Genomic DNA, 57039 nt, shown 5'->3' on the forward strand with positions numbered 1-57039 from the left:
TGACAATTTCGACTGTAATGGACGTTCTTAAACGACTACATAGCATGAGAGTGGATAATCTCCCGGTTTGGGCCTGTGTTCGAGCTCAAAGTGGGAGATTATCCACTCTCATTTGTTGTGTGTGCGAAAATCCACGCTCGTTTCTATTCCGCCTACATTTGTAGGAACAGTTCGTGGAGGCGGGTGTCTTTATCGAGTTCGGGGTGGAAGGTTACGCCGAGCTGGTTGCCCTCGCGGGCGGCGACGATGCGGCCATCGACCTCTGCCAAGGCCTTGGCGTCGCCGTGGACCTCGACGATGCGGGGCGCGCGGATAAACGTCAGCGGCACTTCACCGTCGATGCCGTCTACCTGGCCCTTGGTGCGAAAACTGCCGAGCTGTCTGCCATAAGCGTTGCGCTCAACGAGTACGTTCATGGTTGCTAGGCGCGGCGTTCCCTTATCGTCGTGTGCGGCAAGATCGCGCGCCAATAGAATCAAGCCGGCGCAGGTGCCAAGGACGGGCATGCCTTCAACAATGTGGGTGCGAAGCTCCTCGAGCATGCCAAGCTCATCAAGCAGCTTCCCTTGAACGGTAGACTCGCCGCCGGGAAGTACCAGACGGTCAAAGTCCTGCTTCAAATCAGCCGCCTGCCTTAGCTCAATACAGCGTGCGCCCAGCTCGGATAGCCTTGCCTCGTGCTCGGCAAAAGCGCCTTGGACCGCCAGCACGGCGACCGTCTGGTCTGCGTAATCGCTCATGTGCGATCCCTTCTGCTGGACTAGCGCCCGCGTTCCTCCATGATGATCTCGATTTCGTCGGCGTTGATGCCCACCATGGCCTCGCCCAGGTCTTCCGAAAGCTCGGCGATGAGTTTGGCATCGGTGAAGTTTGCCACGGCCTTGACGATGGCGGCTGCGCGCTTGGCGGGGTCGCCGCTTTTAAAGATGCCCGAGCCGACAAAGACGCCTTCGGCGCCCAGCTGCATCATCAGCGCGGCGTCGGCGGGGGTCGCTACGCCGCCGGCGGCAAAGTTTACGACGGGGAGCTTGCCCGTGGCATGGACCTCGCGCACCAGCTCGACCGGAACCTGCAGCTGCTTGGCTGCCTCAAAGAGCTCGTCGTCGCGCAGGGCAACAACGTCACGGATCTGCTTTTGGATCTTGCGCATGTGACGCACGGCCTGAACGACGTCGCCCGTACCCGGCTCACCCTTGGTGCGAATCATCGTGGCGCCTTCGGCAACACGGCGCAGCGCCTCGCCCAGATCACGGGCGCCGCAGACAAACGGCACGTCAAACTGGGTCTTGTCGATATGATAGACGTCGTCGGCAGGGGAGAGAACCTCGGACTCATCGATGTAGTCGATCTCGACGGCCTGCAGGATCTGCGCCTCGACGATGTGACCGATGCGGCACTTGGCCATGACGGGGATGGAGACGGCCTCCTGGATGCCCTTGATCATCTTGGGGTCGCTCATGCGCGACACGCCGCCTGCGGCGCGGATGTCGGCCGGGATGCGCTCGAGCGCCATGACGGCGCAGGCGCCCGCCTCCTCGGCGATGCGTGCCTGCTCGGGCGTGGTGACGTCCATGATGACGCCGCCCTTGAGCATCTGCGCGAGCTCGCGATTGAGTTTGACGCGATCGGCCTTGTTGGTCTGTTCTGCCATGGTTGCTCCCTTGGTTGGCATGTGCATTGCTTGACGGAACATCCTATCGGGGAGCTGGGTATGGCGAAATACTCAGTTTTCGAGATAATTACAAAGTCAGACTAATACCAGAATGAATGACTTAATAAGGTCAGGTGACAAACTCATGCTTGACTACAATTTGGAAAAACGCGGCGAGGCATCGCTTTATGAGTATGTTTACCAGCAAATTCGCGATGATATTGTTGCTGGCCGTATTGCGGCGGGGGAGCATCTTCCGTCTAAGCGCGCCTTTGCCAGTCATCTGGGAATCAGTGTCATTACTATCGAGAATGCATATAGCCAGTTGCTTGCCGAGGGCTATATTTGCTCAATGCCGCGTCGTGGCTACTACGCTTGCGAACTTCCGGATGCACCGGTTTTGGCTTCGGCTGCGGAGGACATCGACCGAGATGCTGTCCCTGTTGGTCCCAGCGCGCATGATGCCATGGGGCAGGCAGAGCGATTCGACGCACTTTCTCCTTCCGCTTTGGAGGCGGCGCGGCTTTGGCAAAGTGCGCTACGGGCGACGCTGACGTCCGAAGACGAACGTGAAATCTTTTCGCCCGCACCGGCGCAGGGCACCGCTCGACTGCGACGTGCGATTGCGCACCATCTGCGCGGGACAAGGGGCATGAATGTCAATCCCGACAATATCGTTATCGGTGCGGGCGCCCAGCTGCTCGATACCATGTTGGTTCAGTTGCTTGGCGCGGACAAGGTGTATGCCGTCGAGGATCCAGGCTATTTGCGCTTGACGCGCATCTATCAGGCCATGGGTTGCGAAGTGCGGCATGTCCCGTTGGATGCTGAGGGCGTGGACTTGAGCGCGCTGCAGAAAACCGGGACCGATGTCCTTCACCTGATGCCGTCTCATCAGTATCCGACCGGTCTTGTGACGAGCATTGCACGTCGCTATGCGTTGCTGAGCTGGGCCGCCGAGCGGCCAGGTCGGTATCTCATCGAAGACGACTTTGATTGTGAGTTTCGCCTTGCCGGCAAGCCGATTCCCGCGCTCGCGTCGATCGATGCCGCCCAGTCGGTTATCTACACCAACACGTTTTCGAAGAGCCTTTCATCGGCGTTACGTTTGGCGTACATGGTGCTGCCCGATGAACTAATGGAGAGGTTTAAACGCAACCTTGGTTTCTACGCCTCGTCGGTAAGTTCTGTTGATCAGGTTGCCTTGGCGCGTTTGCTGGAATCGGGTGATTACGAGCGACATGTGAACCGCGTGCGCGTTCGTGCTCGTGGGGCGCGTGATGGCCTGGCGGCGCTTGTACGGAAAACGTTTCCGGCAGGGGAGGTTTCGATCGATCATGCAGACGCGGGCCTTTACTGTATCGTGGTTGCGGAGCGTGGAACGGGCGGAAGCACTTTTGCACGGGCCCTCACGCGCTCGAGCATCCCTTTTATCGATATCGGTGACTGTTTTTGGTGTGCCGATGGCGCATCTGTCCCTGAAAACTCAACTCAAATTCTTGTTCAGTATGACGATCTGAGTCCAAAAGTACTAACTACCTTGGAATTGCAGCTAATGGGGGGCACTCTGCAACCTAAGTGAGTAGACTTTTAGCACTTTGGCGACCAGGCAGTTTTGTAACAAGCTATCTACCTGCGGTTTTGAAAAGCAGGATGACCGGCCTGCTCGGGATGTTCAAAAAAGTCTACTCACTTGCCGCGCAAAGCTCCTGCATGAGAAAAAAATGGGGTTTTCAACAGGGCTTCGTCCAGCTCTCGGCAAGCTTTTGGCCAGTTGGGGAGGGCTGTTGAAAACTTGGCAGTCCGTTCGGCGCCATTTTTGGTGCGTTCGCGCCAATGCGTGACTGACTGGGTTGAAATTCGTGTTTTCCTGTGCCTATGAAGGATCTACTTTGTGACATATCAGCTTTTAGGTACTGGCGTTTGCCTCCTCAAGTCCGCGCTTTGTGTCCGCCGCTTCCACGACCGGAAGAAGACCGGCAGCGATATGATCTCGCCCGCAACCCGACGGCTGCGGTCGCGCTCGGTTATCCGTTGTATACATTGGTTCGGACGAGAAACAAACGGACTTGTCCTGCCAGCATTAGGCAGCGGCTGTTTCTTGGTGAGCTTCCCAGGGAATCCGTGCTGGAAACGGAGCATGGGTTTTTGATTACGTCTCCTCTACTGACGGCATTCATCATGTTGCGGCATCTGACGGATCTTCAGCTTCTTTTGGTATTGGCGGAGATGTGCGGCTTGTTTGCGGTGTGTGCCCTGCCGGCGGCACTTGAGGCGGAGCTTTCGCGTGCAATTGATTCGGGCGCGATTTCGACAACTTCGGGCTGGACACGCTGTCCGTCCGAGGATGGCGTCGCTTCAGATTTATGGCGTCGCGACGCTTTGGTTTTGAGCGGAGACCTCGACCGTTTTTGTTCAGATGTTTACGGGATGCGGTACGGCAAGCGATTTATGGCGGTGTCGCGTTTCGTTCCGCTGGGCGCCGCATCGCCCTTTGAGGTCGAGGCGTATTTGTTGTTTGCACTGCCGCGAACACTAGGGGGCGAAGGTTTTTGCGGCATAGAGCTCAATGTCGAAGTGAGGCTAGGTGCAAGTGCTCGAGCGATTGTGGGAAAGTCCCGCGTCTTTATCGACCTGCTTCTGTCTTCGCCGGACGGAGCGCGACAGGTGGCCATTGAATGTCAGGGAAAGGCCTCGCACGGGCGCGCAGGGGACGGCTTGCGTGACGCTGACCGCATGACGGCCCTTCAGGCCATGGGCTACGATGTACTTCTCCTGACACACAGACAGATATTCGATGAGGATAAATTCCGCGCGATCGTTAAGGCCGTATGCAGGATGCTCGATGCTGAATATCGTGATAAAAGTTCAGATGAGCAAAGGGCTGAGACATTACTCCGGTCCGAACTATTCGTTGACTGGACAAAATTGGGAGTAATCGACGGAAAGATGCCCGTTAGACACAAAACAGCTCGATCGTGGACGGCTGCGGTTCTAAGTGAGTAGACTTTTGGCACTTTGGTGACCAGGCCGTTTTGTAACAAGGCATTTACCTGCGGCTTTATAAAGTGATATGGATGGCCTGCTCGGCAAGTTCAAAAAAGTCTACTCACTTAGTTTTTGACGAGAAGCCGATGCCGAAGGCGGTCCTGTTTCAGGGCGTTAACAAGTTCGTGAGTCACGAAAAAGGCCCGAACCATGCGGTCCGGGCCTCATCGAGCTAGAGATTATCTCTCAGGCGGCTGGCTTAGCCAAAGTAGCGCTTGAGCAGACCGGCGAAAGCCTTGCCGTGGCGAGCCTCGTCGCGAGCCATCTCGTGCACGGTGTCGTGGATGGCATCGAGGCCAGCGGCCTTGGCGCGCTTGGCAAGATCGGTCTTGCCGGCGGTGGCGCCATTCTCGGCCTCAACGCGCATCTCGAGGTTCTTCTTGGTGGAGTCGGTCACAACCTCGCCCAGGAGCTCGGCGAACTTGGCGGCATGCTCGGCCTCCTCGTGCGCAGCCTTCTCCCAGTACAGGCCGATCTCGGGATAGCCCTCGCGATGAGCGACGCGAGCCATGGCCAGGTACATACCGACCTCGGAGCACTCGCCCTCAAAGTTGGCGCGCAGGTCAGCAACGATGTCCTCGGAGACGCCCTCCATCTTGGCGACGCCCACGACGTGCTCGGCAGCCCACTCGAGCTGACCCTCCTCCTGCTTTAGGAAGCGAGAGCCGGGAACGCCGCACTGGGGGCACTTGAAATCCTCGGGCAGCTGGTCGCCGTCGAACTCTTCCACATAACCGCAAACGGGGCAAACAAACTTCATGATTCGATCCTTTCGATCGATGGCGATGGAGCGCTCGTCCGGTCCCGTAAGGGCCCTCTCCGGACGTGCGTCTTGACGAGTTCTATTATCCATAAATGCAACCAAATGTGAAGCCTATTAGGAATGATTTTTAATAAAAAATTTTAGGCATGTGAAGATGTTGATTGATTAACGATTGCCAGGCCGCTCGAGACCTCCGATGAGTACAATCGGTCGAGCAAATGTTGACCTATCAACAAATGAAGGAGTTTCCTTTATGCATCTAGCCCGTCGTGCCTGGTGCCGAACATATCAGACGGTTTTTCGCATCGCATTGCCGATCCTGCCCTATACCGAGCCGCGCATTTTGGAGCATGCCGAGGACGTGCCCGCGGTGCTTCAAAAGCGCTCGATACAGCGGGTTCTTATCGTGACGGATCCCGGTATTGCCCGTCTGGGGCTCACGGCGCCGCTCGAGACGGCGCTCGCGTCCAAGGGAATTGGCGTTACGGTCTATGCCGAAACGCGTGCGAACCCCACGGTCTCAAACGTGGAGGAAGCGGCGTCCCTGTATCGCGAGAGCGCCTGTCAGGCCATTATCGGCTTTGGCGGCGGCTCGGCCATGGACTGTGCCAAGGGCGTGGGCGCACGCATCGCACAGCCAAACAAGCCCATCAACAAGATGCGCGGCCTGCTGCGCGTTCATCGTCGCCTGCCGCTGCTCATCGCCGTTCCCACCACGGCAGGTACGGGTAGCGAGGTCACGCTCGCAGCGGTCATTACCGATGACGAGTCGCACTACAAGTACCCCATTAACGACTTTGTGCTTATCCCGCGCTTTGCGGTGCTCGACCCCGAGTTTACGCGCGGCCTGCCCGCCTCCATTACGGGGCAGACGGGCATGGATGCCCTGACGCATGCCGTCGAGGCCTTTATCGGCCGTAGCACCACGCCCTACACGCGCAAGATGGCGCGCCAGGCGGTGCAGCTCATCCACGACAATTTGCTCGAGGCCTATGAGTATGGCGACGACATACGTGCGCGTCGCAATATGCTTTCGGCGGCGTATAAGGCGGGCGTTGCGTTTACCCGCTCCTATGTGGGATACGTTCACGCCATCGCGCACAGTCTGGGCGGCCGATACGGGATTCCGCACGGCTTGGCCAACGCGATCATCCTGCCGCACATGCTCCGCGCTTATGGTGACGCCGCCGCCCCCAAGCTCGCCGATCTTGCTCGCATGGCGGGCATTGCGCCGGCTACCGCGCAGGACGGTCTTGCGGCCGAGGCCTTTATCGATTGGGTCGACCGCATGAACGTTGCCCTGGGTATCCCCAAATATGTGACAGGCATTCGCCGCTCCGACATTCCCGAAATGGCAACGCACGCCGATGCCGAGGCCAATCCCCTGTACCCCGTTCCGCTTTTAATGGACCGTTTGGAACTCGAGCATATGTACGAAGTTATCGCAGGTGGTATGTTTGAGGACGAGAACTAGGAGGGTCCATGAACACCGAGGAAATCGCGCGCATCGTTGCCGATCAGCGCGCCTATTTTAAGACGCACGCCACGTTTGATGTCGATGCTCGACGCCGCGCCCTCGTGCGCCTGCGCGAGGCGGTGCGGGCACACGAGATCGATATCGCCCATGCGCTCAAGACCGATTTGGGAAAGTCGCATGACGAGGCCTATATGTGCGAGATCGGCACCTCGCTTTCCGAGATTCGTCATCAGATCGCTCACGTGGCTCGATGGAGTCGTCCGCGCCTGCGTCTGTGTGACCTTGCCAATGCCGTGAGCGTGTGCAAAACGCAAGCCGTGCCCTATGGCGTCACACTCATTATGGCGCCCTGGAACTACCCGTTTTTGCTGACGCTCGAGCCACTCGCCGGCGCCCTTGCCGCGGGTAATACTGTGGTCATCAAGCCGAGCGCCTATGCTCCGGCATCGAGTGCGGTGCTCAAGCAAATCTGTGAAGAGGCATTTGATCCGCGCCTGGTGATGGTTGTCGAGGGCGGGCGGGCCGAAAACGAGGCGCTGCTCGATGAGCGCTGGGACAAGATCTTCTTTACCGGTAGCGTTCCGGTCGGCAAGCTCGTCATGGAGCGCGCAAGTAAAAACCTTACGCCCGTGACGCTTGAGCTGGGCGGAAAGAGTCCCTGCATTGTGGATGCGACGGCAAACTTGAAGGTTGCGGCACGGCGTATCGCCTTTGGTAAATGGCTCAACGTGGGACAGACCTGCGTGGCGCCCGACTACCTGCTGGTCGATACGAGCGTGCACGACGAGCTGCTGGGCCTCATCAAGGAGGAGGTCCGCCGTATGTTTGGCGAGCATCCGCTCGATAACGAGGACTACGGGCATATCGTCAACGCCAAGCATTTCGTGCGCGTACGCGGGCTGATCGACTCCGATAAGGTTGTGCTGGGAGGTACCGCGCGCGAGACTTCGCTCAAGATCGAGCCGACGATTTTGGACGGCGTGTCCCCCGATGACGCCGTGATGCAGGAGGAAGTCTTCGGTCCCATTTTGCCGGTGCTGACGTTTGAGAGCCTAGACGAGGCCGAGACGTTTATTACGGATCGTCCGACGCCGCTGGCCCTGTATATCTTTAGCCAGGACCGTGCGGCTCAGCAGCGCTTTGTGCGCTACGTGCCCTTTGGCGGCGGCTGCGTCAACGACACCATCATGCATTTGGCTACGAGCCATATGGGCTTTGGCGGCATGGGTGCGAGCGGTATGGGGCAGTACCATGGACGCGAGAGCTTCGATACGTTTAGCCACAAGAAGAGCATCGTGAACAAGGCAACGTGGTTGGACGTGCCATTCCGCTATGCCCCTTATGCAAGCTGGAAGCACAAGTTCGTGCGCATGTTTGTGCATTAGAATCAGATAAGGATGAATTTATGTCCGCACGGGCCCGTAGACTTCTCGATAAGGTTGAGTGCCGGGTATCCCGGCCGTTAGAGGAGCTGCTATGTACGAGCCTTCACGTGTTCTTCTGTCGTTTCACATTGCGGGATTTCAGTATGCCGACGGCGCCTTGGTCTTGGGCGATCTTAAAGCGGGCGATAAACTGACGCTGCGTGCCGAACGTGATAATCCTCACGACCCTGAGGCGGTTGCGATCTATTATGGCAAGACCAAGCTTGGCTATGTTCCGGGAGACGAGGTTGGCCCGCTGTCCTTGATGATGTATTACGGGCATGAGGACGTATTTGAAGCCCGTGTGCAGCAGGTTGCTCCCGAGCGCAGCCCGTGGCATCAGGTGCGCGTTGGCCTCTATGTGGTGGATGCCCGCTAGTCGGCAATGGAGGCGGTCATGGTTGATGACGACGACCTGTTCGATCTGACAGACGATCCGTTTGAGTGGGATATGCTGCTCGATGACGATGAGTTGGAGCAGGACCGGAAGAAGCGGCAGGACAAGAACGCCCAGGGTGACGCGTCGAAAAAGAAAGACAAACGCCGCCGAGGTCCGTTCGGTGGGCTCTTTGGCTAACCGACGCGCCAAAGCGTCTGTATACTAGGCACGTGTTAGACACGTTGCGAAATGAGGATACAGACGATGATGTGGTTTACCGCCGACCTGCACCTGGGCGATACGAATATCTTGCACGATATGGATCGGCCGTTTGATTCGGTCGAGGAGATGAACCGCAAGGTCATCGATGCCATCAATAAGTGCGTGGCGACGGACGACCGTCTCTACATTTTGGGTGACTTTACCTATCGTTTGCCCCTGGCGGAGGCAGTGCGCCTGCGCGAGCGTATCAAATGCCAGAACGTGGCGCTCATTCGTGGCAACCATGACGGCGATTGGGAAGATCCGGACGCGCCGCACATTTGGGATGAGGTGCGCGATTACCTGGAGGTTGCCCCGGGCTATGCCAAGGGCCATCGTCTGGTGATGAGCCACTACCCCATGCTCAGCTGGAATGGCAAGGCGCGCGGTGCCATCATGCTGCACGGACATATCCACAGCAGGGGAGACCGCGTCAACGCGCGCAACCGCGATCGCGAGCGCCCTATTTACCGCTACGATGTGGGCCTCGACGCCAACAACTACAAGCCCGTAAGCCGAGACCAGATCCTGAATTTCTTTGGCCTGTAGCTCGCAAACCGCCACGAAGGGGACAGGCACCTTTGTGGTGGTTCTGGCGCCGTTGCCATTATGGCAGCGGCGCCTTTTTTGTCCGCGCGGCGCGGTAGAGTGTAGACGGTTTAAATTTGCGTCCATCGAGGAGCTGCCATGAACGAGATCAAGTGCCCGCATTGCGGCGAAGTGTTTAAGGTCGATGCGTCCGGCTATGCAGATATCGTCAAGCAAGTGCGCGATGCCGAGTTCTCGCGTGACCTGGATGAGCGCGTAGCGGCGGCTCGACGCGAGGGCGAGCAGGCGCTGGAGCTTGAGCGTTCGCGTTCGGCGTCTGCCCTGCAGGAGGCGGAGTCTCAACGCGATGCTCAGCTTGTCGAGCAGAAGAACGCCGCGGCCCAGGAGCTGGCACAAGAGGTTGCCAAGCGCGATGCCGAGCTTGCCGAGCTGCGCGCCAAGCTCGAGGGCGCTGCCGCAGAGCGCGAGAGTGCAAGCCAGCGTGCGGCGGTTGAGGCCCGCGCCGATGCTCAAAAGGAGAATGCCGAACTGCAGCGCGAAATCGACAACCTGCGTGCGCAGTTGGGGCGCAAAGATGATGAAGCCAGGCTTGCCGAGGCAGCGGCACGCAATGCTGCTCAAAACGACCTGTCCGCACGTGATGCCCAGATTGCCGAGCTGCAAGCCAGGCTCGCCGCGGCGGACAAGGCCCAGGAGATGGCGCTTGCTGCTGCTGCGGCCGAGTCGCAGCGTGAGCTCGAGGCCGCTCGCAGCGAGGCCGAACGTACGCTTGCTGACTATCGCGCGAAGGTTCAGGAGAAGTTTTCCGTCGCAAAGGCTCAGTCCGAGCAGGAGGCCGAGGGTCTGCGTGCTCAGCTGCGCGAACAGGAACTGACGGCCAAGATGAACCTATCGGAGGCGGTCGCCGCGGCGGAGCGTGAGCGTGACGAGGCCCGCGCCAAGCTCACGAGTGAGCTGGCGGTGCGCGATTCACGCGAGGAGCAGGCCAAGGCGGCACACGAGCTCGAACTTGCGCAGACCAAGCGCGCGAACGAGGAACTGATTCGCTACAAGGATGAAGAGATTGAGCGCCTTAAGGACATGAAGGTCCGCCTGTCCACCAAGATGGTGGGCGAGTCGCTCGAGCAGCACTGTGAGACCGAGTTTAACCGCCTGCGCATGACGGCGTTTCCCAACGCGTATTTCGAGAAGGATAACGATGCATCCGAGGGTACCAAGGGCGACTTTATCTTCCGCGAGTGTGACGAGAGCGGCAACGAGATCATTTCGATCATGTTCGAGATGAAAAACGAGAACGACGAGACCGCGACCAAACACAAGAACGAGGATTTCTTTAAGAAACTCGATCATGATCGCCGCCAGAAAGGCTGCGAGTATGCGGTGCTCTGCACGTTGCTCGAGCCCGAGAGCGAGCTTTATAACGCAGGAATCGTGGACGTGAGCTATCGCTACGAGAAGATGTACGTGATCCGCCCACAGTTTTTCATTCCCATGATTACGCTGCTGCGCAACGCCGCCATGGGTTCGCTTCGCTATAAGCAGGAACTGGCGGAGTACAAACAGCAGAATATCGATGTCACGAACTTCGAAGCCAAGATGGAGAAGTTCAAGGATGGCTTCTCGCGCAACTACAACCTGGCGAGCAAGCAATTCGAGTCGGCAATCAAGGAGATCGATGCCGCCATTAAGCAGCTCGAGAAGACCAAGGACGACTTGCGCCGCAGCACCGAGAACCTACGCTTGGCCCACAACAAGGCCGATGAGCTTACCATTCGCAAGCTCACATGGGGCAACAAGACCATGAAGGCAGCGTTTGACGAGGCGCGCGAGGCTGCGCCAGAGACAAACGAGGAGCCAGCCGAGGCGGATTCGTATGAGGTCGAGGATGCCGAGTAAGGCATAGCGGATAGTGAAAAAGCGGGGCTGCTGGCGATGTTGCCAACAGCCCCGCTTCGTTTCGTCCCAATATGCTTGGCTAATCCTCGAGCAAATCCTCGATAAAACCGACGCGGTAGTTCTTGAAGATGACCTCGCCACCGTCTTGCGTGGCGTCCAGATCGACATCGCCCATGATACCAAAGTCGTGGTCGCCGTCCTCGTCGGCAAAAATCTGGTGCACGTGCCACACGTGGAGCGCCTTCTCGTCGGACTCGTCGATCGAGAACATAGCAGAGGAGCGCGCGTCGCCGTCGGTGAGAATCTCCTCGTGCTGCTCGTGGTAAGCGTCGAGTGCTTTTTGCCAGCGGATCTCGCTCATGCCCCAGTCGTCGTCGAGCTCGCCTAGGTCGCGCACGTGCCCGCGGGCGGCAAGGGTCACGCGGCGGAAGAGCGCGTTGCGCACCAGCAGCGTGCAGCCGCGGCGGTCAGCCACGACTTCGTCGATGCCCTGCGGCGGTGCGGCGTCGAGGGCCGCCGGGTTGCCGGCGTTCTCCCACTCGTCCACCAGGCTCGAGTCGACCGAGCGCACCACAAAGCCGAGCCACGAAATGATGTCGCAAAGGCGCTCGTCGCGCTTTTCGATGGGCACGGTACGGTCGAGAGAACGGTAGGCCTCTGCCAGGTAGCGCAGCAGAATGCCTTCGGAGCGGGCGATGCCGAGCTTTTGAATGTAACCCTTAAAGTCGCTCGCGCTCTCCAGCATGTCGCGCAGGACGCTCTTGGGCGAGAGCTGGTAGTCGTTGGCCCAGGGTACTTCCTGGCAGTACTTGTCAAAGGCGGCGTCGAGCAAATCCTCGAGCGGTTTTTCGTACGTGACGTCCTGAATACGCTCCAGACGCTCCTCATACTCGATGCCGTCGGCCTTCATCTCGGCCATGGTGCGGTCGCGCGCGGCGCGCTCCTGTGCGCGCAATACCTGCTTGGGATCCTCGAGCGTTGCCTCGACCATTGAGATTAGATCCATGGTATAGGTCTCGCTCTCGGGATCGAGCAACTCCAGCGCGGCAAGCAAAAACGGCGAGAGCGGCTGGTCGAGTGCGAAGTCCTCGGGCAGATCGACCGTCAGCGCATAGTCGATGTCTGGTGCGGCGTCGGCCGGGGCATCCAGCGCGGGCGGCACTTCGGTGCGCACGACGACGCCGGAATCGATAAGCGTGGCGAAGATTTCGTCGGCGCGAACCTCAAGCTTGGCCTTTTCCTCGGGGGTCTGCAGGCTTGTCTCGATAAGGTCGTGCACGCGGGCGCGGGCGTTACCGCCCTGCTCGACCACGCTAATTACCATAGAGTGCGTGATGCGCAGGCGCGGCTTGAGCGTCTCGGGCTGCGTCTCGATCAGGCGTTCAAAGGTTTGCTTGTTCCAGGAGACAAAGCCCTCGGGGGCCTTTTTCTTTTTAATCTTACGGAGCTTTTTGGGGTCGTCGCCCGCCTTGGCCATGAGCTTGGCATTCTCGATCTCGTGCTCGGGTGCTTCGGCAATCACCATGCCCTCGGTATCGAAGCCCGAGCGGCCGGCGCGGCCGGCAATCTGGTGGAACTCGCGGGCGCGTAGGCGACGCATCTTGTAGCCGTCGAACTTGGTGAGCGCGGTGAGCACCACGGTGTGGATAGGCACGTTGATGCCGACGCCGAGCGTATCGGTGCCGCAGATGACAGGCAGCAGGCCCTGCTGCGCTAAGCGCTCGACCAGCAGACGATAGCGCGGCAGCATGCCGGCATGGTGCACGCCGACGCCGCATCCGAGCAGGCGCTTGAGAATCTTGCCAAAGGCTGTGGAGAAGCTGGTGCCTTTGGCGGCTTCTTTAATAGCCTCGCGCTGCTCTTTGCTGGCGATGCCAAAATTGGCGAGTGACTGCGCCGTCGCAAGTGCGGCATCCTGGCTAAAGTGCACGATATAGAGCGGGGCCTCGCCACGGCGCATGGCGAGCTCGACCGTGCCCTCGAGGGAGGTCGTCACATAGTCGTAGCTCAGCGGAACAGGACGCGGGGCGTCGACAACCAAGTCGCAAGCAGCGCCGGTGTGTTCCTCGAGCGAGGCGGCGATGGCGGTGACATCGCCGAGCGTGGCGCTCATGAGCATGAATTGCGTGTGAGGCAGGGTGAGCAGCGGCACCTGCCAGGCCCAACCACGATCGGGGTCGGCAAAGTAGTGGAACTCATCCATGGCCACGCAGCCTGCGTCGGCATCTTCGCCCTCGCGCAGTGCGTCGTTGGCAAGGATCTCTGCCGTGCAGCAGATGACGGGCGCCTTGGTGTTGATATGCGTGTCGCCGGTGATCATACCGACGTTATCGCGGCCGAGCACCTGCACCAGATCGAAGAACTTTTCGCTGACCAGGGCCTTGATAGGGGCCGTGTAGTAGCAGCGCTTGCCCTGTGCCATGCCCATAAAGAGCATGCCCAGCGCGACAAGCGATTTACCCGATCCGGTCGGCGTACCCAAAATAACGTGATCGCCGGCGGCCAGGTCCATGAGGGCTTCTTCTTGGTGACCCCACAGCTCAATGCCGCGGTCGCTCGTCCATTCAAAGAAGCGTTCGAAGGCCTGATCGGGCGTGAGCCACGGTTCGGGCTCACTGCCGTCCTCGGGCTCCCACCAGGTGGGGGAGAGCGCGCCGAGCGATCCGAACTCGGCCTCGGTTCCCGTGCCGCCCGAGAATGAGCTAGCGGCGCCCGAGCCTGAGACGGTGCTGGCGGCGGTATCTGTCGTGCTTTGCGTCATGCGGGTAACTTTCTCTCGCGTTTGTCCGCCATCCATTATGGCGTAGCGGCGGCGCGGGATGCCAGCGCGCGAGAAAATGCAGGAAATGGGCGTTCCGCTCAGCCGTTTGGCGCAGGCGCTAGCTAAGTGAGTAGACTTTTTGCAATAGTGCGAGCATATGGCTTTTTCGCAAGGGCTCTACCTGCGGTTTTATTTTCTCCTATGCGGGTTGTGCTTGGCTATTGCTAAAAAGTCTACTCACTTAGGTTTGAGGGTCGTTCGCCGGCGCCTACTTGCGCTTGTTTACCGACGCCGCGACCATCAGAGGCCCCTGGGATTCTTGCGGCAGGCGCTTTTTGCCCTTGCGGGCGCGGTTTTTAAAGTTCTCAACGGCCTCTTCCATGCCCAGAGGTACATAGGTGAGCTCATCGAGGTCGTCGGGTAGGTAACAGGCAAGGCTTTGCTCCTGTGCTCGGCCTGTTGCGAGCTGTTCTTCGGTGGGCTCCGCGCCGGGTGCGGCGCAAATGCCGTAGACGACAGCGCCCATATCGCGGGTGCGCTGCTCGTATTCGGTCTCGGGGTGCTCGGGATGGTCGCGACGGACGTCGTCACTTGCCCACAGCGTGTCGTAGCCGGCTGCGGCAAACTGCCCCAGGGCGTAGTCGCGTAGTGGCTTGCTGTCGGTGCGCAGCGTGACGGTGGCGCCGGCTGCAAAGAGCGGGCGGTAGAGCATCAAATGGTCGACATGGACGAGTCGTTTTTTGGCGTATTTGGCCTTGGGCTGCGGCGTGGGAAAGTTGATGGTGATGGCATCGAGCTCGCCTGCGGCAAACAGCTGCGGCAGCGATGCAGCGCCTCGGGGCAGGACGAGTGCGTTGGTCAGTTCCTGCTCGCAGATTTTCTGCGCGGCATAGGCGATGCAGATGGGCTCCTGGTCCATACCGATAAAGAGCGTGTTTGGCTCGTTGACCGCGCGCTCTACAAGGTAGGTTCCCTTGCCGCAGCCAAGATCCAGGTGCAGGTGTTCGAAAGGCTTGCTGCCAACTGGCGCGCAAGCCGCGCGCCAATCTCCGACATAGGCCTCGGGGTTCGTCTCAATCGCATCGGCGTAGCGCTCCAGGCGCTCCTCGAGTACAAAGTTCTTAGGCGTGCGAACGTGGACGGCTCCCATGAGGCTCCTTGGTCATAAATGCGAAACGCATGGCTGCGCGTTTCGGCAATGCGTTGGAAGAAGGTGGGCATGGTTTGCCCGAAAGATGCGGTGCGGCTCGGCGGCGAGTCGCCGATACCTACAGGCGCTTGAGGATCACATAGCGGTTGAGATCGCCGCTGCGACCGTCGGCATGGAAGCGCTCAAGCTCGCGCACGGGGACCTCGCCGCTCTTGTAGAACGTACGGACGCCGCGCACCAGGTCGGTGATCTGCTGATCGTCAAAGTGATGGCAATAGCGGTAGGCGTGGCGGTCGTTTTGCCAGCCAATGAGGTGGTCACCGGCTTCAAACTGCGCGGAATCGTAACCCTCAAACGGCGGGGTGAGCTCGGCGCGGGCCTCGGCACGAACGGCCTTGCGCGCCATGCGCCCGTCGTTCATAAACTCCCAAAAGCTGATGGCGATGATGCCGCCCGGGCGTGTCTGGCGCACCAGGGTGTCGAGCACGCGTACGCGGTACTCGCACGACGGCACGTGGTGCATAAAGCCAAAGCAGACCGAGATATCGGCGAGCGGGGCGTCGAAAAGCACGTCGGGTGTCTCGGCGGGGTTGAGCTTCATGAGGGCGTCGAGCACGTCGAGTTCCTGGAAGTGCAGGTTGGGAATGCGCAGGGCGTGGCCATGTGCATCGATGGCCAGGTCTTGGCACGAGTCGACGCCATAGAACTCGAAGGGGCAGCTGGCATCTGCCGAGGGGTTTGCGCCGTCGACGCCCTTGGCGGCAAGTGCGCCGCCGGCGGCAAAGTTCTCGAATCGCATGTTACCGCAGGCAAGATCGAAGACGCGGACGGGATGCTCGATCGTGGCGACGTCGAGCTGCTCGAGCGCTATGTCCATGGTGCGCACCCAGCCGGGCCACGGTGCCTGGCGCGTATCGGAGAAGGAGGCGGAGTGCTCGCGATAGAACGTATTGTTGAGCTGAATGAGCGATGAGGCGAAATCGCGGTTCACGGCGCGGAACTCCCTCCGTTGGCGGTGCGGAATAAACAGTACGACCATACTACCGTTAACGCCGCAACGGGGACAACCGAGCTGCGGGTCATTGCTTTGTTTGGACACATTTCCGCAGCTCATATATGCCCGCAACCGCCGGTTGTCAAAAATCTCACTAGAATAGGTGGCATGCTTTTGGCGGTGGCGGATAGATTTTTAACTGTGCAAGGCGCCTTAAGAACAAAAACGGTCCGGCGGCACGGCTGGCATCGCATAGGAGGAACCATGAATGTAGAAACTGCGCAGCGGCTCGCCGACCTTCGTCGCAGCAAGGGTTTTAGCCAAGAAGGGCTGGCGCGAAAGCTGGGGCTGTCGCGCCAGGCGGTCAGTAAATGGGAGCGTGCGGAGAGCTCGCCCGATACCGAGAACCTGATCTCGCTCGCAAAACTCTATGGCGTGAGTTTGGACGAGCTCCTCAATCCGAGCGATGAGATCGAGGACGATATCGAGTTTGAGAACGAGGACCGCGCCCGTCAGCGCGAGGCCGAGGCAGCGGAGCGCGCCCGTACCCATGAGGCGGCGGCACGTGCTACCGAGGCGGCAACGCAGGCGAGTGATGCCGCCGCCAAGGCGGCGCAAGCGGCAAGCTGGAGCGCGCAGGCAGCTAATGCGGCGACGGCTCAGGTGACGGGTGCCGGTGCGACCAGCGTGACTCCGGTGAAGGGTCCGTTTCAGTCGTTCCCGTATTGGGCCGTGTGCTGGCTACTGTTCTTTTTGCTGATGTTCCCGTTTGGCGCCGGCCCCTTTGCTGCGCTCATCTTCTTTACGATCCCCATCTATCACTGGGTGGCGCGTGCGCTCGATGGCGATTGGGCGCGCGGGGATATTCAGGTTGGTCCGGCGCCGGAGGCGGCTAAGGCTCAGGATGTTTCCGCTGCGGTTGATACTGACGTGGCTACCGCGATCACCGCTGAGCCGAGCGTCAAAGAGGGTGATGAATGATGAGGCTTTCGCATGAATCGAAGGTACGCTTGGGCGTTGGCATCGGAGCGTTTGTACTGATTATCGGGCTTGTGTTTGGCGTTTCGCGAACTTTGATTCATTTTGATGGCCCGTGGGATCTCGACGATGTTGTACCCGGCTTGTCTGGTATGGATGATATGCTTGACGAGGACGATCTTTTGGATGGCGGTAACTATTCCGCTCGGCCTCAGCAGCTTTCGAGCACGACTTTTGACGAAGACGCGTTCCAATCGCTCGACTTGGATGTGACGTCGGGAACGGTCGAGGTTAAACGTGTCTCTGGCGGACCGGTGCGTGTCATCGAAAGCGGGTACGTTGCAAAGGGGGTGTCTGCTTCCGATGCCGCCACTCAGAATCTGGTCAAGATCGAGGGCTCTACACTCAAGATTAGCCAGTTCGACAGCGATGACGAGCGCGCCCATGACCGTAAGGTCACCATTGAACTGCCGCGTGAGCTTGCCGATAACATGATGGGCATTACGGCAAACGTGGGGTTGGGAGACCTGACGGTCACGGACATTGCGTGTCATGACCTCAACTTGACTTTGGACTCGGGAGACATCGAGTTTGCGGGTACTGTAGCCGACACCCTGAATGCCAAGGTAGGTTCGGGCGATGTGACGTTCGAGCTCTACCAGGCCCCCGCGAAGTCTATGGACGTAAGCGTGGACTCGGGCGATGTGGAGATAACGGTTCCGAACTCTACGGGCTTTACGGCGAGCCTCACCGTGGGCAGCGGCGACTTCGAGAGCGGTTTCCTTCCGCTTGGCTACGATGGCGAGACCATATTGAATCTTGAATTCGACAACGGTGATAAGTCTGCCACGTATCGTTTTGAGGTTGGTTCGGGTGACATGTCGTTTGATCCGGAGTGACATGCGGTTTTCGGAGATTGGTGCATATAGGCATGCTCTTTGATGGAGGCGCCGGGGCCGTGGTCGGCTTCGGCGCCTTTGCCTTTACAATGGGGGCATGGAACAGATTATCTTGAACATACTCGAGGCTCTGCGTCGCGGCGAGACTGTGGACGACAAAGCGCTCGTCAAATTGATACATGCCGAGGCGCGCCGCGAGGGTGCCGACAAACGCGATTTGGCTAAGCGCCGTCTGCTGCCGTTCTACCAGCGGGTTAAACGTGAGGAGCCGGCTCGGTGGGCTGCGTGGAATGTCGATTCCGATCTGGAACGTCAACTGCTGCAGGTGCTGCGTATGAAGCCGCGCCGAACGGCCTCGGGCGTGGCGACCATTACCGTCATCACCAAGCCCTGGCCATGCTCGGGCGATTGCCTGTTTTGCCCCAACGATCTGCGCATGCCCAAAAGCTATCTGCATGCCGAGCCGGCGTGCGCCCGTGCGGAGCAAAATTGCTTTGACCCGTATCTGCAGGTGAGTGCCCGTTTGACGGCGCTTTCGCAAATGGGGCATGCGACCGATAAGATTGAGCTCATTGTGCTCGGCGGTACCTGGAGCGACTATCCGCAAGGGTATCAGACGTGGTTTATGTCGGAGCTCTTCCGCGCGCTCAATGACGATGCCGTGGCTGGTGTGGCGGCTAACCCCATGTTGGCGCGTCCGGGCATCAGTCGTGCCGAGGCGGGGCGTCTGCTCGATGACGCTCCCGCCGATGCCCTGCCGCCTGTGGTAGCAGAGCGCCGCGAGCGCTATCGGGCCGCCGGCATTGCGACAGACGAGGTCGAGCTTGCTGCCGGCGTTGCCGACGAGCAGGGGCGTGTGGATGCTGCCGTGGGCGGCTATAACCGTGCGGTGCGTCGTCTGTACGGTCCCGGTACGCCGTGGGGCGAGGTCACTGAGTGGCAGACGGCAACGATGGAGGAGCTCGAGCGTCAGCAGCGTATCAATGAGACGGCGAAGCATCGCGTGGTGGGACTCGTTATCGAGACGCGCCCCGATGCTGTAACGCCGCAGGCGCTTACGCTCATCCGCCGCCTGGGCTGCACCAAGATCCAGATGGGTATCCAGAGCCTCGACCAGCACCTGCTCGATATCAACGAGCGTCGCATTTCGGTGGCGCAGATCGAGCGGGCGTTTTCGCTTGCGCGCCTGTTTGGCTTTAAGATCCACGCGCATTTTATGCTTAACTTGCTGGGCGCCACGCCCGAGGGGGACAAGCGCGACTACGAACGCTTTATGACCGAAGGGGCCTTTATGCCCGACGAGGTCAAGGTCTACCCGTGCGCGCTCATCGAGGGCTCGCGTCTGGTGGGCTGCTATGAGCGTGGCGAGTGGCGCCCCTATACCGAGGAAGAGCTGCTTGATGTGTTGGCCGATGACATCGTGGTGACGCCGGCGTTCTGCCGCATCAGTCGCATGATCCGCGACTTTAGCTCCGACGACATCATGGTGGGCAACAAGAAGCCCAACCTGCGTCAGCTCGTCGAGAATCGCTTGGCGGCTCGTGGAGAAGGCGCAGTGGTGCGCGAGATTCGCTATCGCGAGATCAGTACCGCGGGTGCCGACTTGGATGAGCTTTCTCTTGATGAGGAAGTGGCGTACGAGACGCCGGTGACTTACGAGCGCTTTTTGCAGTGGGTGACGCCGCGGGGCAAGATCGCGGGCTTTTTGCGGTTGTCGCTGCCCGACCATTCGTTTGTTGCCGCGCATGCGGACGAGTTGCCGACGACGCCGGACGAGGCGATGATTCGCGAGGTGCACGTGTATGGCATGGCGGCACGCGTGGGCGACCAGGGCCAGGTGGCGCAGCATCACGGGTTGGGGCGTTTGCTCGTAGAGCGTGCGTGCGAGATTGCCCGGGATGCCGGCTATGCGCGCATCAACGTGATCAGCGCGATCGGTACGCGCGAGTACTATCGCCATCTTGGTTTTTATGACCATGGCCTTTATCTGCAAAAGGAGCTCTAGATGAACAAGCCGAGTGTTTCTGCCGGCGTCGTTGCCGGCGTTGCTCTGGGAGCCGCGGCGCTTGGTGCGGCCGCTGTCGCTGTTCGTGCTGCCTGTCTGCAGGTTGCGCGAACCCGCAATGGGTTGGCGCGTGTGAAGCGCGTGCACGACGAGGGCGGCGACGAAGTCCGCGTATTGGTGCAAGGCGGCGTCTACCAAAGCGCGAGTTACGTTGGCGAGCGTTGGGCTGAGCCCGCCTTTGCGTACTATCGTGCGTTTGACGACGTGTTTGAGGCCGAGGATGCGATGCGCGACGTTTATGGTCACGGTATCAGCCGTATGCTCATGCTGGGTGGCGGCGGGTTTGCCTACCCCAAGTTTGCACTGATGTCGCACGAGGGTTTGCGCATGGACGTCATCGAGTATGACGGAGAGATTACGCGTCTGGCCCGCCGCTGGTTCTACCTAGACGAGCTGGAGCGCACGGCGGGCGATCGCCTGCGGGTGATTACTGCCGAGGCGCGTTCGTACCTGGGCGTGACGAGCGTGGGGCATCGTCGCTACGACGTGATCGTGAGCGATTGCTTTGGCGGTGCCGAGCCCGTGCGCGAGCTGGCGACGGTTGAGGCGTTGCGTTTGGTGCGAGGCGGCCTGAACCCCGGGGGTATCTACGTGGCCAATATCGTGAGCGCAAGCGAGGGGAGCGATGTGACGTTCCTGCGCGACTGCGCTGCCACGGCACTCGAGGTGTTCGGCCACGCCTGGGTGGTCCCATGTGGCGATGCGAAGTTCGGCGGCGAGGAAAACTACCTGCTCATCGCCAGCGACGGCAACTACGCCTTTGCCGAAGCCGTGCCCTTCGACACCGACTTCCTCGGCACCGTCCTTCACGACAAATAAGTCTCCCCGTCCCAAAAAGACTGGTCTTAGGCGTGGTCGCGCCAGCCGAGAACGCGCTGCTTCATACCCTCGATGTCGAGCACGCCTTCGGCGAAGCCCTTGCGCACGAGCTCTTCGGGAACCAACTCGTCGTAGCGGTCAAAGTAAGGCACCTCGCCAGGATAGACGAGCTCGATGGGATCGAAGTCCTTCTCGGCCTCGTCGGCGAGCACCTCAAAGAACGTCTCCTCGTCGGCCTTCATCTTAAACTGCAGAAAGTACGGGCGTGACGGATCGAGCCCGCGAAGGCCCAGCTCCGCGGCACATTTAATCTTGAGCATGCGCTCGAGCGCCAAAAAGGCGTAGCTGCCCAGCCAGGGGAAGAGCACCCAGGTATCGCCGCCCAGGTTAATGAGCGGCTTGGTTCCCGCCCCCGAAATCTCGGCCGTATGACGAGCCTGCGCCAAGCGGGCCCGTGCGTTACCCATAAGGTACGGATATGTCGCGTGCTCGTTGAGCGCCTTGTGCATGCGCTCGAGCACATGCGTGTTAATGTCTCCGGGGCAGTCGCCAAAGTAGGCCGGCACCCGGCCCTTGACCTGCGTGGCAAAGACAGTGTGACGCTTCCAGTCCACTTCCTCGACAATCCAGCAGTGTCCGGCGATGGCGATGCGCTCGCCGGGTGGGGGCGGATTAACGATCGTGCCCAGCTCAGCCGATTCGCTCCGGACGGTAAACTCCTCGTTTTCCTGGAACACGGCGTAGAACTTAAAGTTATTGATGATGCGCTCGCCCGCGAGGCCCACGATGAGCCCGCCACCTTCGGTGACCTGGATATGGTCGATCTTAATGAGGTGACGTAGCAGCACACGGTAATCGTCTGCCGAGACACGGTGGAAATAGCTGAGCGTGAGCACGCGCTGGGCAAGTTCGGCCGGCGTGAGCTCGCCGGTGCTGGCGAGGGTCGACATAGTCTGGTGATAGAGCAGGCTGTAGGGGAGACGATCGAGCTCGGGTGGCTCGACCCACTTTTCCTCGCGATAGAGTTGTACGAGCGCGATACCCTGCAGGAGCTTCCAGGGAATGGTTTCGGGCATCATCGTGCGCGGCTCGGGCTCTTCCTCGCGCATGACAAACCACATCTCGGGCGGAAGATCGCGACGGCCTGTGCGCCCCATGCGCTGCAAAAAGGAGCTAACGGTAAACGGCGCGTCAATCTGGAAGGCGCGCTCCAGGCGGCCGATATCGATACCGAGCTCCAACGTAGAGGTGGTGACGGTTGTCTGCGTCTGCTCCTCGTCGCGCATGAGTTCCTCGGCCGTCTCGCGCAGCGATGCCGAAAGATTGCCGTGATGGATGAGAAAGCGGTCGGGCTCGTGCCGGCTCTCGCAGTAGCTGCGCAGCATGGAGCACACGGCCTCTGCCTCCTCGCGAGAGTTGGCAAAGACCAGGCACTTGCGGCCGCGCGTATGCTCAAAGATATAGCCCATACCGGGGTCGGCGTTGTCGGGCGCTGTGTCGGTGGGGTTGAGAAGCGCCTGCTCGGTCGCTCGTGGGATGTCGACTTCGCCCTCGGGGGCCGAGGAAGTGCGGCGGTTCCCGGAGGTAGCCTTATCCTGTGCCCGTTCGCGACGTTGACGGCGCTCCTCCTGTGTGAGCTGTCCGCTGTGGCGCGTGTCTTGGGTGTCGGCCGGCAGCGCTGTGGGTGCCGCCGCCTCGATGCGCTCGCATGCGAGCACTTCGGCTTCCTGCGGACCTGTGCCCATGAATTCCCGCTGCTGAGCCTGGGGGCCCGAGTTGTAGAAGTGCTCCATGGAGATGCGCCACACGCGGCGCGGTTCCTCAAAGCGGGGGATAACGCAGTCGCGCCCCGTTCCCTGCGAGAGAAAGGCGCCCGTGCGCTCGGGGTCGCCGATGGTGGCCGAAAGGCCAATGCGGCGGGGCTGCACGCCTGCCATGCGCGAGAGGCGCTCGATAAGACAGAGCGTCTGCCCGCCGCGGTCGCCGCGCATGAGCGAATGGACTTCGTCGATAACCACATAGCGCAGGTCGCAAAACATGCGCGGGATCGCCATGTGCTTATGGATCAGGAGCGCCTCGAGCGACTCGGGCGTAATCTGCAAGATGCCGCTCGGTTTTTTGATGAGCTTGGCCTTGTGCGACTGCGAGACATCGCCGTGCCAGTGCCAGACAGGGATATCGGCCTCTTCGCAGAGGTCGTTGAGGCGAACGAACTGGTCGTTGATGAGTGCTTTGAGGGGGCCAATGTAGAGGGCGCCCACGCTCGCGGGCGGGTTCTCCCAAAACTCGGTCAGGATGGGAAAGAAGGCCGCCTCAGTTTTGCCAGATGCCGTGGATGCCGTCAGGAGCACATTGTCTTGCGTGTTGAAGATGGCATCTGCCGCCGCAACCTGGATGGAGCGCAGACTCTCCCAATCGTGGGAGTAGATGAAGTCTTGGATAAACGGGGCGTAGCGGTCAAAGGCGTTCACGGGGCCTCCTTTCAACAACGAATCTCTCAACGCGGCTGGCAACGGCTTGCTGCATTACTGCTTCAACGTTTGCCCAGATAAAACCTGCCAAAATAAACCTGTCCCTTATTGGCAGGTTAGATGGTGAATTCGGCGAAGTTACGGTCGCCGCCTGCGGTATCGGTGTCGCCTGTTGCGGTTGCCGGCGCCAACGCGTCGCCGCCGACGCTTTGCAGCAGCTCGGCCACGTTGGCGTCGGGGTTTTGGCATAGGATGTCGAGCAGCTCGATAAAGTCACGAATGACTTCACGCGGCGTCAGATGCGTGTCGGCCCCCACGCGGCCAAACTCAATCTTGAGAAAGTCCACCAAGTCGTTTTCGGTAAGCGTGGGTGTCCAGCCAAAGTAGCCGGCATGGATCTGCATGAGTTTTTCGATGAGCACCAGCAACTCCTCATAGGTGAGTGGCTGCAGGCGGATGATGGGCGCGAGCATGTCCTTAAGGTCCTCGCGCGCAAAGCGACCCTGAGCGAGTCGGCTGCGCAGGGCCTCGTAGGAGAACACGCCGCGGCGGCGGTCTTCGATGGAGGTTGGCGTGCCGCCCATGATCATGCCCAGGTACTGCGCCTTGCCCTGAAGTGTGTCGTTGTACATGGTCAGGATCTTTTCGTAGTTGTATTGGCGCGTGATGGCGTTGGGAATCTTATACAGATTCACGAGTTCGTCGATGAGCACCAGCATGCCCTTGTAGCCGCTGCAGACCAAAAAGCGCGCAATGAGCTTAACGTAGTCGTACCAGTCGTCATCGCTGATGATGGTCGAGGAGCCCAGCTCGGCGCGTGCCTCGCTCTTGGTGCGGTATTCGCCGCGAATCCATTTGGTCACGCGGCTCATGGCCTCTTCGTCGCCCCCGGATGCGGCCATGCGATAGCGGCGGAGCATGCGGGTGAAGTCGAAGCCGTGGACCATCTCCTCGAGCGGGGCCAGTTGGGCATTGACGACCGACTCGTCGACGTCGGCACACGAGGCGACCCAGCGATCCAGAATAAGGTTGAGCGCACCGCCCTCGGGGCGCGTCTTGGTCGATATATTGCGGATGAGCTCGCGGTAGGTGGCAAGGCCCTGTCCCTGACCGCCCTGCAGGCGGCGCTCGGGCGACAGGTCGGCATCAGCGACGACGAATCCCTCGCCCATGGCGTGCGTGCGGATGGTCTGGAGCAAAAAGCTCTTGCCGGCGCCGTAACGACCGACCAGAAAGCGGAAGCTCGCGCCACCGTCGGCGATGAGACTCAGATCGGTGAGCAGGGCGCGGATCTCGACCTCGCGCCCTACGGTGATGTAAGGAAGGCCGATGCGCGGGACCACGCCGCCCTTGAGCGAGTTGAGAATGACGGCAGCGACGCGCTTGGGCACGCGAGGTGCTGCGGATGCGGTATCACTCATGGTCTAGGTATCCTCTCACGTCTGCTTCGTAGTCCTCGATAATCTGCGGCCCTGCCGCGCTAAATTCAATTACGGTGTCGCCCACCAGGTCAAAGAGCGCCTCGTTGATGGTATCGACGAGCATGTCCTCGCTCTGCCCCGACCTCTCAACCGCCGACGCCGCCTGCGCCGTGTTCTGCTCGAGCAGTGCGCGCAGATAGACGGCTGCGGCTGGTGCGAGTTCGTTCGCAGCGTCAGCGGAGGCAGTTGCTGCGGACGTGGGCGTCGGCACGAGAAGCGGTGCCACGACGCCAAACTGTTCGGTGGATATGGTCGGCTCGTCGTCCTCGTCCTGCCCTGCGGCCGCCGCGACCGCCTCGACCGTCGCGGCGGTCGCGGGCTCGGCTTCCGGTTGCCCTGAGTCCGCTGTCTCGGCATCTGCAAGCGTGCTGTCTTCGCGCTCCTCGTCGATCAAAAGCGCCTCGCGCGTTTGTGCGGCGGCGCTCCGAATGTGCCCCAGCTGGCTCAGGTCGATATCGATCTTGACGGGCTGATGTGCGGCATCCCATGAAAGCCATGCCGTGATTTCGTCATCGATAATCTTGGCCAGATATTTGGGGACCTTCTCTTCCTTAAGGGGATGGGCGGGGTCCAGGGCCAGGCGTAGGCGCTGGTCGCAGGCGCGCATCATCTCACCGAGCTTGCTACTTTTTTGTCTGCTGCCGTGAATGCGCATGCATTCCCAAAACCCGTTTTGGCAGCGGTAGACGTGAATGGGGTCCAGGCGATATTCGCAGTCCTCGTGGCGCTCGGGCGCAAAGAATACGGCCGACGCAAACATGGTGTAGGGCATGGCCGTCTCCTCCCCAAATAAACTCGCCACGATGCCGGTCTTTCGGTGCGTGTCATAGTAGCGCGTCATGCGGACATACGCGGCGCACGCCACGTGGCGCAGATCGCGGTGGTGGCTGCGGTCGAGCCGCGAGTTACTTAGGTTGTACGTGGAGAGGGCATTGATGGCGGCCATGAGTCGTTCCTCGCGCGCCTCGTCGGGCGGAAGGGGGAGCGTGGGCTCGGAGGCCTTGCGACGCTTGGGCGCCTGGTCCGACGGTGCCGGTGCTGGTACAAGGTCTCGTGCCGCGCGCCGCAGCTCGATAAGGGCGTTATCGAACATGACGGTTTTAGAGTCACGAAGCAGCTTGGGGTCGAGCCCGTGGAACACGGCGTAGTCCTGCAGCCACACGCGCGCAAACCGGTCGATGCCGGGCTCGAAGGCGCGATAGACATCCCAAAAAGCCTTGATCTTGTTAAAACCATCGAGCGGATCATCTACGCCAATGCCGCAGATCAGCTCGTAGAGATACAAGAAGGCAAACGAGGTCGATGTCTCCTCGATATTCCCGCGGCGCACTTGGGCACGCCAGGTAAAGTAGCCGCGCAACTGCCGGTCGCTCATGGCGTTGTAGGTGGGAAAGTACGACTTAAAGGTGCCGTTGTAGGGACAGTCGTCCTCAAAGTCGGCCATCAGCAGGCCTTGGCGGTAGAAAAGTTCGGCTTCCGAAAGCCAACGGCCCGCGCCGCCCTTTGGGTCTTCTTGCCAACGCGATATCTCACGCATCTTGCGGTATTGGTCGGGGAGGAAGTTCTGCATCTGTCGGCCGGTCTTGAGAATCGGCTCGTCTGCGTAGATTTCGTTTGAGAAGCGGGCGGACTGATGGGTCCGAGCCTCGGCCATAATGCGCTCGATGAGCATCTTGATGTCCTGGTCGGCCACCGCTCCTCCTCTCGAACGCAGCTACGGTGACCTCATATCATAGCACAGCATCAAACAGATGTTCGAGATACCGCTACGTAGATAGATTTAGAACAGGAGGGCGTAGATGACGGCGATGATGACGGAGGGAAGCATATTGGCAGTGCGGAAGGTCTGAGGACGGATAAGGTTGACGCCGACGCAGAAGATGAGCATGGAGCCTACGAGCGAAAGGCTGTCGAGGGCTGCCGTGGTCATGATGGGGGAGAGTGCACCGGCAAACAGCGTGATCGTCCCCTGGAACACGGCGACGGGCAGGGCGGAAAAGATGCAGCCGCGGCCAAGTGAGGCCGTCATGGTGCAGACGATGATGCAGTCCAGTGCGCCCTTGAGGGCAAGCGTTGACCAGTCGCCGAGCAGGCCGTCCTGAATCGATCCCACAATGGCCATGGCGCCGATACACACGGTGAGCGAAGTCGAGACAAAAGCGTTGGTGAACTCGTTATCGCCCTCGCTGCCGGTTTTGCGCTTGAGCCATTCGCCAAGGTTCTCAATGGCGGCTTCCAAGTCGACGGCCTCGCCGATGAGCGAACCGAGCGCAAATGAGACGATGAGCATGGTGGTACCGGTGGTCGACAGCGCCTTTCCATCGATAAGGAGCATCTTTTGCATGGTGCCGCCAAGGCCGATAAACAGGACGCACAGCCCCGACGCTTTCATGAGCGTGTCTTGGATACGCGGTGTGATAAAGCGACCGCCCGCTAATCCCAAAAGACCGCCCGCAACTAAAAGGACAACGTTGATGATTGTTCCCAAGCCCGGCATGAGCCCTCCTGTATTGATGCCAACGTGGCAATCGTAGCAGAATGGAATGCGAGACACATCGCGACTCATCTAATACGTTATATAAGTGGTATTAGCAACGACGCGCAGTATTTAAGCCTCAGGTGGTTGTCGGGACATAGGGATAGTAGTCAAAGCGCAGTGTCATAAGCCGCTGTGGGGATTCAATAGCCGCGGCGATGATATTGGCATCGCGGGTACGATCAAACCCTTCGAGTTCGATCTGATACGAGACGTCTTGCATAATGTCCAGACGTCGCCAGGCTAGAAGTGTGTCGCCATCGAATTCCAAGGTCTTGCTTCCGTCTGGGGCAACGGCGTATAGACGCAGTTTAGCGGTGGTTGCAGGGTCGACAACCGTGACCTTTTTAATTTCGTTTCGAGTATTCTTGGCGCCCAACAAGGTGAGCAGTGTTGGGGCCACGACCTCGCCCGATGGCAAAAAGACGACTTCGATGGATTCGGGAAATGCGATGATGGCCGACTTGCGGACGGGCTGATTGGCGGCGGCAACTTCGATGCTCGCGGCGTCGATGACCTCTGTGTGGTCGAGGGCGGCAAGCACGCAGCAGTTACCTTCATCGATCTCCTGAGGATCAGCAAGCCCCAGACTGTCCGCGAGCTCGGGATCGTTTGGACCGGTAGCGGGCACATTCGGCGCTTCGAAAGAAGCTGGGACGCTGTTTGTCGGCGACGGCGTGTCGCCCGCACCTGCTTCTTTGTCCGTGCTCTCTTCTTGTATGGTTGCGTTGATGGGTTCGTCGTTTGAGGGGAGCGTCTTGGCGTCAAGCGCGGAGGGGAGAATTCCGATGGCTCCGGATCCATTCCACTCCATTTCGAGAAGCGCCGGGTCGGCAAGAATGCGTTGCCTGCTTTGCGCGTGGGCATCGATTTCAATAGGGCCTGCCTCTATCCCTCGTGTAAGGCTGAGTGATCCGGCTGGCTTCTCGAAATGAGCGTCTGTGTCTTTGGTGCTGACGGCGTAGAACAGCAGGGACGCTTCTCCCGCCGCGATGGCATCGGTGCCGGCTTTGGTCAGCCGCAACGATGCCGTGAATGAGAGGGTGGGCTGCGTGTCATCTGCATTCGCGGCGGCGCAGCCCAGACATATACCGCCTCCTTTCTCGAAAAACGCACCGTCGAAGGCGACCTTCGCTCCGTTTGCCGAGTCATCGACCGAAGCGATATCGATGCGCAACCCCAAATCGCACGGATCGCCATCTGTATCGAGCACAATCGAGCGCCACGTGCAGACGGCGCACCCCGCCTGGGAGCCGTTTGCCTTGTTCGAACGATTGATATCCACGACTATCGAGCCGTCCGTATTACGACGAAGGCATCCCGAGGTTGAGATTGCGGCCTGTGCGAACGAAAAACGCTTGCACGCAATGGCGCTCGACGGATTTGGTGCGGAGCTTAGGGCTGCTGGTAAGGAGTCTGCCATGACGGGAGTCGCCCAAGCGGCGACAGGCGTTCCGGTTGCGAGCGCGCCGCAGAGTGCGACGACGGGCAAAAGGTTCTTCGATGCCATGGGGTCTCCTTAGCTAATTTAGTGCGGCCTGTCCGTGTTTTGTTTCTGGCTGCGTTTGATGTGCAGACCGAGGCCGGCGGTTCCCGCGCCTGCTGCTGTGGCGCCTGCTGCCAAGAGCCATCGTCTGTCGTCCGTCTGTGCCAACGGTTCCTCGCGGTCGCCGCGGTCGAGCTCCGAGAGGTCGACCGTCACTTGCGTGGCGGCCTGCGCCTGTTCTTGCTGGGCAAAGGCCATGGCTGGCCCAAACGCTAGGATACTGACGGCGGCGGCCAGGGCGACGGCCTTATGCCGTGTGCGCACCGGGCTCGACCGTCCAGGTGATCGTTGCAACCTGATCGCCTTCGCCGGTTACGTGGAGGATGTCGCGCGTGACGCGGGCGACGTTTCCGCTTGTCTTGAGCTTAATTTTGTCCGTGCCGCCGGCAATGCCCTGGTAGCCCATGTCGAAGGCTGCATTCTTGGAAAGATCGAGGCCCGTCCCCTGCATTGCGGCACTGGCGTTCTGGAGTGCGCCGTCGGGGCCGACCTTAAAGTCGATGGAGTTCTGCGCGGTTCCGGCCTTGGCGTCGGCGGCAATGGTCCAGGTGTTCATGGCGTCGATCTTCATGTTGGTGACATGGATGCCGTAGGCTGAATGATTGTCGATGGTGGTCGCGTCTTCTGAGGGGCCCTGAAGCGTGCCGTCGGCCTTGGCGACGAAGGGAATAACCGTCGGAACTTTGAACTCAACGTTGTCGATCTCGGTCCTGACCATTACTTTCGTGGTTCCAACGCGCCCGGCTGCCATAGCTGGCGTCGGGGCGGCGCCCATTGCGAGCGCGAGCGCGAGCCCTGCGCCCACGACGAGCGCTCTGGCTCCGTTCATGTTCCTGGTGATGTCCATGATCGTTCCTTTCTATTCGCCGCGGGCCGTCCCCGCGATGATTGGACGAATGCTGGTGAATTGCGCGCGGTGCCGCGTCGGCCGGAAAAGCTAGTTCTCGGCTCGCTCAACCCGTACCTTGACGCGTGTCGGATTGCCGTGGCAGTCGAGGGTCTTGGCATCGAGTGCCTGAATCTCGATGTACGCCTCGCCTTCTTTGATGTCGTCGGCGGGGCACGTCTCGATTGTCTTGCCGGTCTCGACCACACCGGATTCGTACATGGTCTCGTCGTTTTGGATGACGCGGAATCGCTGGGGAAATTTATTGTCTTGGACGTTTTGCACGTTGACGCGCAGCTTGCCGTTCTCCTGCAGCTGAGCGACCGGCGCGACCGAAATCGTCATCATGTTGTCGCGGACGATGGCATCGAGCTCATCTTGGATTTCTTGGCGCGATTTACCCTCTGCCGTCGTGACTGAGGCGCCCGCTTCGGGCACGGGCTGCGACTGCCAGACGTATAGCCCTACGGCGATGAGGGCGCAGACGATAGCCAGGCAGACAACGACGAGTTTCTTGCGACGCCCCAGTCCTGCGAGGCGGGGCGGCTTCTTCGCACTCATGCGGCGTCCTTGGTGGTATAGACACGTGCGAACGTGGACGGGTCCGCTCCAAAGAGCATGTGGAGCATCAGGCGGCGCGAGTAGATGAGCTCGTCGAAGTCGCGAGGGAGCTCGATGTCGTGGATACGCGCGATGTGGTGGGCGAGCGCCGAGAACGACTCGGGGTCGCAGATAACATCGGTGGTGACGTGGTAGACCGCCGTATCGGGGAACGCCTCTTCGTCGAAAGGCAGGAGATAGGGATCGTCGTCGACCTCGATGGCGACGCCGTACTGGGGCCAGTAATATGCCATGGGAACCTCCCTGCTTCTGGGGCCAAACTTCTATCGGTTTTGGCTGTCGATGCCGACCGTATCAGCCGCTACTTGACCAATTTCTGACCAAATGCTTGACGGATTGACATCTCCGCAGGTAAAAGGCAGCAAAAATTACTTCAACTTTTTTTCGAGCGACAATCGAGCGATCGGCGACGGCGTGACCATATGTGTTAAAAGCTTCGTCTGCCGAGGAAGACTTGCCGTTCGCCGAATTGCACGAACGTAAAAAACGCCAATTATGGAGACGGTCTCGAACACGTCGACGAAACGATGCGGTAACATCTCCCTGCAAACACTGTAGTTAGCTAAAGGGGGAGTTCGCGTGTCTGCAACCATTAAACCCTTCACCGATGAGTTCGAAGAGTATGGCCGCGATGAATCTCGTGCATCGGGCGAAGCATCGAGCATCTCGTTTCCGACAACGGAAGACGAGGTCCGTGCCATTTTGGAAACGCTCCATGCCGAGCGTGTCCCGGTAACGGTTCAGGGCGCCCGAACCGGCCTTGCCGCCGGTGCCGTGCCCCACGGTGGGCATATCCTCAATACTTCCCGTATGAATCGCTACTTGGGCCTTCGCCGCGATGAACAAGGCCAATTTCTGCTGCGCGTGGAGCCGGGCGTTGTGCTCTCGGAGCTGCGTAAGCAGCTGAGCAAGAAGGTACTGCCGACCGCTGGTTGGGACCAGGCATCGCTTGAGGCCTACGAGGAGTTCCAAGAGTCCCCCGAGCAGTTCTTTCCCACCGATCCCACCGAGGCATCTGCCTGTCTGGGTGGCATGGCGGCATGCAACGCCTCCGGCGCCCGCAGCTACGCTTACGGCCCCATGCGCCCGCATATCACGGGACTCCACGTCGCGCTGGCTGATGGCGATTTGCTTGAGCTTCAGCGCGGCGAGGCTTTTGCCCAGGGCCGCCACCTGTCGCTCGTGACGGCAGAGGGCCGTACGCTCGAGCTCGATCTTCCCGGCTATACCATGCCCGAGACAAAAAATGCCTCAGGCTATTTCGTTGCGGACGATATGGACGCCATCGACCTCTTTATCGGCGCGTGCGGCACGCTCGGCGTTATCACCGAGCTCGAGATTGCCCTGCAGGCGGCGCCTGCGGTCGTTTGGGGTGTGAGTTGCTTTTTCGATAGCGAGGACAAGGCGGTGTCCTTTACCGATTCCGTGCGCCCTGTCCTGTCCCATGCGGCTGCCATCGAGTACTTCGATGCTGGCGCCCTGGATATTCTACGTCGCCAGCGCGAGCAGTCGACGGCGTTTGCCTCGCTGCCGGCGCTCGACGACGAGGCAAAGGTCTGTGTCTACGTGGAGCTCGATTGCGATGACGAGGCGCAGGCGACCGAGGAGCTGTACCACTTGGGATGGGTGCTGGAGCTTGCGGGCGGCCGCGACGATGCGACATGGGTCGCCCGCACCGAAGTCGATCGCGAGTGCCAGCGGTTCTTCCGCCACGCGGTGCCCGAGAGCGTCAACATGCTCATCGACGAGCGTCGCCGCACCGACCCCACCATTACCAAGCTGGGATCGGATATGTCGGTGCCCAATGCACGCCTTGCCGATGTCGTGGCCCTCTATCGCCGCACGCTGGCCGAAAGCGGGCTTGAGTTTGCTGCCTGGGGACACATCGGGAACAACCATCTGCATGTGAACATCCTGCCGCGCGATGCGCAAGACTACCGTCGTGGTGGAGAGCTCTTTGCCCAGTGGGCTTCCGAGGTCACGGCCATGGGTGGTGCCGTTTCTGCCGAACACGGCGTCGGCAAGATCAAGGCGGGCTTCTTGGAGACGATGTACGGCCACGAGGCCATGGTCGAGTCGGCGCGCCTCAAACTCCAGCTCGATCCTGCCGGCCAGCTGGGTCGCGGCAACCTGTTTACGGAGAAGCTCTTGGATGAACTCGTCCAGAAAGGGGGCGCGTGAAGATGAGTGATTTCCATATGGTGGTGTGCGTCAAGGCGGTGCCCGGAAGCACCGAGGTCAAGATGGACCCCAAGACCAATACTATCGTGCGTGATGGCAAGCAGGCGGTCATTAATCCCTTCGATGCAAGTGCTCTCGAATGTGCGCTAGCGCTGAAGGACGACTTTATCGGCTTTGGCATGGACGTGCGTGTGACGGTGGTGTCGATGGGCATCCCCGCGACCGAATCGCTGCTGTGCGACTGCATCGCCCGCGGTGCCGACGACGCGCTGCTGCTGACCGACCGAGCCTTTGCGGGCGCCGATACCCTAGCCACCACCTATGCCCTCAAATGCGGCATCGAGGCACTCGATGAGGACTTTGACCTGCTCATCTGCGGCAAGATGGCAGTGGACGGCGATACGGCCCAGATCGGCCCCGAGCTGGCCGGCGCCTTTGGGGTCCCCTGCGTGACCGACGTGAGCTGTGTGCAGAGCGCGGGATTTACGACGTGTGGCTCGCTGGCGCTCGTCCACGGCTGCGATGCCGGCGAGGAGACGGTGTACCTGGAGATGCCGTGTGCGATGACGACCGCCAAGGAGATTGGCCAGCTGCGCATGCCGAGTATTGCCGGTATTCGCGCGGCCGAGGATGCAGACGTGCGTGTGGCCAGCGCTGCCGACGTAAACGCCGATCCCTCGCGTTGCGGCCTTGCCGGATCACCGACGCAGGTCGTGCGCTCGTTTGTGCCCGACCGTGACCAAACGTGCGAGGCCGTTGAGGGAACGGCGTCCGAGCAGGCGGTAAAACTTGCCAAGATTATCGAGGGGATGGCATAGATGAGCGGGCTGATTATCGATAGCGAAGCCTGTATCGGCTGCGGTCGCTGCGTTCGCGCCTGCGCCTCGGGCGGCATTGTGGTGGAGGGTGAGCGCCCCAATCGCTGTGCCCGCGTAACCGACGGCTGTATCCTGTGCGGTGGGTGCGTCGACGCCTGCCCCGTCAACGCCATCTCGATTGAGCGCGACGAGGCCGCCGGCGCGGCAGACCTTGACGCATATCGAGACATCTGGATCTTCGTGCAAACTGACAAGCACGATGCCGTGGCATCCGTGGCCTTCGAGCTCATGGGCAAGGGGCGCGAGCTTGCCGATGCCCGCGGCTGCCGTCTGGTGGCACTGGTCGGCATGAGCCCCGAGGGCTCACTCGGGGACCTGGAGCATCTGATTTGCGCCGGTGCGGACGAAGTTCTGGTCTGTCGTGACGAGCGCCTGCGTCAGAACGACGCGGAGGTCTACGCCCGCTTGATCTGCGATTTGGTAGCCGAGCGCAAGCCCGAGGCCATTCTGTACGGCGCGACCGCCTTTGGTCGCGAGCTGGCGCCCGGTGTGGCCGTGCGCTTGCAGACGGGCCTTACGGCCGATTGCACGGTGCTTTCTATGGATACGGAGACGGGCCTGCTGCAGCAGACGCGCCCGGCGTTTGGCGGCAACCTGGTGGCCACCATTATCTGCCCCAACCACCGTCCTCAGATGGCAACGGTGCGCCCCGGCATCTTTAAGGCGCCCGAGTTTGACTATAGCCGCTCCGGCACGATTGCCCAGGTAGTGCTTGCGGATGACGTTAAGGCCCGCGTCGAGATCTCGATTCCCGCCGAGGAGTGGGGACAGCAGGCCTCAATTGCCGATGCCGAGCGTCTGGTCGTGGTGGGCCGCGGCATCGGCTCCAAGAAGAATCTGCCCCTGATGCGAAAGCTCGCCGATGCCCTGGGTGCCGAGCTTGGTTGCACGCGTCCCATTGTGGAGGCAGGCTGGTTGGAGTATCGCCACCAAATTGGCCAGACGGGTGTATCGGTCTCGCCCAAGCTCCTCGTGAGCATCGGTGTCTCGGGCGCTATCCAGCATCTCGCCGGCATCGGTGGGGCGGAGTGCATTGTCGCCATCAATGAGGACCCGGATGCCCCCATCTTTGGTGCCGCCCAGTACAAGGTCGTCGGCGATGCCGTTGAGATCGTTGAGGAGCTGCTGGCTCAGCTTGAGCGCTAAGCGCGCGTCAGCCAGTCGCGCATCTCGTCCTTTAGGCGGCTCCAGGTTGCCTGCGTGGCGGGGTCGGTAAAGGGCCGCGTAATGCCAAAGGGCGCGTCGAGCAGGCGATAGATATCGCCTTGCTCGCGCGCCAGTGCACGGCTTGCCGGATGGACGAGCTCAAACATAAAGCAGATGAGCCCCACCAGGTAGTCCGCCGGCTCGTTGCGCTCGTCACGCGCGACGCAGCGATGCTCGTCAAAGGCGGTAAGCGCCGGTGTCGAGAAGTGGCTGGCGAGAAACGTGTCCTCATCCACCTTGAGGATGGTCTCGACGGTGCTGTCGGCGATGGTGCGCATAATGTCGATCTTGTCACCATCGCGCACGATATCGCAGAAGCTTCGCGTGCGCACGTCGAGCTGCGCGGGTAGACGGAAATCGCTGTGATAGGCAATGCTCGCTCGGATGAGCTCATCTTCTGCCGGGTCATCGATAAAGTCGCGGATGCTTGTTACGACGGGTGCATCGGCGGGATTCTCGCCAAAGAGGACCTCGATGCCCAGCGCCGCATGGCCCATGCTCTCGGCGTCCTTAAAGGTGTCCCAGCGTCGCAGCTGCTCAAAGCGGCCCATATCGTGTAGCAGGCCGCAAAGCCATACCAGGTCAATATCTTCTGACGACCAGCCCTGCTCGCGCGCTACGGCATCGCATGCCTCGGCCACGTGGTACGTATGCTCGATTTTGAGCGCGATGCGTGGGTTGGTGGCGTCGTAGGCATCGGTGTAGCTTTTGAAGGCCGCGCGCGCCCGGTCTCGATCGATAGCTGTCATAATGACTTCCTAAAAAGTTGTGTCTTTCGATCCGGTGGCAATTGTAGGTGAACTCGGTTGCTGTCGGATGATGATTCTGCCGTGTCGCTACATGCGGCTCGGAGACTTTATCAGGATGAGAAGTGTATGGTGCTCAAAATCGTTAGAACCGTCTGGCCAGTGATGCTTACCTATGTTGCAATAGGCGCGCCGTGCGGAATGATCATGGGGCAGACGGGAATGGAGCCCTGGATGGTCTTTGCTCTGAGCAGCACGTTTGTGACGGGCAGCGGCCAGTTTATGATCTGCAATCTTTGGCTGGCGGGCGTACCGGCACCTTCGATTATCGCGAGCGTCGCCGCCATCTCCTCGCGCTTCGCTCTTTACTCGGCATCGATCGCACCCCATCTGGCGGGCGCCTCGAAGCGTCAGACGCTGGCTGTTGCCGCGACGCTCACCGAGGAGGCATACGGCATCTCGCTTGCCAAGCTGGTTGAGGGGGAGGATTGGGGCCCGCGCGAATCCTTCGTGCTCAACGTGATCCTCATCGCGACATGGGGCGCTTCGTGCACGATGGGTGCCATCGTCGGTGCCGTTGTCGATGTTCCCACCGCTATTGCGAGTTTCGTCTGCACGTCGCTCTTTATCTGTCTACTCTTTTCGCAGCGGCTGTCGCGCGGCAACGTTGTCGCGGCGGTTTCGGGCGCGGTGTCCGTCGCCGTATGCAAGTTCTTGGGCCTCACGAATATTGCCGTGCTGGCAAGCGTCGTGGTCGGCATTGCCATTGCGCTGGCGTGCGATGCTGTATTAGACGGAAGAGGTGCCCGCGATGCCCGTTAACGAGTTCTTGGTTCTGTGGCTGTTGTCGTGGGCTGCTATCGCGTTCTTTCGCATCGCGCCGGCGTTTGCCTTGCGCGGGAGAACGCTGTCGCCCCGCATTACCGAGGCCCTGGGTTATATCCCGCCCGCTGCCTTTGCCGCGCTGGTCGCCAACGACTTGGTGAGCCCCGGCGCGTTCGACGCGGGACCCTGGCCTGCCTTGGTTCCCTGGATTGCGGCTGCCGGCGTCGTGGCCGTGGCGGTCAAGACAAAATCGATGCTGTGGTGCTGTGTTTCGGGCATCGTGTTCTATATCGTTTTGAGCCTCATATAAGAGCGGGGCACGTTTAGCGCCCCTGTCCAACGAATCGAATTTCTCACCGAGCTGGTCTATTTCTTCTGGTACCATGGTCAAACTTTACTGTAGCAAAGTGTGACGTGGGCTTTTGTACCCCGTCAGCGGAAATGGGGGTTTCATGGCACAGGAAGCGACCGCCAACGAGCAAAAGAAATTCAAGGTCCCGCGCATCCCGGGCGACATCATGATCTATCCGATGATCGTCGGTCTTTTGCTCAACACCTTCTGCCCGCAGGTTTTTGAGATCGGCGGCTTCTTTACGGCTGCCTGCCGCGGTGGCTCCAATACCATCGTCGCCGCGATCCTGCTGTTTGTGGGCGCCGGCATCAGCTTTAAGTCCACGCCGGGTGCCATCAAGACCGGTATCGTTGTGCTGATCCCCAAGCTGGTCGTCGCAGCGGCTCTCGGCCTGGGCGTGGCATATTTCTTTAACGACAACTTCCTGGGTCTGAGCTCCGTGTCTATCATCGGCGGCATCACGTTTTGCAACATGGCGCTCTATACGGGCATCATGGGCGAGTTCGGCGATGAGTCCGAGCAGGGCGCCGTCGGTATCCTGTTCTTTACGGCTGGCCCCGCCGTCACGATGATCATCCTCGGTGTTTCCGGCCTCGCCAACATTCCCATTGGCACCATTATCGGCTCCATCTTGCCACTCGTTATTGGCATGGTTCTGGGCAACCTGTTCCCGTTTATCAAGAACCTGCTGGTTCCCGGTGCCAATCCCGCGATTGCCGTCATCGGATTTCAGCTCGGTGCGTCCATGAGCCTTTCGAGCTTCATCACCGGCGGCATCTCGGGCATCCTTCTGGGCCTCATCACCCTCTTTATCGTTGGCCCCATCACCTTTGCCTTCGAGCGCTTGTGCGGCGGCAACGGCAAGGCCGCCGTTGCTTGCTCCACCATCGCCGGCACGGCTATGACCACGCCGGTTGCTCTTGCTGAGGTCGCGCCGCGCTATGCCGAGCTTGCGCCCACCGCGTATGCGCAGATCGCCACCGCCGTTATCATCACGGCGATTATGGCTCCGATTCTGACTGGCTGGGTCGACAAGAAGTTCTGCCAAGGCAAGGAGGATCTGTCGCCTGTCGGTGTAGAGGCCATAGAGGAGGCCGTCGCGACTGACATCGATGGCGAGTAGCAATCGATACCCATCAATGATGCCGGCGTGTGCAATTCGCGCCGTATGGGCGCCCGAACAGAAACTGTTTTGCAGTGATGTTCGGGCGCTCTGCTATTATCCCCTTTACCCCTGCGGAGTAAAGGGGTGTTTATTGCCCTGATTCGAATTGGGCGATTCTGACCACTTGGGTATTGAAGGGATGGCGCTAGTGGTTAAGGCACTCAAGATTGAGATATTCGTGCTATGCATGATTGTTCTTATCGGGCTTGCCGTGCGAAGTCGTCGCTCCTTGTTCTCGAGCACCCAGCAGCTATTGTTTAGCATGCTTGGCTACACCTCTGCCGCGTACATATTATTCGATATGATCTGGACGCTTTCGGACGGTGTGGACGGCACGTTGGGCATTGCTGCCAACTGGATTTCCAACGCGGTTTCGTTTTCGCTCTTTGCTATCGCGTGTCTCATTTGGTTTATCTATTCCGAGACGGTGCAGGGTTCTCGCCTTTTGACCTCGCGCTATAGGGTGGTGCTTGTAGCGTTGCCTACGGCTCTGGTGGTCGTGCTGGCATTTACCAGCTACTGGACGCACACTATGTTCTATATCGATGCGCAGGGCGTATATCGTCGCGGCTTTGCCTATATGATCCAGCCCATCGTCAGCTACTGTTACGTTATACATACGTCCCTGCATGCGTTTGTGCAATCTCGCAGGGTCGAGAGCCTGCAGACGAAGGCCATCTATCGAACCTTGGCATTTTTCGCCATTCCAGCCCTGGTGGGCGGTACCTTTCAGGTCGTATACTCGGTGCCCGGCCTTTGTGTCGGCATAATGATTAGCATGTTGCTGCTCTACATCATCTACCAGGAGCAGCTCATCTCGACCGACCCGTTGACTGGACTTAACAATCGCAACCGTTTTGAGACCTATATGCTGTCGCTCTTCTCAAATGTGGATCAGGCCGAAGATGTATATCTGCTTATGATGGACGCCGACGGCTTTAAGCAGATTAACGATCGCTATGGGCATGTGGAGGGCGACCACGCTCTTCAGGTCATATCCGCTGCGCTCAAAGAAGTCTGCTCGGCGTCTGGCGGCTTTATCGCACGTTATGGCGGCGATGAGTTCGTGGTGCTCCAAAAGGCGACGGCGGAGCAGGACATCATAAGCCTGTGTGCGGCAATCAACGATGAGCTCGCACGTGCCGACGTGCCGTATCTGTTGCGGATGTCCATCGGCTACGCACGGGTCGGTGACGGTGTCGATACCTGGCAAGACTTGCTTCGCGCTGCCGATGCGGAGCTCTACCGCGTCAAGGCCGAGAAAAAGAAAGCCGGCGTCCAGATACGCTAGAAAAAGGGGCGCACGCTTGCGTGCGTGGTGGCCTTCAACTCACCGATGTACTCCATTAAATTGAAGTATGTGAATCTCTCTGCTAAATAAGGGCAGTTCGCTAGGCTTTTTTGGGTTTGTTGACGATGATGATGCCGCTGCAGACCAAGAGCAGGGCAACGATGACGGTAACGGGGCTCGTGCCGGCGCCCTCGCCAAGCAGCAGTGCGCTCAGCAGTACGCCAAAGACCGGGTTCATAAACCCAAAGACCGAGACGCGGCTGACGGGGTTGACGGCAAGCAGGCGCGACCACAGCGAGTAGGCGACCGCGGAGATAAGCGCCATGTAGATGATGAGCACGATGGCGGGGACAATCGCCGTGGGGGAGAGCGCGCCACCCATCAAAAAGCCGATGGCGGTGAGGACCAGGCCGCCGACCAAGAACTGCCACCCGGCAAGCAAGACGCCGTCGTGCTTGCGCGAGAAGATGCCGATCAGGCAGGTCGAAAGAGCACCCGCGACAGTGGAGGCTAGGATAAAGCCCTCGCCATCGAGCCTGAAGCCAAAGGTGCCATCTGCGCCCGAGAGGTTGACGAGCGCGACGCCGGCAAAGCCCAGCGCACAGCCAAGCACCTTGGCCGTATTGAGCTTCTCGGTGTGAAATGCCAGGGCGGCAAAGAGGATTGCGAGGAAGTTGGCGCTGGCCTCGATGATGGAGCTCGACATGGCGCTGGCGCGCGAGAGGCCCAGATAGAAAAAGAAGTACTGCCCGATAGTCTGGAAGAGCGACAAGACAAAGATGGGCTTGATGTCGCGAGCCTGCGGAATGAGGGGGCGGCGTTGGGCCGCACTCATCCCAACGATAACCAGGGCGCCGGCAAGCGTGAAGCGCAAGCCCGCAAAGAGCAGCTGCGAGGCGCTATCGTGCGCCGGGATCCCAAAGAGTGCGTAGCCGATCTTGATGCAGGGAAAGGCCGATCCCCAGAGTGCACAGCAAACAAGACAGCCCAGGATGAGTCCGGGCAGGGTGGCGAGATACGGCTTGCGGCTTTCCATGATGTCCTTCCTACATGCGCGAAGCAAAAAAGAACCCGCCACCGGATGTGTCGGTGGCGGGTGTTGTTACCCGAGGGGATTGTACCCGATGGGAAAGGTTTAAGCGAAGTAGGCCACGCCGCTCTCAAAGATCGGCATGAACTTATCGCCGGGGACATGCTCGGGCACGTTGCGGTACAGGTTGTCGCCGCGACGCTCGGCATGGCCCATCTTGCCCAGGACGCGGCCGTCGGGGCTCGTGATGCCCTCGATGGCGAGTGCGGAGCCGTTGGGGTTGACGGAGAGATCCATGCTGGGCTTGCCGTTCTCGCCCACGTACTGCGTGGCGACCTGGCCGTTGGCGATCAGCTGGGCGAGCACTTCGTCATTGGCGACAAAGCGGCCCTCGCCGTGGCTGATGGCTACGGTGTAGGGGTCGTCCAGGCTGCACTGCGACAGCCACGGGGACAAGTTGGACGAGATGCGGGTGCGCACCAGACGGCTCTGGTGGCGACCGATGGTGTTGAACGTCAACGTGGGCGTATCGGGCGTGGCGTCGACGATGTCACCGTAGGGCACCAGGCCGAGCTTGACCAGAGCCTGGAAGCCGTTGCAGATGCCCAGCATCAGGCCGTCGCGGGCCTTGAGCAGGTCGCGGACTGCCTCGGTGACCTCGGGAGCGCGGAAGAACGCCGTGATGAACTTGGCGGAGCCGTCGGGCTCGTCACCGCCCGAGAAGCCACCGGGGATCATGACGATCTGGCTTGCACGGATGCGGCGGGCAAGCTCGTGGGTGCTCTCGGCGACGGCCTCGGGCGTGAGGTTGTTGATCACGAAGGTGTCGGCCTCGGCACCGGCGGCACGGAAGGCGCGGGCGCTGTCGTACTCGCAGTTGTTGCCGGGGAACACCGGGATGATCACGCGCGGACGGGCGATCTTGGCGCCGCCGTACACGTGGATATCCTTGGCGCGGAAGTTGATGGTCTCGACCTCGGGGGTCTCGCCGGCGCTGCGGTAGGCAAAGACGCCCTCGATGCCGCTCTCCCAGGCCTCCTGGAGCTCGGAGAGCTCGATGACCTCGGAGCCGGTATCGATGGCATAGCCCTCGACGGTGGTGCCCAGGGGCTCGACGACAACGCCGTCGGCGACCTCGGGCAGCTCGGCGTCATCGGCGAGCTCGACGATAAAGCTGCCGTAGAGCGGGGTGAAGAAGCTCTCCACGTCCACATCCTCGGCAAGCTCGATACCGATCTGGTTGCCGACGCACATCTTAAAGAGGCTCTCGGCGCCGCAGCCGTAGCCGGGCGTGGAGACGGCCAGGGCGTCGCCGGTAGCAGTGAGCGCCTCGACGGCGTCAAACGCGGCGAGCAGCTGCTGGGCGTCGGGGCGGTAGTCTTCGCCATAGGTGGCGGGGGCGATACGGACGACGCGGTGCGTCAGACCCTTGAACTCGGGCGAGACGGCACGGGCGGCCTTGCCCACGGCCATGGCGAAGCTGATGAGGGTCGGCGGAACGTTGAGCTCGCCGGCCTCGTCCTCAAACGAGCCGCTCATGGAATCCTTGCCACCGATGGCGCCGGCACCCAGGTCGACTTGGGCCATGAGGGCGCCCAGGACGGCTGCCGTGGGCTTGCCCCAGCGCTCGGCCTCGGTGCGCAGACGCTCGAAGTACTCCTGGAAGGAGAGATAGGCGCGCTTGTGCTCAAAGCCGGCGGCCACGAGCTTGGCGATGGACTCAACCACGGACAGGTAGGCGCCTGCAAACTGGTCGGCCTCCATCAGGTAGGGGTTGAAGCCCCATGCCATGGCGCTCGCCGTGGTGGTCTCGCCATCCACGGGGAACTTGGCGACCATGGCAGAGCTCGGGGTGAGCTGCGTCTTGCCGCCAAAAGGCATGAGCACGGTTGCGGCACCGATGGTGGAGTCGAAGCGCTCGGAAAGGCCCTTGTTGGAGGCGACGTTGAGGTCGGTGACAAGCGAGGTCATGCGCTCGGCAAGCGTGGTGCCGGCCCAGCTGGGCTGCCACACGCTGCGGGCACAGACGTGGGCGACCTGGTGCTTGGGTGCACCGTTGGAGTTGAGGAACTCACGGGACAGGTCGACGATGGCGACACCGTTCCAGGCCATGCGCATGCGCGGCTCGGCGGTAACCTCGGCGATAACGGTCGCCTCGAGGTTCTCCTCGGCGGCGTAGCCCATGAACTCCTCGACGTCATCGTCGGCGACGGCGCAGGCCATGCGCTCCTGGGACTCGGAGATGGCGAGCTCAGTGCCGTCCAGGCCGTCGTACTTCTTGGTCACGGTGTCCAGGTCGACATACAGGCCGTCGGCAAGCTCGCCCACGGCAACCGAGACGCCGCCGGCGCCAAAGTCGTTGCAGCGCTTGATCAGGCGGCAGGCGTCGCCGCGGCGGAACAAACGCTGCAGCTTGCGCTCGACCGGGGCGTTGCCCTTCTGGACTTCGGCGCCCGAGGTCTCGATGGACTCGGTGTTCTGGGTCTTGGAGGAGCCGGTGGCGCCACCGATGCCGTCGCGGCCGGTGCGGCCGCCCAGCAGGATGATCTTGTCGGTGGGGGCGGGGCACTCGCGGCGCACGTGGTTTGCCGGGGTAGCGCCCACGACGGCGCCGACCTCCATGCGCTTGGCCACGTAGCCGGGGTGATAGAGCTCGTTGACCTGGCCGGTGGCAAGGCCGATCTGGTTGCCGTAGCTGGAGTAGCCGGCGGCAGCGGTGGTTACGAGCTTGCGCTGCGGCAGCTTGCCCTCGAGCGTCTCGGACACGGGGACGGTGGGGTCGCCGGCACCGGTGACGCGCATGGCCTGATACACATAGCTGCGGCCCGAGAGCGGGTCGCGGATAGCGCCGCCCACGCAAGTGGCAGCACCGCCGAAGGGCTCGATCTCGGTCGGGTGGTTGTGGGTCTCGTTCTTAAACAGGAACAGCCAGTCCTGGTCCTCGCCGTCGACATCGACCTTCACCTTGACGGTGCAGGCGTTGATCTCCTCGGACTCATCGACATCGGTCATGACGCCGGTCTTCTTAAGGTACTTGGCGCCGATGGTGCCCATGTCCATGAGGCAGACGGGCTTGGCGTCGCGACCGAGTTCGTGGCGCATCTCCATGTAGCGGTCGAAGGCCTGCTGCACCACGGCGTCATCGATCGTCACATCATCCAGGACGGTGCCGAAGGTGGTGTGGCGGCAGTGATCGGACCAGTAGGTGTCGATCACGCGGATCTCGGTGATGGTGGGGTCACGGTCCTCATCGCGGAAGTACTGCTGGCAGAAGGCGATGTCCGCCTCGTCCATGGCAAGACCGCGCTCGGAGATAAAGGCGACAAGGCCGGCCTCATCGAGCTCGCGGAAGCCGTCGAGCACTTCGACGGGCTGGGGCTCGGGGGTCTCCATGTACAGCGTCTCGGGCAGGTCGAGCGAGGCGATGCGCGCCTCGACGGGGTTCACCACGTAGTGCTTGATGGCCTCGATGGCGGCTTCGTCCAGGGCGCCCGAGATCATATAGACCTTGGCGGAGCGCACGGCGGGGCGCTCGCCCTGGCTGATGAGCTGCACGCACTCGCTGGCGGAGTCGGCGCGCTGGTCAAACTGGCCAGGCAGGAATTCGACGGCAAAGACGGCGCCATCGCTTGCGGGGAGCTCGTCGTAGGTCACATCGACCTGGGGCTCGCTAAAGACGGTCGGCACACAGGAGCGGAAAAGCTCCTCGTCGATGCCCTCGACGTCGTAGCGGTTGATGATCCTCAGGGCCTCGATGCCCTTGATGCCGAGAATTTCGGTCAGCTCGCCCTTGAGCTGCTGAGCCTCGACGTCGAACCCGGGTTTCTTCTCCACGTAGATACGAGAGACCATTGGTTCCTGCCTTCCTGATCGGTTGGGCGTACGGTACGGTATGCGGCAGCGGTCGGTTTGCGGGGTCTGCCCTGCGGTCGCCTTGAGCCACATGTTTGTAAACCTCACTATGATACGACAGCTCGCGGCGCGTTGAGGACGGCGAGGGTGCTACAGTGAAGCGCAAACAAGAGAAAGGCATCACATGGCATTCGTTTCGCTCGCCATCATCGCACTCGTGGCCTTTGCGAGTCCTTTTATCGCCTCGGCGATTCCTGGAAAACCCGTTCCCGAGACGGTCTTTTTGCTCGTGCTCGGCGCGGTGCTGGGACCCCATATGCTCGGCGTCATCCATGTAGATGCCGAGGTCTCGCTCGTGTCCGAGCTCGGTCTGGCCTTTTTGTTCCTGCTTGCCGGCTTTGAGATCGACCCCAAGAGCATCACGGGCGTCGAGGGACGCTACGGTTTGGCGACGTGGGTCGTCACGTTTGGTATCGCCTGGCTCGCCGTGCGCTTTACCCCGTGGTTCTCGGTCAGCCATTTCGACGGTATCGCCGTGACGCTTGCCCTCACTTCGACGGCGCTCGGCACGCTCGTGCCCATCATGCGTGAGCGTTCGCTCGCCGGCACACGCGTGGGCGACTCGATTCTCGCGTATGGCACCTGGGGCGAACTTGGGCCCGTGCTTGCTATGTCGGTGCTGCTGTCTGCCCGCACTGGCATTCAAACGCTTGTAATCCTTGGCTTGTTTGCGGTGGTTTGCGTGTTGCTGGCCGTGGTCCCAAGCCGCTCCAAGCGCGTCGGCAGCCGCTTCTTTGCGTTTGTCGAGGAACGCGCCGATACCACGTCACAGACCTTCGTGCGCCTGACGGTGCTCATCCTGGTCACACTCGTGGCGTTCTCGGCCGTCTTTGATCTCGACATCGTGTTGGGTTCTTTTGCCGCCGGCTTTGTCTTGCGCTATATCATCCCCGAGGGCAACCATACGCTCGAGCTTAAACTCGATGGCCTTGCCTATGGCTTTTTGATCCCGGTATTCTTTACCGTGTCGGGTGCCAAGATTGACCTGACGGCTGTAGCATCGCGCCCTGGCCTACTCGTGGGCTTTATCGTGGCGTTGTTGATCATTCGCGCGGTGCCCATTCTTATCTCTATGAGCATTTGTCCTGCGACGCGCGATGTGTCGGCGTACGGTCGCATTACCGTTGCCCTGTACTGCACCACGGCACTGCCGATCATCGTTGCCGTGACGAGCGTTGCCGTCAACGCGGGCGCGCTGTCGCAAGACATCGCGTCGGTTATGGTTGCCGCCGGTGCCATCACGGTGTTCTTGATGCCATTGCTCGCGCAGCTCTTCTACCGCGTGGTGGATGCCGCACCGGTCGCCGCCGTGGCAGAGGTTGCCGAGCATCCATCCGATGCGCTCGACATCTTGCGCGCCCACCACGACCTAGCGAGCTTGCTCGCGCGCGAGCACGAGCTGCTGACCTCGCATGGCCATGGTCGCGTATTCGAGGGCCTGCCTACGCTCGATACGATTGCCGAGCGTCTTTCCGCCGAGGCAGCGAGCGGCCACATCGATGCGCGCATTGTGGACGCGGCGCACCTGCTTGCCGATAAGACCTATGGAGACGAGGTCGACCCGTCCGAGCTGACTCCGCGTGAGCGCCGCCGCCTGGAGCGCGCCAAGCTCGCTGTGCGCGAATACCGCCGCCGCATGCTGGAGCTCTATGCGCGCGAAGAAGCCGAAGACGACGACGGTAAGTAGTCGATACTTTCTCGGGGAAGCCGCGTCCCGCTTTGAAGGCTCGGAACGGGATGTGGTTTCCGAAACGGGGAGCGTTGGGAAACTGTGTCCCGGAATGGGCGCTCAGAGTGGGATGCAGTTTCCGCGAGAGGCTCGTTAGGGAAAGCGCATCCCATTCTGAGCCGGAATTATGGGACGCAGTTTCCTTTTCGAATAGAAGAAGGTGCGCTGCCTGCGGTTGATGCAGGCAGCGCACCTTCTTGCGTTGAGCTCGGTTGAGGTTTAAAGCTGTGGCTTGCGACCTTTAGGAGCGGGCGGCTCCGTCGACGGGGAGGATGGCGCCCGTGACGTAGGCGGACATGTCGCTCGCCAGGAAGACAAAGGCGTTGGCGACATCCTCGGGCTCGCCCATGCGGCCCAGCGGAATGGTGGCGATGATGGGCTTGATGACCTCTTCGGGCAGGTTGGCGACCATATCGGTCTTGGTCACACCGGGGGCGACGGCGTTGACGCGAATGCCCATGGGGGCGAGCTCGCGCGAGAGCGACTGGACCATGCCGTTGACGGCAAACTTGGACGTGGGGTAGCCGACACCGGAGGGCTGGCCGTACTTGGCGACCATCGAGCTCGTGGTGGTGATGGTGCCGCCGTGGCCGGCCTCGGTCATGATCTTGGCGGCAGCCTGGTGGCCATTAAAGACAGCGACGACGTTGAGGTCCATGACCTTTGCAAACTCCTCGGCCGTGTAGTCCAAAAGGGGAGAGCGCTGGGAGATGCCGGCATTGTTGACGACGGTGTCCAAGCCGCCCATATCGTCGGCAGCCGCGGCGAAGGCCTCGGTTACGGCCTCGAGCGAGGTGAGGTCGCAGGAGCGGCCCCAGACCTTGGCCTCGGGATAAGCGGTCGTCAGTTTCTCAACGGCAGCGTCGGCAGTCTCCTGGCGCGAGCCAAAGACGGTGACGGCAGCACCTTCCTCGATAAAACGGCAGGCGATGGCATAGCCGATACCGCGCGTGCCTCCGGTGATGATCGCTTTCTTGCCCTCGAGCAACATGGTGCTTCCTCTCTATGCGGGCGGATATACGCAGCACAGCGTAGCGGTAGCCGGAATCGGTCGCGTTTGCATATCGGTGAACGGTAGCCCGTGTTACCGATGAGCGGCTCGCGCAAATATGCTCTGCCGTTGTGCTTAGGGCAGGTGACAAAAGGGCTCCCGTCCCACGTCGGACGGGAGCCCTCAAAGTGCGTATTGCTGGGCGAGCGTTGGGTTAGTTGGCCATGACGCCTTCGGTCCAAGCCTCGACGTCCTCGATGCGCAGGACGTTGGCGACCTCGGCCACGCAGTCGACGCTGGCAAGCTCGGCGGCGGCAGCCTGGACGTCCTTCTCGAGCGCGCGGTGCGTCAGGAAGATGACCGAGCAGGCATCGCTGACGCCCGACTTGCCGTCCTCGACCTGGTTGATGAGCGAGATCGAGATGTTGTGCTTGGCAAAGATATCGACCGTCTCGGACAGGGCGCCCACGCGGTCGGCGACCTTCAGGCGCACATAGTACTTGGTCTGGAGCTCGTCCATGGGCTTAAAGGCGAGGTTGTGGCCATAGGGCTCAATCTCGGGCAGCGGAGCCACGCCGCGGCTGATCTGCTCGGAGAGCGACAGGATATCGCCCACGACGGCGCTCGCGGTGGGGAAGGAGCCTGCGCCGGCACCGTAGAACATGGTCTCGCCCACGGCGTCGCCTACCACGTAGACAGCGTTCATGGCGCCGTTGACCTTGGCAAGCATGTGGTCGGCGGGGATCAGCGTGGGATGCACGCGGACGTCGACGCCGACGTCGGTGTTGCGGGCGATGCCCAGCAGCTTAATGGTGTAGCCGAGCTCGCGGGCCTGGGTGATGTCCTCGGCGCCGATGGTGCGGATACCCTGCTGGTACACATCGTCGGTGGTCACGCGGGTGCCAAAGCCGATGGAGGCGAGGATTGCCGTCTTGCTGGCGGCGTCGAAGCCGTCGACGTCTGCGGACGGGTTGGCCTCGGCATAGCCCTTGGCCTGTGCGTCGGCGAGCACATCGGCGTAATCGGCGCCCTCGGCGTCCATGCGCGACAGGATGTAGTTGGTGGTGCCGTTGAGGATGCCGGCGATGGTCAGGATCTTGTTGCCCACCAGGTCGTGCTCAAGCGTGCTGACGATGGGGATGCCGCCGCCGCAGCTGGCCTCGCACTTAATCTGCACGCCGCACGCGCGCGCCTTCTCGGCAAGCGTTTCGACGTGACGGCCCAGCAGGGCCTTGTTGGCAGAGACGACATGCTTGCCGTGCTCAAAGGCGGTGGTGAAGATCTCGGTTGCGGGGTGCTCGCCGCCGATCAGCTCGACGACGATGTCGATGGCGGGGTCGGTGACGACGTCGTGCCAGTCGCTCGTAAAGGCCTCGCGCTCAATGCCTGCCGCCTCGGCCTGCTCCCAAGCAAGCGCGCAGGCGCGGGTCAGCTTAAGGTCGATGCCGTAGGCTGCCAGGTACTCATCGTGGTGGCTCTTGATCAGACGGGCCACGCCGCCGCCGACGGTTCCCAGGCCGATCAGACCGACGTTCACGGTGCGCAGGGGTTCGCTCATAGATAGCTCCTTCGTGCATCTTGTGGATGGATTAACTGCTTATAGGTTGAGTGCATTCTAGCGTGAAGTGCGGGCGCGTGCTTGCCAGGCAGCCGGAGCTGTGCAAAACGCTACCCCCGAAACGCTGCGGAAATATTGGAAACACGCTCGCTACAAACGAACTCCCATAACAAACTGTCAGCGTTTGCGCCATAAGGTTTGCCCTGTACCGCAAGACGGACGCGTCGCGGCCAGCGAAAGGGGGGGGCACCATGTTTATTGAGAGCGGGAACGCTTGTAACAGAATGGAAACATTACTTTTACATAATAAAGTGGCATTACTGCATAAAGTAGTAGGAATACGCAGAACTATGGATAAATGAACAAATCCAAAGAAAAGTTGAAATAATCGCCACTTTTCCTAACTAAAGCGTCTACTATTTTGCGAACGCCGAGCACGGCGAAGGATGGCCTGTCGGGCAGCCAAAACCCGACGAGATTTGAGAGGAGAGCCGCATGTCGAGCCTCACCGGTAAGTCATTGAACCCTGTTATGAATCGCAGGAGCGTTATCGCGAGCGCAGCAGGTCTGGGGGCAATGTCCATTCTAGCTGGCTGCTCCTCCAACGGCGGCGACAGCGGTTCCGCTTCGAGCGACGCTTCGTTTAAGATCGGCACCATCGGCCCGCTGACCGGTGCCGCCGCGTCGTACGGCAAGTCCGTTACCCAGGGCGTCGAGCTTGGCTGCAAGGATTTCTCGACCAAGGAGCTACCGCTTGTCAGCAAGGCCGAGGGCGACCAGGCCGACGGCGAGAAGGCCGTTAACGCCTTCAACACCCTGCTCGACTGGGGCATGCAGGCCCTCGTCGGCCCGACCACCACGGGTGCGTCGGTTGCCGTTGCCGCCGAGTGCGGCAACAACCCCCAGACGTTTATGATTACCCCGTCCGCGTCCTCCGAGGACGTCACCGACGGCAAGGATTGCGTCTTCCAGGTCTGCTTTACCGATCCCAACCAAGGCGTCAACGCCGCCAAATTCCTGGCAGAGAAGTATGCGGACGAGAAGTTCGTGCTGTTCTATAACTCCGGCGACGCCTATTCTTCGGGTGTCGCGGATGCCTTTAAGGCCCAGGCTGCTAAGTCCAAGCTCGAGATTGTCGACGAGGAGACCTTTAAGGACGACTCCGCCACGAGCTTTACCAACCAGCTGACCAAGGCTAAGCAGGCTGGCGCCACCATGATCTTCGCGCCGATCTACTACACTCCGGCCTCCGTCCTGCTCAAGAATGCCAAGGATATGGGTTATGACGTCAAGATGATGGGCTGCGACGGCATGGACGGCATCCTGGGCGTGGAGGGCTTCGACACCTCTCTTGCCGAGGGCCTGCTGCTCATGACCCCGTTTTCCGCCGACGACGAGAAGAACGCCGACTTCGTCAATGCCTACAAGGATAAGTACGGCGATACTCCCGACCAGTTTGCCGCCGACGCCTATGACGGCGTGCATGCTGTGGCCGAGGCCCTCAAGGAGGCCGGCCTTGGCGTCGACGCTGATCCAACCGAAGTCGCCGAGAAACTGCCCGAGGCCATGTGCAACATTACCGTTGACGGCCTGACCGGCAAGCTCTCCTGGAACGACAAGGGCCAGGTCCAGAAGGACCCGACTGCGTACGTCATCACTGACGGCAAGTACGTACAGGCCTAATTGGCCGCCTTACATAGAGCGGTTTTGGTCCCAAGCAGGGGAGGTTTTGGCCTTCCCTGCTTGCTTGGTATCTAGGGGCAACGTAACGTCCCTGTTTCATACATCAACTGGAAACCTATTCGAAAGGGGGATGTGGAACATGACGGTCTTTATCCAATACCTGGTCAACGGCCTGTCCATGGGCAGCGTCTACGCCATCATCGCGTTGGGCTACACCATGGTCTACGGTATCGCCAAGATGCTGAACTTCGCTCACGGCGACGTCATCATGGTTGGTGCCTATGTCTCGTTCTGCGCCACGTCGTATCTCGGCCTCCCGGGCTGGGCATCTGTAATTCTCTCTTGCGCGGTCTGCACGGTTCTCGGTGTTCTCATTGAGGGCCTGGCCTATAAGCCGCTGCGTCAGGCGGGCCCGCTGGCCGTTTTGATCACGGCTATCGGCGTGTCCTACTTCCTGCAGAATGCCGCGCAGCTCCTGTGGGGCGCCACGCCCAAGAACTTTACTTCGCTCGTCACCTTCCCAGTGCCGGAGTTCTTGGCCAAGTACAACGTGAGCGCCGTATCGCTCGTCACCATCGTCGCCTGCCTGGTGATCATGGCCGGCCTGGTATTCTTTACGGGTAAGACCAAGATGGGCAAGGCCATGCGTGCCGTGTCCGAGGACAAGGCCGCCGCTCAGCTCATGGGCATCAACGTCAACCGCACCATCTCGATGACGTTTGCCATCGGCTCGGCACTTGCCGCTATCGCCGGCGTGCTTCTGTGCTCCTACTCGCCGGTGCTGCAGCCCACCACGGGCGCCATGCCCGGCATCAAGGCTTTCGACGCTGCCGTCTTCGGCGGCATCGGCTCCATTCCCGGTGCCTTTGTCGGCGGCATTCTCATCGGTATCATCGAGGCGATGGCCCAGGCCTACATTTCCACGAGTCTTGCCAACTCCATCGTCTTTGGTGTTCTGATTATCGTCCTGCTCGTCAAGCCTGCCGGCCTCTTGGGCAAGTACGTCCCCGAGAAGGTGTAGGTGAGCGCTATGAAGTTCCTTAAAGACAAGCAGACGCGTCACGACTTTGTCACGTACGCCATGTGCATCGTGGCATTCGCCATCGTGTTCTTTATGCAGTCCAACCATATGATCCCGCGCATGATCGCCGGTCAGCTGGTCCCCATCACGGCCTACATCGTCATGGCCATCTCGCTCAACCTTGTCGTCGGCATCGCGGGCGACTTGTCGCTGGGCCACGCAGGCTTTATGAGCGTCGGCGCCTATACGGGCATCGTTACCGCCGTCGCCCTCGAGAGCGTCGTGCCCTCCGACCCCATTCGCCTGGCCATCAGCATTGTGGTCGGCGCCATCGCCGCTGCCATCCTGGGCTTTTTGATCGGCATCCCGGTCCTTCGCCTGAGCGGTGACTATCTGGCCATTGTGACCTTGGCCTTTGGCGAGATTATCAAAGAGATCGTTACCTGCCTTATCGTGGGCGTCGACTCTCGCGGCCTGCACGTGATCTTTAACATCACGGGTAACTCCACAATCGACGATCTGCACCTGCTCGAGGACGGCACCGCCATCATCAAGGGCGCCCAGGGCGCATCGGGCGTGTCGACGTACTCGACCTTCCTCGCCGGTGCCATCCTGGTTATGGTGGCGCTCGTGATTGTGCTCAACCTGGTTCGCAGCCGTACCGGTCGTGCCATCATGGCAGTGCGCGACAACAAGATCGCTGCCGAGTCCGTGGGTATCTCTGTCACCCAGTACCGCATGATCGCTTTCGTGGTTTCAGCTGCCCTCGCCGGTGCTGCCGGAGCCCTGTTTGGCGGTAACTTCTCGCAGCTCTCCGCCACCAAGTTTGACTTCAACACGTCCATCCTCATCCTGGTGTTCGTGGTCCTGGGTGGTCTGGGCAATATGCGCGGCTCCGTCATTGCGGCCGCACTGCTCACGGTGCTGCCCGAGCTGCTTCGCCAGTTCTCGGACTACCGCATGCTCATCTATGCCATCGTGTTGATTCTGGTCATGGTCTTTACCAACAATCCGCAGCTCAAGGCATTCTTTGCACGTATTGAGGATCGTTTTGCTTCCAAGAAGGAGGTGGCAGCCGATGCCCAGTAAGTTTGAGTTCAACAAGGGCAAGATGGTCCCGTATCCTTCTGGCGCCATTGTTCCCGATCGCGACCTGGGTCATCGCCCGGCGCTTGAGTGCATCCACCTGGGCATTGAGTTCGGCGGCCTCAAGGCGGTCGATGACTTTAGCCTGACCATCGGCAAGACCGAGATCGCCGGTCTGATCGGCCCCAACGGTGCCGGCAAGACCACGGTCTTCAACCTGCTTACCAAGGTGTACCAGCCCACGCACGGAACCATCCTGCTCGACGGTGAGGATACCTCGGGTAAGTCCGTCTACCAGGTCAACCGTATGGGCATCGCCCGTACCTTCCAAAACATCCGCCTGTTTAACACCATGACGGTGGAGGATAACGTAAAGGTCGGCCTGCACAACCAGGAGCGTTACTCCGGTTTTGAGGGCGTGCTGCGCCTGCCGACGTATTGGAAGCACGAGAAGGCCGCCCATGAGCGCGCCATGGAGCTGCTGTCCATTTTTGATATGGAGCACTTGGCAAATGAACAGGCCGGCTCGCTTCCCTATGGCGCTCAGCGTCGTCTGGAGATTGTCCGCGCGCTTGCCACCAACCCCAAGCTGCTGCTGCTCGACGAGCCTGCCGCCGGCATGAACCCGTCCGAGACCGCGGAGCTCATGGCGAACATCGTCAAGATCCGCGACACCTTCGGTATCGCCATCATGCTTATCGAGCACGACATGTCGCTCGTCATGAATATCTGCGAGGGTATCTGCGTGCTTAACTTTGGCAAGGTCATCGCCAAGGGTACGGCCGAGGAGATCCAGAACAACGATGCCGTTATCGAGGCATATCTGGGCAAGCAGGATAAGGGGGAGGACTAAATGGCAGAGCCGATGCTTTCCGTCTACAACATCAACGTCTGGTACGGCGCTATCCACGCCATCAAGGACATCTCCTTTAACGTCAACGAGGGCGAGATCGTGGCCTTGATCGGCGCGAACGGTGCCGGCAAGTCCACGACGCTTAAAACCGTCTCGGGCCTGCTGCGTTCCAAGACCGGTTCCATCAAGTTTATGGGCGAGGACATTACCCATACGCCCGCCGACAAGCTGGTTGGTAAGGGTCTGGCTCAGGTTCCCGAGGGTCGTCGCGCCTTTTTGCAGATGACGGTCGAGGAGAACCTGGAAATGGGCGCCTATACGCAGCCCAAGTCAACGGTGGCTCCGGGCCTTGAGCGCGTCTACGAGCAGTTCCCGCGCCTGAAGGAGCGCCGTCGCCAGGTCGCCGGCACCCTTTCGGGCGGCGAGCAGCAGATGCTCGTTATGGGCCGCGCCCTTATGAGTAACCCCAAGCTGCTCATGCTCGACGAGCCTTCCATGGGCCTGGCGCCAATTCTGATTGAGCAGATCTTCCAGATTGTCGAGGATCTGCATAAGGCCGGGACCACGGTGCTTCTGGTCGAGCAAAACGCACAGATGGCTCTTTCCATCGCCACACGCGGCTACGTGCTCGAGACCGGCAAGATTACCATGACCGGTACCGGACAGGAGCTCCTGCACGACGATAACGTTCGCAAGGCATATCTGGGCGGCTAGGGACTTCCGCCGTTCTGCCGAACGGCGGACCGGCCGACGCTGTGCGGGCGCCCTGATCGACGTGCCGAAGCTCCTCACCCTTGGGGCTATGCCGCGGTACGAGGCCAGGTGGTCATGGTCCGGGAACCTCGCGATGTCGAATGGCACCGCGAGGTTCGCCGCCGTCCTCGGCGGCCTCGGCCCCCGAGTGGGCGATCCCCACGCGCTAACGCCTGCAAACAAGGGGATCGCCAAGACGCCGCCGGGCACCTCCGTCATAGACGTGGAAGTGCGGCCGCGCTGAAGCTCTGCGCGGTGTCTGCTCGCTTATGTGCGCATCACGAAGGAAGACCAGATCGGTGAGCGGGATTGGCCCGAAGTCGAGAGATTCCCATCAGCCTCTCGTCGGTCGATGACCGGTTCACCACGCAGGAAGAGCGCGACGGAAGGTCTCGCAAAAAGGCTCCGAGCGCGGTGTGCTCACGCCCGTCGTGGTGCGCCCGAAGGGGGGGGACGGCTGCTACGAGCTCGATCATTTGCGAGGAGAAGACGAACCAGTCGTTGCAGATCCAATATGGATCTCGCCGACCTCGGCAAGCTGCTCGATGAGTGGAAGCCCTGTCGGGTCGTCTATTTCAACACCACCCAGAATGATGGTGTCATCGCGCAGGTCGATCTGCGTGTTGAACACAGCGAGGTTAAAGCCGGAGGCCACAAATCCGATAGCAGCCAGGACGAGCCCCGTGGCAACAAGCCCACCCGCTACGGCAAGGTAAATCCTTTTTACGCTGGACATGTTTGCACTCCTTCCTATGCCGTGAGCGGCGCCGCTTCAGCGCCCATGCGGCTCTTATTGCCTCGATCTTTCCAGAAGGGCGAAACGGCTTTCTTCGCCCAAAGGGCAGAGAGGCGCGCGATCTGCTTGGACGCCGTCCAGGCGCCGGCTCCCGTGAGGAGCGCCACACCGATGGAAGCGAATCCCATTCCCATCGAGGCCAAAACGTACGGAACATGCCCGATAATGATGCCGTCCACGGCGAACAGGAGCCCTACCAGGCCCGCGCCCCCGAATGCCGCGGCCACGATCCACACGCAGAGCGCAAGAACCCAAATACAGATGTAGACTGCAGCGGCAACGGCGACGAACGCGAGCAGCAGCGGAATCCATACCGGAGAGCCCACGATGGCGAGCGCCCATAGAAGTGCCGTGCTCTTGCGCTTGGTCCTCGCGATCGCGCGCGGCACGGCGGGCAGTTCGTCGAGCGTTGCCTCGGCGACCTCACCGGGCGTGCCCATGGCGGCCACAGCCTCGGCCTCCGTCATGCCGTCCTCCATACGGTCGGCGATGGCCTCCGCGTAGAACTCCTGCGTTTCCTTTACCTGATCTGCCGGCAGGCAGGCCAGAAGCTCGCCCAGCCGGTTCAAGAACTCATCGCGCGTCATGGTGCGCCCCCTCCACGTAACGGTAGATCTCCTGCACGGATGGCCATTCGTCGAGGAACTCGGCGATACGCTCGCGCCCGGCGTCCGTGATGCGGTAGTACCTCCGCAGCCGCCCGTTGTGCTCGGCGGAGCGCGCGGTGATGCAGCCCGCCTTCTCCAGGCGCTTGAGCAACGGATAGAGCGTGGATTCCGTGAGCCCCATACTCGCGGGCACGTCCTTCACGATCTGATAGCCGTAGGATTCCTCGCCCGAGACGGCCGCGAGCACGCAGGCCTCGAGGAAGCCGCGCTTCATCTGTGCATCCATCCGCACACCTCCTTTCGTAGTATACTGTGTAACACCTACTATATGACACATAGTATATGATGTCAACAGTTGTCGTATAGGGAGTCCGGTCTGTCTGTCCCCTGCGGGTACTCATTGGGGACGTACTTAAATGAGTACCCATCGCTCAAGGTGGCACCTGGGGACGTTCCTTATGTGCCGGCACTTTGGGACACTCCTTGTCAAGGTTTTGTTCCATCGTGCGGGTTGCTATTTAACGTGCGACAATGCCGTGTGGAAATCGAAATGTCTCCCGGGGGCTATCTATGCTATATGAATTTTGCGCCGAGAACTTTGAGCGGGTACCGGTGGCCATCAAGGCCGGTGCGGGTCGCATTGAGCTGTGCGACAACTTGGCCGTTGGCGGCACCACGCCTTCCGCCGGCGTTATTAGCGCTACAGTCAGCTACGCTCACGAGCATGACGCGCGAGTGATGTGCATGATTCGTCCGCGTGGTGGCGACTTTCATTACAACCAGGACGAGCTGCGCATGATGGAGATGGACCTGGGCCTTGCTGTGAGCGCCGGCGTTGACGGCCTGGTCTTTGGCTGCTGCAAGCCCTGTGCCAGCGGCTGGGCGCTCGACGAGCTCACCCTCGGCGCCCTCGTTATGGCTACGGGCTGCGCGACGGAGGAGTGCAAGCGCGAGTCCCTTGACATCACCTTCCACATGGCGTTTGACCAGCTCTCGCCCGAGGCTCAGCTCGATGCGATTGATACACTTGTCGACTGCGGCGTTACGCGCATTCTGACGCACGGTGGTACTGCCAGTGCGCCGATCGAGGACAACTTCGAAAACCTGGCCCGCTTGATCGAGTATGCGGGCGACCGCTTGACCATCCTTCCCGGAGGCGGCATCACTACGGCAAATCGCGACGCGGTCGCGGCGGCGCTAGGCGTCTCCGAGCTCCATGGCACCAAGATCGTGCCGGTGGAGGTATAGCCCGTGGCGCTGGTATTTGACGTTCAGCAGGCGAGCGGCAAGCCCGACGATAATCGTCGCCCTGGCACCGCGTGCCCCTTTTGCGATACCGAGGAACTTGCCAATATCATCCGGCGCGACGGTGACTGCATCTGGCTCGAGAATAAGTTCAAGACCTTGCGGGCTACCCGTCAGACCGTATTGATTGAGTCGGCCAATCACGACGCCGACCTGGTGACCTATGAACCGGATGAGCTGCATCATGTGATGCGGTTTGCCCTGGGCTGTTGGCAGCAGATGATCGATTCCCAACAGTACCGCAGCGTGCTCATGTACAAGAACAAAGGCCCGCTTTCGGGCGGCAGCCTCGTCCATCCACACATGCAGATTGTGGGCTTGGAACAGGAGGACGGCTATGCGGCGCTGACCTTAGCCAACTTTGAAGGCATCGCTGTCTGGCAGCAGGGGAGAATCTCGGTCAACATCTCAACCG

General features: G+C 60.6%; 50 protein-coding genes (1 of these 50 cut by a window edge). 27 read left to right on the plus strand and 23 right to left on the minus strand.

The features are described from left to right. Window positions 1–152: 152 nt before the first annotated feature. Window positions 153–740 carry a pyridoxal 5'-phosphate synthase glutaminase subunit PdxT gene (pdxT, locus tag DW850_RS04290; RefSeq protein ID WP_117640532.1) on the minus strand — a complete coding sequence of 196 codons (588 nt, stop codon included), beginning with the start codon at window positions 738–740 and terminating at the stop codon, window positions 153–155. 20 nt (window positions 741–760) lie between these two features. After that, a complete protein-coding gene (pdxS, locus tag DW850_RS04295; protein ID WP_117640533.1) occupies window positions 761–1651 on the minus strand; it encodes a pyridoxal 5'-phosphate synthase lyase subunit PdxS in 891 nt (296 codons plus the stop codon). A 145-nt stretch (window positions 1652–1796) separates the two neighbouring features. On the opposite strand from pdxS, the gene DW850_RS04300 reads away from it, so the two are divergent. After that, window positions 1797–3233, plus strand: coding sequence for a PLP-dependent aminotransferase family protein (locus tag DW850_RS04300; RefSeq protein WP_158549355.1), 1437 nt, complete (start codon window positions 1797–1799; stop codon window positions 3231–3233). 542 nt (window positions 3234–3775) lie between these two features. Beyond that, entirely contained in the window at window positions 3776–4657 is an 882-nt protein-coding gene (locus tag DW850_RS04305; RefSeq protein ID WP_117786338.1) for a hypothetical protein, read from the plus strand. A 241-nt stretch (window positions 4658–4898) separates the two neighbouring features. On the opposite strand, the gene DW850_RS04310 is transcribed toward DW850_RS04305, so the two are convergent. After that, window positions 4899–5462, minus strand: coding sequence for a ferritin family protein (locus DW850_RS04310; protein ID WP_070097113.1), 564 nt, complete (start codon window positions 5460–5462; stop codon window positions 4899–4901). A 253-nt stretch (window positions 5463–5715) separates the two neighbouring features. On the opposite strand from DW850_RS04310, the gene DW850_RS04315 reads away from it, so the two are divergent. The 6 genes from DW850_RS04315 to DW850_RS04340 all read left to right on the plus strand — a co-directional run bounded on the left by DW850_RS04315 (window position 5716) and on the right by DW850_RS04340 (window position 11448). After that, window positions 5716–6936 carry an iron-containing alcohol dehydrogenase gene (locus DW850_RS04315; protein ID WP_117786339.1) on the plus strand — a complete coding sequence of 407 codons (1221 nt, stop codon included), beginning with the start codon at window positions 5716–5718 and terminating at the stop codon, window positions 6934–6936. An 8-nt stretch (window positions 6937–6944) separates the two neighbouring features. After that, the gene (locus DW850_RS04320; protein WP_117786340.1) at window positions 6945–8324 is read left to right on the plus strand and encodes an aldehyde dehydrogenase; all 1380 of its coding nucleotides are present in this window, start codon (window positions 6945–6947) and stop codon (window positions 8322–8324) included. Window positions 8325–8415: 91 nt separating this feature from the next. Further along, a complete protein-coding gene (locus DW850_RS04325) occupies window positions 8416–8742 on the plus strand; it encodes an HIRAN domain-containing protein (RefSeq protein WP_117786341.1) in 327 nt (108 codons plus the stop codon). 18 nt (window positions 8743–8760) lie between these two features. Further along, window positions 8761–8940 (plus strand): hypothetical protein, encoded by a 180-nt coding sequence (locus tag DW850_RS04330; RefSeq protein ID WP_117647461.1) that lies wholly within the window; start codon window positions 8761–8763, stop codon window positions 8938–8940. 66 nt (window positions 8941–9006) lie between these two features. After that, window positions 9007–9552, plus strand: coding sequence for a metallophosphoesterase (locus DW850_RS04335; RefSeq protein WP_233540612.1), 546 nt, complete (start codon window positions 9007–9009; stop codon window positions 9550–9552). Window positions 9553–9690: 138 nt separating this feature from the next. Beyond that, window positions 9691–11448: a DUF2130 domain-containing protein gene (locus tag DW850_RS04340; protein ID WP_117786343.1), complete on the plus strand. Its 1758-nt coding sequence runs from the start codon at window positions 9691–9693 to the stop codon at window positions 11446–11448. Between the two features lie 79 nt (window positions 11449–11527). On the opposite strand, the gene DW850_RS04345 is transcribed toward DW850_RS04340, so the two are convergent. From DW850_RS04345 to DW850_RS04355, 3 genes are all read right to left on the minus strand, one after another. Beyond that, the gene (locus tag DW850_RS04345) at window positions 11528–14209 is read right to left on the minus strand and encodes an RNA helicase (protein WP_117786344.1); all 2682 of its coding nucleotides are present in this window, start codon (window positions 14207–14209) and stop codon (window positions 11528–11530) included. A 268-nt stretch (window positions 14210–14477) separates the two neighbouring features. After that, window positions 14478–15359 (minus strand): tRNA (guanosine(46)-N(7))-methyltransferase TrmB, encoded by an 882-nt coding sequence (locus tag DW850_RS04350; RefSeq protein ID WP_117786345.1) that lies wholly within the window; start codon window positions 15357–15359, stop codon window positions 14478–14480. 118 nt (window positions 15360–15477) lie between these two features. After that, window positions 15478–16350 (minus strand): hypothetical protein, encoded by an 873-nt coding sequence (locus DW850_RS04355; protein WP_117786346.1) that lies wholly within the window; start codon window positions 16348–16350, stop codon window positions 15478–15480. A 267-nt stretch (window positions 16351–16617) separates the two neighbouring features. On the opposite strand from DW850_RS04355, the gene DW850_RS04360 reads away from it, so the two are divergent. The 4 genes from DW850_RS04360 to DW850_RS04375 all read left to right on the plus strand — a co-directional run bounded on the left by DW850_RS04360 (window position 16618) and on the right by DW850_RS04375 (window position 21114). Next, complete coding sequence (locus DW850_RS04360) at window positions 16618–17334, plus strand: helix-turn-helix domain-containing protein (protein ID WP_117786347.1); 717 nt, start codon at window positions 16618–16620, stop codon at window positions 17332–17334. Then, a complete protein-coding gene (locus DW850_RS04365; protein WP_158565219.1) occupies window positions 17334–18230 on the plus strand; it encodes a DUF4097 family beta strand repeat-containing protein in 897 nt (298 codons plus the stop codon). The genes DW850_RS04360 and DW850_RS04365 overlap by 1 nt, the downstream gene beginning before the upstream one ends. A gap of 97 nt (window positions 18231–18327) precedes the next feature. After that, window positions 18328–20235: an elongator complex protein 3 gene (locus DW850_RS04370; protein WP_117786349.1), complete on the plus strand. Its 1908-nt coding sequence runs from the start codon at window positions 18328–18330 to the stop codon at window positions 20233–20235. After that, window positions 20236–21114: a spermidine synthase gene (locus tag DW850_RS04375; protein WP_117786350.1), complete on the plus strand. Its 879-nt coding sequence runs from the start codon at window positions 20236–20238 to the stop codon at window positions 21112–21114. It begins immediately after the preceding gene. Window positions 21115–21140: 26 nt separating this feature from the next. Here DW850_RS04375 and DW850_RS04380 read toward each other — a convergent pair whose 3' ends face one another. From DW850_RS04380 to DW850_RS04420, 9 genes are all read right to left on the minus strand, one after another. Continuing rightward, window positions 21141–23585 (minus strand): DEAD/DEAH box helicase, encoded by a 2445-nt coding sequence (locus tag DW850_RS04380; protein WP_117786351.1) that lies wholly within the window; start codon window positions 23583–23585, stop codon window positions 21141–21143. 116 nt (window positions 23586–23701) lie between these two features. After that, window positions 23702–25006, minus strand: coding sequence for an ATP-binding protein (locus DW850_RS04385; RefSeq protein WP_117563507.1), 1305 nt, complete (start codon window positions 25004–25006; stop codon window positions 23702–23704). Continuing rightward, window positions 24999–26759: a TerB N-terminal domain-containing protein gene (locus DW850_RS04390; protein ID WP_233540613.1), complete on the minus strand. Its 1761-nt coding sequence runs from the start codon at window positions 26757–26759 to the stop codon at window positions 24999–25001. The genes DW850_RS04385 and DW850_RS04390 overlap by 8 nt, the downstream gene beginning before the upstream one ends. A gap of 87 nt (window positions 26760–26846) precedes the next feature. Beyond that, entirely contained in the window at window positions 26847–27563 is a 717-nt protein-coding gene (locus DW850_RS04395) for a DUF554 domain-containing protein (RefSeq protein WP_199411025.1), read from the minus strand. Between the two features lie 118 nt (window positions 27564–27681). Continuing rightward, window positions 27682–29112 (minus strand): hypothetical protein, encoded by a 1431-nt coding sequence (locus DW850_RS04400; RefSeq protein WP_117786352.1) that lies wholly within the window; start codon window positions 29110–29112, stop codon window positions 27682–27684. An 18-nt stretch (window positions 29113–29130) separates the two neighbouring features. Further along, a complete protein-coding gene (locus DW850_RS04405; RefSeq protein WP_117786353.1) occupies window positions 29131–29412 on the minus strand; it encodes a hypothetical protein in 282 nt (93 codons plus the stop codon). Continuing rightward, window positions 29396–29995, minus strand: a complete 600-nt coding sequence (locus DW850_RS04410) for a hypothetical protein (RefSeq protein WP_117786354.1) — start codon at window positions 29993–29995, stop codon at window positions 29396–29398. Before DW850_RS04410 ends, DW850_RS04405 begins: the two co-directional genes overlap by 17 nt. Before the next feature lie 90 nt (window positions 29996–30085). Further along, entirely contained in the window at window positions 30086–30595 is a 510-nt protein-coding gene (locus tag DW850_RS04415; RefSeq protein WP_117786355.1) for a hypothetical protein, read from the minus strand. Then, a complete protein-coding gene (locus DW850_RS04420; RefSeq protein ID WP_117786356.1) occupies window positions 30592–30888 on the minus strand; it encodes a hypothetical protein in 297 nt (98 codons plus the stop codon). Before DW850_RS04420 ends, DW850_RS04415 begins: the two co-directional genes overlap by 4 nt. Before the next feature lie 346 nt (window positions 30889–31234). On the opposite strand from DW850_RS04420, the gene DW850_RS04425 reads away from it, so the two are divergent. From DW850_RS04425 to DW850_RS04435, 3 genes are read left to right on the plus strand one after another with little or no spacing between them, the layout of a single operon-like run. Then, entirely contained in the window at window positions 31235–32836 is a 1602-nt protein-coding gene (locus tag DW850_RS04425) for an FAD-binding oxidoreductase (RefSeq protein WP_117786357.1), read from the plus strand. A 2-nt stretch (window positions 32837–32838) separates the two neighbouring features. After that, complete coding sequence (locus DW850_RS04430) at window positions 32839–33654, plus strand: electron transfer flavoprotein subunit beta/FixA family protein (protein WP_117786358.1); 816 nt, start codon at window positions 32839–32841, stop codon at window positions 33652–33654. Continuing rightward, window positions 33655–34860, plus strand: a complete 1206-nt coding sequence (locus tag DW850_RS04435; protein WP_117786359.1) for an electron transfer flavoprotein subunit alpha — start codon at window positions 33655–33657, stop codon at window positions 34858–34860. Here the strand turns inward: DW850_RS04435 and DW850_RS04440 are convergent. Further along, window positions 34857–35669: an HD domain-containing protein gene (locus DW850_RS04440; RefSeq protein WP_117786360.1), complete on the minus strand. Its 813-nt coding sequence runs from the start codon at window positions 35667–35669 to the stop codon at window positions 34857–34859. The genes DW850_RS04435 and DW850_RS04440 overlap by 4 nt on opposite strands. A 162-nt stretch (window positions 35670–35831) precedes the next feature. Between DW850_RS04440 and DW850_RS04445 the strand changes: the two genes are divergently transcribed. From DW850_RS04445 to DW850_RS04460, 4 genes are all read left to right on the plus strand, one after another. After that, window positions 35832–36488 (plus strand): AzlC family ABC transporter permease, encoded by a 657-nt coding sequence (locus DW850_RS04445; RefSeq protein ID WP_255413342.1) that lies wholly within the window; start codon window positions 35832–35834, stop codon window positions 36486–36488. Continuing rightward, window positions 36478–36801 (plus strand): AzlD domain-containing protein, encoded by a 324-nt coding sequence (locus tag DW850_RS04450; protein ID WP_117563496.1) that lies wholly within the window; start codon window positions 36478–36480, stop codon window positions 36799–36801. The genes DW850_RS04445 and DW850_RS04450 overlap by 11 nt, the downstream gene beginning before the upstream one ends. 142 nt (window positions 36802–36943) lie before the next feature. Continuing rightward, window positions 36944–37966 carry a 2-keto-3-deoxygluconate permease gene (locus DW850_RS04455; RefSeq protein ID WP_117635479.1) on the plus strand — a complete coding sequence of 341 codons (1023 nt, stop codon included), beginning with the start codon at window positions 36944–36946 and terminating at the stop codon, window positions 37964–37966. A gap of 190 nt (window positions 37967–38156) precedes the next feature. Further along, window positions 38157–39299 (plus strand): diguanylate cyclase, encoded by a 1143-nt coding sequence (locus tag DW850_RS04460; protein ID WP_158565220.1) that lies wholly within the window; start codon window positions 38157–38159, stop codon window positions 39297–39299. Window positions 39300–39399: 100 nt separating this feature from the next. On the opposite strand, the gene DW850_RS04465 is transcribed toward DW850_RS04460, so the two are convergent. Together DW850_RS04465 and DW850_RS04470 are read right to left on the minus strand one after the other, a co-directional pair. Continuing rightward, entirely contained in the window at window positions 39400–40335 is a 936-nt protein-coding gene (locus DW850_RS04465; RefSeq protein ID WP_117582905.1) for a DMT family transporter, read from the minus strand. Between the two features lie 99 nt (window positions 40336–40434). After that, a complete protein-coding gene (locus DW850_RS04470) occupies window positions 40435–44181 on the minus strand; it encodes a phosphoribosylformylglycinamidine synthase (RefSeq protein WP_117786363.1) in 3747 nt (1248 codons plus the stop codon). A gap of 184 nt (window positions 44182–44365) precedes the next feature. Here DW850_RS04470 and DW850_RS04475 point away from each other — a divergent pair, with 184 nt between their 5' ends. Further along, window positions 44366–45928 (plus strand): cation:proton antiporter, encoded by a 1563-nt coding sequence (locus DW850_RS04475; protein ID WP_117786364.1) that lies wholly within the window; start codon window positions 44366–44368, stop codon window positions 45926–45928. Window positions 45929–46211: 283 nt separating this feature from the next. Here DW850_RS04475 and DW850_RS04480 read toward each other — a convergent pair whose 3' ends face one another. Further along, the gene (locus DW850_RS04480) at window positions 46212–46961 is read right to left on the minus strand and encodes an SDR family NAD(P)-dependent oxidoreductase (protein ID WP_117786365.1); all 750 of its coding nucleotides are present in this window, start codon (window positions 46959–46961) and stop codon (window positions 46212–46214) included. 214 nt (window positions 46962–47175) lie between these two features. Further along, complete coding sequence (locus tag DW850_RS04485) at window positions 47176–48519, minus strand: homoserine dehydrogenase (RefSeq protein ID WP_117786366.1); 1344 nt, start codon at window positions 48517–48519, stop codon at window positions 47176–47178. A gap of 495 nt (window positions 48520–49014) precedes the next feature. Between DW850_RS04485 and DW850_RS04490 the strand changes: the two genes are divergently transcribed. The 5 genes from DW850_RS04490 to DW850_RS04510 all read left to right on the plus strand — a co-directional run bounded on the left by DW850_RS04490 (window position 49015) and on the right by DW850_RS04510 (window position 53876). Further along, entirely contained in the window at window positions 49015–50202 is a 1188-nt protein-coding gene (locus tag DW850_RS04490; RefSeq protein ID WP_117786367.1) for an ABC transporter substrate-binding protein, read from the plus strand. 139 nt (window positions 50203–50341) lie between these two features. Then, on the plus strand, window positions 50342–51223 hold the full coding sequence (locus DW850_RS04495; RefSeq protein ID WP_117736810.1) for a branched-chain amino acid ABC transporter permease: 882 nt from the start codon (window positions 50342–50344) through the stop codon (window positions 51221–51223). A gap of 9 nt (window positions 51224–51232) precedes the next feature. After that, window positions 51233–52312, plus strand: coding sequence for a branched-chain amino acid ABC transporter permease (locus DW850_RS04500; protein WP_117786368.1), 1080 nt, complete (start codon window positions 51233–51235; stop codon window positions 52310–52312). Next, window positions 52302–53162: an ABC transporter ATP-binding protein gene (locus DW850_RS04505; protein ID WP_117786369.1), complete on the plus strand. Its 861-nt coding sequence runs from the start codon at window positions 52302–52304 to the stop codon at window positions 53160–53162. The genes DW850_RS04500 and DW850_RS04505 overlap by 11 nt, the downstream gene beginning before the upstream one ends. A gap of 12 nt (window positions 53163–53174) precedes the next feature. Beyond that, window positions 53175–53876, plus strand: coding sequence for an ABC transporter ATP-binding protein (locus DW850_RS04510; RefSeq protein ID WP_035137222.1), 702 nt, complete (start codon window positions 53175–53177; stop codon window positions 53874–53876). Between the two features lie 511 nt (window positions 53877–54387). Here the strand turns inward: DW850_RS04510 and DW850_RS04515 are convergent. Genes DW850_RS04515 through DW850_RS04525 form a run of 3 tightly spaced genes read right to left on the minus strand, consistent with a single transcriptional unit; the run spans window position 54388 to window position 55605 of the window. Beyond that, window positions 54388–54651: a hypothetical protein gene (locus DW850_RS04515; protein WP_117786370.1), complete on the minus strand. Its 264-nt coding sequence runs from the start codon at window positions 54649–54651 to the stop codon at window positions 54388–54390. Window positions 54652–54665: 14 nt separating this feature from the next. Then, entirely contained in the window at window positions 54666–55298 is a 633-nt protein-coding gene (locus DW850_RS04520; RefSeq protein ID WP_117655177.1) for a DUF1700 domain-containing protein, read from the minus strand. Continuing rightward, window positions 55285–55605, minus strand: a complete 321-nt coding sequence (locus tag DW850_RS04525; RefSeq protein WP_199575535.1) for a PadR family transcriptional regulator — start codon at window positions 55603–55605, stop codon at window positions 55285–55287. Before DW850_RS04525 ends, DW850_RS04520 begins: the two co-directional genes overlap by 14 nt. Before the next feature lie 284 nt (window positions 55606–55889). Between DW850_RS04525 and DW850_RS04530 the strand changes: the two genes are divergently transcribed. Next, window positions 55890–56567 carry a copper homeostasis protein CutC gene (locus tag DW850_RS04530; protein ID WP_117786371.1) on the plus strand — a complete coding sequence of 226 codons (678 nt, stop codon included), beginning with the start codon at window positions 55890–55892 and terminating at the stop codon, window positions 56565–56567. 3 nt (window positions 56568–56570) lie between these two features. Then, window positions 56571–57039, plus strand: partial view of a DUF4931 domain-containing protein gene (locus tag DW850_RS04535; RefSeq protein ID WP_117786372.1) — the 5' portion only. Its footprint extends 329 nt past the window's final position; only the first 469 of its 798 coding nucleotides appear in the window; it begins with the start codon at window positions 56571–56573; its stop codon lies off the right edge, out of view.

The organism is Collinsella sp. AM36-4AA, assembly GCF_003467795.1.
In the GTDB taxonomy this organism is placed as follows: Bacteria; Actinomycetota; Coriobacteriia; order Coriobacteriales; family Coriobacteriaceae; genus Collinsella.

Excerpts from the sequence above, each read along its gene's own strand:
- DW850_RS04320 (WP_117786340.1), top strand. The coding sequence starts at position 6,945 with ATGAACACCGAGGAAATCGCGCGCATCGTTGCCGATCAGCGCGCCTAT.
- DW850_RS04500 (WP_117786368.1), top strand. The coding sequence starts at position 51,233 with ATGAAGTTCCTTAAAGACAAGCAGACGCGTCACGACTTTGTCACGTAC.
- DW850_RS04450 (WP_117563496.1), top strand. The coding sequence starts at position 36,478 with ATGCCCGTTAACGAGTTCTTGGTTCTGTGGCTGTTGTCGTGGGCTGCT.
- DW850_RS04345 (WP_117786344.1), bottom strand. The coding sequence starts at position 14,209 with ATGACGCAAAGCACGACAGATACCGCCGCCAGCACCGTCTCAGGCTCG.
- pdxS (WP_117640533.1), bottom strand. The coding sequence starts at position 1,651 with ATGGCAGAACAGACCAACAAGGCCGATCGCGTCAAACTCAATCGCGAG.
- DW850_RS04505 (WP_117786369.1), top strand. The coding sequence starts at position 52,302 with ATGCCCAGTAAGTTTGAGTTCAACAAGGGCAAGATGGTCCCGTATCCT.
- DW850_RS04485 (WP_117786366.1), bottom strand. The coding sequence starts at position 48,519 with ATGAGCGAACCCCTGCGCACCGTGAACGTCGGTCTGATCGGCCTGGGA.
- DW850_RS04340 (WP_117786343.1), top strand. The coding sequence starts at position 9,691 with ATGAACGAGATCAAGTGCCCGCATTGCGGCGAAGTGTTTAAGGTCGAT.
- DW850_RS04510 (WP_035137222.1), top strand. The coding sequence starts at position 53,175 with ATGCTTTCCGTCTACAACATCAACGTCTGGTACGGCGCTATCCACGCC.
- DW850_RS04410 (WP_117786354.1), bottom strand. The coding sequence starts at position 29,995 with ATGGACATCACCAGGAACATGAACGGAGCCAGAGCGCTCGTCGTGGGC.
- DW850_RS04335 (WP_233540612.1), top strand. The coding sequence starts at position 9,007 with ATGATGTGGTTTACCGCCGACCTGCACCTGGGCGATACGAATATCTTG.
- DW850_RS04370 (WP_117786349.1), top strand. The coding sequence starts at position 18,328 with ATGGAACAGATTATCTTGAACATACTCGAGGCTCTGCGTCGCGGCGAG.
- DW850_RS04455 (WP_117635479.1), top strand. The coding sequence starts at position 36,944 with ATGGCACAGGAAGCGACCGCCAACGAGCAAAAGAAATTCAAGGTCCCG.
- DW850_RS04445 (WP_255413342.1), top strand. The coding sequence starts at position 35,832 with ATGCTTACCTATGTTGCAATAGGCGCGCCGTGCGGAATGATCATGGGG.
- DW850_RS04490 (WP_117786367.1), top strand. The coding sequence starts at position 49,015 with ATGTCGAGCCTCACCGGTAAGTCATTGAACCCTGTTATGAATCGCAGG.
- DW850_RS04430 (WP_117786358.1), top strand. The coding sequence starts at position 32,839 with ATGAGTGATTTCCATATGGTGGTGTGCGTCAAGGCGGTGCCCGGAAGC.
- DW850_RS04350 (WP_117786345.1), bottom strand. The coding sequence starts at position 15,359 with ATGGGAGCCGTCCACGTTCGCACGCCTAAGAACTTTGTACTCGAGGAG.
- DW850_RS04400 (WP_117786352.1), bottom strand. The coding sequence starts at position 29,112 with ATGGCATCGAAGAACCTTTTGCCCGTCGTCGCACTCTGCGGCGCGCTC.
- DW850_RS04475 (WP_117786364.1), top strand. The coding sequence starts at position 44,366 with ATGGCATTCGTTTCGCTCGCCATCATCGCACTCGTGGCCTTTGCGAGT.
- DW850_RS04480 (WP_117786365.1), bottom strand. The coding sequence starts at position 46,961 with ATGTTGCTCGAGGGCAAGAAAGCGATCATCACCGGAGGCACGCGCGGT.
- DW850_RS04495 (WP_117736810.1), top strand. The coding sequence starts at position 50,342 with ATGACGGTCTTTATCCAATACCTGGTCAACGGCCTGTCCATGGGCAGC.
- DW850_RS04435 (WP_117786359.1), top strand. The coding sequence starts at position 33,655 with ATGAGCGGGCTGATTATCGATAGCGAAGCCTGTATCGGCTGCGGTCGC.
- DW850_RS04465 (WP_117582905.1), bottom strand. The coding sequence starts at position 40,335 with ATGGAAAGCCGCAAGCCGTATCTCGCCACCCTGCCCGGACTCATCCTG.
- DW850_RS04395 (WP_199411025.1), bottom strand. The coding sequence starts at position 27,563 with ATGCCGGGCTTGGGAACAATCATCAACGTTGTCCTTTTAGTTGCGGGC.
- DW850_RS04470 (WP_117786363.1), bottom strand. The coding sequence starts at position 44,181 with ATGGTCTCTCGTATCTACGTGGAGAAGAAACCCGGGTTCGACGTCGAG.
- DW850_RS04525 (WP_199575535.1), bottom strand. The coding sequence starts at position 55,605 with ATGGATGCACAGATGAAGCGCGGCTTCCTCGAGGCCTGCGTGCTCGCG.
- DW850_RS04315 (WP_117786339.1), top strand. The coding sequence starts at position 5,716 with ATGCATCTAGCCCGTCGTGCCTGGTGCCGAACATATCAGACGGTTTTT.
- DW850_RS04325 (WP_117786341.1), top strand. The coding sequence starts at position 8,416 with ATGTACGAGCCTTCACGTGTTCTTCTGTCGTTTCACATTGCGGGATTT.
- DW850_RS04365 (WP_158565219.1), top strand. The coding sequence starts at position 17,334 with ATGAGGCTTTCGCATGAATCGAAGGTACGCTTGGGCGTTGGCATCGGA.
- DW850_RS04360 (WP_117786347.1), top strand. The coding sequence starts at position 16,618 with ATGAATGTAGAAACTGCGCAGCGGCTCGCCGACCTTCGTCGCAGCAAG.
- DW850_RS04515 (WP_117786370.1), bottom strand. The coding sequence starts at position 54,651 with ATGTCCAGCGTAAAAAGGATTTACCTTGCCGTAGCGGGTGGGCTTGTT.
- DW850_RS04375 (WP_117786350.1), top strand. The coding sequence starts at position 20,236 with ATGAACAAGCCGAGTGTTTCTGCCGGCGTCGTTGCCGGCGTTGCTCTG.
- DW850_RS04440 (WP_117786360.1), bottom strand. The coding sequence starts at position 35,669 with ATGACAGCTATCGATCGAGACCGGGCGCGCGCGGCCTTCAAAAGCTAC.
- DW850_RS04415 (WP_117786355.1), bottom strand. The coding sequence starts at position 30,595 with ATGAGTGCGAAGAAGCCGCCCCGCCTCGCAGGACTGGGGCGTCGCAAG.
- DW850_RS04420 (WP_117786356.1), bottom strand. The coding sequence starts at position 30,888 with ATGGCATATTACTGGCCCCAGTACGGCGTCGCCATCGAGGTCGACGAC.
- DW850_RS04330 (WP_117647461.1), top strand. The coding sequence starts at position 8,761 with ATGGTTGATGACGACGACCTGTTCGATCTGACAGACGATCCGTTTGAG.
- DW850_RS04385 (WP_117563507.1), bottom strand. The coding sequence starts at position 25,006 with ATGAGTGATACCGCATCCGCAGCACCTCGCGTGCCCAAGCGCGTCGCT.
- pdxT (WP_117640532.1), bottom strand. The coding sequence starts at position 740 with ATGAGCGATTACGCAGACCAGACGGTCGCCGTGCTGGCGGTCCAAGGC.
- DW850_RS04520 (WP_117655177.1), bottom strand. The coding sequence starts at position 55,298 with ATGACGCGCGATGAGTTCTTGAACCGGCTGGGCGAGCTTCTGGCCTGC.
- DW850_RS04300 (WP_158549355.1), top strand. The coding sequence starts at position 1,797 with ATGCTTGACTACAATTTGGAAAAACGCGGCGAGGCATCGCTTTATGAG.
- DW850_RS04530 (WP_117786371.1), top strand. The coding sequence starts at position 55,890 with ATGCTATATGAATTTTGCGCCGAGAACTTTGAGCGGGTACCGGTGGCC.